Origin of the sequence: Arthrobacter pigmenti (genome assembly GCF_011927905.1) — a bacterium.
Taxonomy (GTDB): domain Bacteria; phylum Actinomycetota; class Actinomycetes; order Actinomycetales; family Micrococcaceae; genus Arthrobacter_D; species Arthrobacter_D pigmenti.
This window is the reverse complement of the sequence record NZ_JAATJL010000001.1, coordinates 1,953,217-2,010,887: the sequence shown is the minus strand read 5'-3', so window position 1 is coordinate 2,010,887 and position 57,671 is coordinate 1,953,217. Positions and strand designations below refer to the sequence as shown.

Sequence of the window (57,671 nt, the reverse complement as noted above, 5' to 3'; positions counted from 1 at the left end):
CTGCAACCGACAGGAGCGGCCAGTCTGCTGCCCGTACCCGACGGTCCAGTTCCATGGTGAACAGGAGGTTCGCCAGCTTGCTCTGGTTGTACGCCTTCCACGGGCGGTAACGCGAGTGCGCGTTGAGATCGTCGAAATCGATCCGTCCCCGCTTATGCGCAATGGAGGAAACGGTAACTACACGGGGAGCCTGCGACTGACGGAGAGCATCCACCAGCAGACCGGTCAAAGCGAAGTGTCCGAGGTGGTTGATGCCGAACTGCTGTTCGAACCCGTCCGAGGTGCGCCGGAGCGGCGTCGCCATGACGCCCGCATTGTTGATCAGCAGGTCCAGCGGGCCCGACCAGTCCGCAGCGAAGGAACGCACGGACTCGAGACTCGACAGGTCGAGCAGCCTCAGCTCAAGCATCCCGCCGTCCGAGGCTGCCTCCGCCCGGCGCAGGGCCGCGGTTCCGCGCTCCTCGCTGCGGCACGCCAGGACCACAGAAGCTCCGCGTCGTGCCAGCTCGATCGCTGTTTGCAGTCCTAATCCGCTGTTCGCACCGGTGACGACGGCGGTTCGTCCGTCGAGACGTTGCGGAGGCGAGGTACTGGAAGATGTCACTTGTTCTCCATCGAATGTCGGATCTTGGTGGTCAGCGCGAGGAGCTGGTGCATCTCCGCTTCGTCGAGCACGGGCCCAAGTAGCGCGTGGATACAGCGCACGTGCGCAGCACCGATGTCCCGCTGCAGCTCACGGCCCGTCTCCGTCAGGGCCAACAGAACGCCCCGTTGATCCTCCGGAGCCTGCTTGCGCTGAATCAACCCTTTGGCCTCGAGCCGCTCAACCATGCGGCTGAGACTCGGCTGGCTGATCAGGAGGTGGTTGTTCAATTCGTTCAGGCGGGTCCAGCCGGTGGGACAGCGGCTTAGGTTGAACAGCACGTCGTACTCGCCCAGCGCGAGTTTTTGGAAGGACGGATCCCGCCGCAGTCTGCGCATCACCGCTACCTGGGCCCGGAAGAGCGATTCCCAGGCGTCGGCGGTCAGTCGCAGCGGTGCTGGTCCGGGTTCAGGCATCAGCGGTCACCGAGGCCTTACGGTTCTCGAAGGTGGGCGCCGCTGGGATCGAGGCAGGCGTCCGCTCAGCGAACTCCTTCCGCAGGGTCGGCAGCACCTCGGCGCCGAACAGGTCCAACTGCTCCAGCACGGTCTTCAGCGGAAGTCCGGCATGATCCACCAGGAAGAGCTGTCGCTGGTAGTCGCCGAAGAATTCCCGGAACGTAAGGGTCTTGTCGATGAGCTCCTGCGGGCTGCCCACGGTCAACGGAGTTTGCGACGTGAAGTCCTCAAGCGATGGGCCGTGACCGTATACGGGTGCATTGTCGAAGTACGGCCGGAAATCGTTCACGGCGTCCTGGGAGTTCGGTCGGATGAAGAACTGGCCGCCGAGCCCAACGATGGCCTGCTCGGACGTGCCATGGCCGTAGTGGGCATAACGCTCACGGTACAACGAGATGAGCTGCTGGTAGTGCTCCTTCGGCCAGAAGATGTTGTTCGCGAAGAAGCCGTCGCCGTAGTAGGCGGCAATCTCCGCAACCTGCGGTGTCCGGATGGACCCGTGCCACACAAACGGTGCCACTCCGTCCAGAGGGCGGGGGGTGGAGGTGAAGTTGTGCAGGGGAGTGCGGTGCTTGCCCTCCCACGTCACCACGTCCTCGTCCCAGAGCCTGCGCAGCAGATTGTAGTTCTCGACCGTGAGGTCAACGCTGTCCTGGGGATTCTTGCCAAACCAGGGATAAACCGGAGCGGTGTTTCCGCGGCCAAGAATCAGGTCTACGCGCCCGTCCGCAAGATGCTGCAGCATGGCGTAGTCCTCGGCGATCTTCACCGGATCATTGGTGGTGATCAGCGTGGTTGACGTCGAAAGGATGATCCGGGAGGTCTGTGCGGCAATGTAGCCCAGCATGGTGGTGGGTGAACTCGGCACGAACGGTCGGTTGTGGTGCTCACCGGTCGCGAAGACATCCAATCCCACGTCCTCGGCATGCTTGGCGATGGTCATCATCGCCTTGATGCGCTCGTGTTCGGTGGGAGTTGTGCCGGTGGTGGGATCCGCAGTCACGTCGCCGACGCTGAAGATACCGATCTGCATGGGATTTCCTCCTGATAGAAGTACATGCATTTGCATCTACTGTACTCCGTAACCGCTCCCTTTCCGCATTTGTTCCCGGCGTCTACGGGTCCGTCCGAGGGACGGCAGGGACACCTTTGTCAGCACCACGCCCAGCACCACCAGGGCACCGCCCACGGGTTGATTCCAGCTAAACGTCTCGCCCAGCACAAGCACGCCGGCAAGTACCCCGACAAGCGGGGTGAGGTACGTGACCGAAGCGGCGCTCGTTGCACCCCATCCCGCGACTATCTGCGTGTTCCAGATGTACGCGAGCCCTGTGCTCAGCGCCCCGAGCGCCAGGACCGACAGCACCACCGGCGCACTCAGCGACACCGGCTGCAGCGCCGTGAAGGGAGTCAGGACCAGCACGACGACGGCGCCGAGACCCACCTGCCCGAATGCCACCGATGCGGCCGGTAGCCCGAGCGGACTGATGAACCGGCGGATCCAGACGAAACCGATTCCGTAACAGGCAGTCGCGCCCAGGCACATGAGTTGCTCGGCGAGCCCTTCGCCGTCGTCGTTCATTGAAGCCGGTAGCCCGACGACCACCAGCACCCCGAGGAAACCCAGCGCCAGCCCCGCACCTGCCCTGGGCGTCAGCCGCTCACCGGGCAGCGCAAGGATGGCCACCAGCGCGGTCAGCAGCGGGGTCGTTGCGTTATAGATGCTCGCCAGGCCTGACGAAATGGTGGTCTCGGCCGCCGCGAACAGCGTGAACGGGATGACGCAGAGGAACAGTCCAACGATGAGCAGGTGGCCCCAGACGCGCAAGCCCCGTGGCAAGGCGATGCGTCCGGCGCACACCACCAGGCCCAGCGTGAGCGCACCCACGAGTAACCGTCCCAGAACCACCTGGCCCGGGGACAGTCCCTCCAACGCGACCTTGATGAACAGGAAACTGCAACCCCACGCGAGGGCGAGAAACACGAAGCGCAGCACGAGGCCGGCGTTCGTTGGGGGAGTCATACCCCGACTCTAACCCTGCAGTGACAGCTCCTGCTCGCGGGAATCGGACATGGGATTTCGGGCTTCGCGTCGGCCTTCGACCAGCCGGTAGAGCACCGGCACGAGCACCAGCGTCAGCAGCGTGGAGGACACCAGCCCACCGACAACGACGACGGCGAGCGGCTGCGATATGAACCCGCCCTCACCGGTCAACCCCAGCGCCATCGGAGTGAGCGCGAAAACGGTTGCGAGCGCCGTCATCAGGATGGGACGGAGGCGTTGCCGGGCACCGCGGATGATGGCGTCGTTCACGCTCAGGCCCGGTGCACCGTTGTGCGGCCGCCGGTACTGGTTGATCAGGTCGATCAGCACAATGGCATTGGTCACGACAATTCCCACCAGCATCAGCATGCCGATCAGCGAAGGCAATCCGAGGGGGATGCCCGTGATCACCAACAGGGCGATGGCACCGGTGGCAGCAAATGGAACTGAGACAAGCAGGATCAGCGGCTGGACCAGGCTCTTGAACGTTGCCACCATGATCACGTAGACAATCGCGACGGCGGCCCACAGTGCGAGGAACAGTTGCCCGAATGATTCAGCCTGCTGCTCGGCGGCTCCGCCCAGCGTCGCGTTTGCTCCGGCAGGAAGGTCCGCGCCGTCCAGCCGTTCCGTGACGGCCGAGGTCAGTGCGCCGAGGTTGTCCCCGGAAGGCGTGACCGAAATCCGTGCCGTCCGCTCACCGTTGGAACTGGTGATGGTCAGCGGAACCTGCACCTCCTCGACAGTTGCCACCTCGGTAAGCGGGATGGGTCCGGCGGGGGACGGAAGCGACAGGTTGCGCAACTGGTCGAGGCTCGTGATCTCCGTACCCTCGCCGATCAGGATGGGATAGTCCGTGGCATCCAAGCGCACGGTTCCGCCCGGGATGGCGCTGATGCTGCCGCCAAGCAGTGCGCCGATCTGCCCTTCGCTCAGTCCGGCCTGTACCGCTGCAGCCCGGTCTACGCTGATCTGGATCTGCGGCTGGGCGGATGCCAGGTTGCTAGTGACATCGCGTGCGCCCGGAACGTTCTCCATGGCGGCGACGACGGCGTCGCTGGCCTCCGCAAGGATGTCCGGTTCGGGTGCCGTGATGTTGATATCCACCGTGCTTGAGGTGCCGAAGCCGCCTTGCTGGCTTGATAGCGAGATATCTCCGGCGTCCTGGAGGTCGGCAAGTGCTTCGCGGACCTCATTCTGCAGGAGCGTCTGGTCCGCGTCTTCCTCCGTTGTGACGGTGAACTGCGCCGTGGACGCTCCCGCAGAGAAACGTGCGCCAAGCGAACCGGACGCGTTACCCACCGTCACCTGGACATCGCGGATCTCCTCGAAGTCCGCGAGGACCTCCTCCACGCGTCCGGCTTCGGTGATGGTGTTATCCGCGCTGGAGCCAGGCTCCTGCCGCTGTGTAATGCTGAAGCTGTTCTGGCCGGTGTTGCCGAGCAGGTTGGTCTGCATGTTCGGCACCAGCGCCACCGTCCCGGCCAGGACCAGCACGCCCGCAACAACGGTCCACACCGGATGGCGCTGAGTTGCCCGGAGCACGGGCAGGTAACCGCGCTGCAGCCAGGACCGCTGCTCCTTCCCTTCGGCGAGCTGCCGCTGCTCCAACGGGTCGGTCCTGCCGCTCGCGCGCGGTAGGAACCAGTACGCCAGCACCGGAACAATGGTCAGCGACACGGCCAGCGAAGCCAGGAGCGCGATGGTAACGGTCAGCGCGAATGGCCGGAAAAGCTCGCCGGCGAGGTCACCGACAAACGCGATGGGCGCGAACACCGCAACAGTGGTGAGCGTCGATGCGGTGATCGCACCGGCAACCTCACGAATGGCCGTGAGGATCGCCGTACGCTTCTCCTCGCCGTAGCTCAGGTGCCGTTTGATGTTCTCGATCACCACGATCGAATCGTCCACCACCCGGCCGATCGCAATAGTGAGCGCACCGAGGGTCAGGATGTTCAGGGAGTACCCGGTTGCCGCCAGCCCGATGAAGGTCACCAGTAGTGACAGCGGAATCGACAGAGCAGTGACCAGGGTGGAGCGCGCTGAAAGCAGGAAAACCAGGATTACGACGACGGCGAACCCCAGTCCCAGCAGACCCTCAGTGGTGAGGTCCGCAATGGAGCGCTCAATGAACGGCGCCTGGTCGAAGATGACGGTGATGTTCGCGGCGTCGCCCAACTCGGCTTCCAGTTCAGGGATCAACGCGGTCACTGTGTTGGAGAGGGCCACGGTGTCTGCCGAGGGAACCTTGGTCACCGTCAGGGCAAGGGTTTCAACTCCGTTGGTCCGGGTGACGGAGGTGGCGGCGTCGTCGTCGATGGATACTCCCGCGACCTCGCCAATGGTCACCGGATCCGTCGCGCCGACGGCGGAGGACCCAACAGCCCCAAGGATCGGGAGGCTGCGGATGTCATCGAGGGACTCGACAGGGCTGCCGGCCTGGATAGTGAGCGACCGCTCGCCCTCCTCAAGGGTGCCGACGGGGAAGAGTTCGCCGTTGTTTTCCAGTGCGTCGACGATGTCGCCGATCACCAGCCCCTGGGTAGCCAGCTCCTGCTCACGCGGAAGGATTGAGATGTGCTGCTCGGCGCCGCCGGTGACTTCGGCGCTGCGGACACCCTCCACTTTCTGCAGACGTGGGACTGTGAGCCGTGCCAGTTCTCCGCCCAGTTCGCTCAACGGCTGATCGGAGGACACCGCCATGAACACGATCGGGAGGTCATTGACGCTTCCCGCCAATGATTGTGGTTCCACGCCTTCGGGCAGGACCGGGCGGACAGTTGAGATAGCGCGGTCCACCTGGCCGCGGGCACGGTCGAGGTCCGTGCCGTAGGCGAACATCAGGCTGACCGTTGAGACGCCGTTTCGTGAGGTTGCCGAAGAGGATTCGAGTCCTTCGACGCCGCTCAGCGCGCTCTCAAGCGGTTCGCTGACCTGCTTGTCGAGGTATTCCGGGCCGGCGCCCGGGAGGGAGGACACCACGGTAATCTGCGGAAACTCCAGGGACGGAATCAGTTCCTGCTTCAGCGACCCCATGGTGATCACCCCGAACACCGCAGCAAAGACGGTGATCAGGGCGATCAGGGCACGGTTGCCGAGCGAGAGCTGCGCCAAACGGAACATCGGTTCTGCCTTCTGCGGGCAACGAGCCAGTCACTACCGTTGGCTCCGCGATTAGTTGAGGCCGAGCACCCGGTCCGTCATCGACAGGATGTCCTCGGCGAGCGACTCATTCTCGTTCAGCTTTACACCGTAACCGGGGATCATTTCCTTCAGCTTCGGTTCCCAGGCGGCAAGCTGTCCCGGGAAGCAGCGGCGAATCAGCTCGATCATGATCGGAGCCGCCGTCGAAGCTCCAGGAGAAGCCCCGAGCAGGGCGCCCACAGTGCCGTCCGCGGAGGTGATGACCTCTGTTCCGAACTGCAGGACGCCGCCCTTGCCAGGCGCCTTCTTAATGACCTGTACACGCTGGCCCGCAGTGATCAGTTCCCAGCGGTTGCCATCGGCGGAGGGGAGGAACTCGTTGAGGTACTCATTCTTTGCCTCACGCTTCTTCAGGACCTCTGAGATGAGGTACTTGGTGAGCGGAATGTTGTCCTTGCCAACCGCCAGCATGGGCAGCAGGTTCGAGGGCCGGATGGACGTGGGGAGATCGAGCAGGGATCCACGCTTGAGGAACTTGGTGGAGAACCCGGCATAAGGGCCGAACAATAGGGACCGCTCACCGTTGACGTAGCGCGTATCGAGGTGCGGAACGGACATGGGAGGCGCGCCGACAGAAGCCTGTCCGTAAACCTTGGCGTTGTGTTGGTTCACCGTGACCGGGTTGGTGCACCGCAGGAACTGACCCGACACAGGGAAACCGGCGAAGCCGCGCCCTTCGGGGATACCGCTCTTCTGCAGGAGGTGCAGGGCGCCGCCGCCCGCGCCGATGAAGACGAAACGCGTGTTGACGGTGTGCTGCTGACCGGTTGCGCGGTTACGGACCGTGACATCCCAGCGGTTCTGCGAGGTCTTTGAAAGATCGGTGACGTCGTGGCCGTACCGGAGGTCGACGTCGTTCTCCGCCAGGTAGCTGGTCAACCCGCGGGTGAGGGCACCGAAGTCCACGTCGGTTCCGCCTGCAACGCGCGAGGCCGCGACCGGCTGGGACGGTTCCCGGTCCTTCATGATCAGGGGGGTCCACTCGGCAATGCTGCCGTGGTCCGTGGCGAACTCGATCGTCTTGAAAAGGGGCTGTGAGCGGAGGGCTTCATACCGGCGGCGGAGGTACTCCACGTTGGACTCGCCCCACACGAAACTCATGTGCGGAACCGCGTTGATGAAGCTGCCGGGATCGGCCAGATGGCCGTTCGAGACCATGTGAGACCAGAACTGGCGGGAAATCTGGAACTGTTCGTTGATAGAGACGGCCTTCGCCGGATCAACTGAACCGTCCTTGCCGGCGGGGGAGTAGTTGAGCTCGCACAGTGCGGCGTGCCCGGTACCGGCGTTGTTCCAGGGGTCGGAACTTTCCAGCCCTGCGCGGTCAAGCCGTTCGAAGAGCGTGATGCTCCAGTCCGGCTGCAATTGTTTGAGGAATGAGCCCAGCGTGGCGCTCATGATACCGCCGCCAATAAGAACGACGTCAGTGTGGTTCGCGGGCTTACCCGCCTGGCTGTCAGCAGTCAAGATGAGTCTCCAATAGCAAGGGCGCTAGCCCTAGAAGCGTAGCCTCTGCCGGAGGCGTTCCCTAAATTGGGGAGCTGCTGCTGGAGCGTGATTCTGGTCCCACTCAGACGTCGTCGTCCGGTGTTGGCAGTTCGACATCGGCGAGGTCGATGTTGTTGAACACTTCGTGCATCACGGGGCTCACCGGGTAGCTCAGGACCCGTGGCGAAACAACGGCCGCCGAAACCGGGAAGGCAAGCGGGAGGGCCGGTATGTCGTCGGCGATGCTCTGGCTGATGTCCTGATAGGCCGCGGTGCGTTCCTCACCGTTAGGCAGGGTGACCGCCCGGGCAATCTTGCTGAAAAGCTGGTTGTCGCGGTAGGCGAACTCTTCGCTGTAACTTCCAAAGAGCGCTCCGACGAAATTGTCCGGATCCTGGTAGCTGCCGCTCCAGCCGAGCAGATGGAACGCACGGTTATCCGTGTTCTGGACGGTCTCTACGTACCCTTCAGACCATTCGGTGGGCATCGGCTGGAGGTTGAAACCGGCCTCGGTGAGTTGGCGGCTCAGTTCCGCGTAGACCTTTTCAGGAGAGGAGAGGTACGGCCGGGAGACATTCCGCGGATAATGGAACGGCAATGGTTCACCGGTGTACCCGGATTCGCCGAGCAGCTCCCGGGCAAGTTCCGGGTCGTATTCGTAGGTGGCAACGTCCTCGACGGGAAGGCCGAGCTTGGGCGGGATGAACTGGTTCGCCGGGCTCGTTCCCTCGAGGAAGAGGTTCTCGATCAGCGCGTTCTTGTCCACTGCGTGCGCCACCGCCTGGCGGAAAAGAATGTCGTCCACTCCAGGGAAGTCCTGGTTCATGCCGAGATACAGCACCGAGTAGGGATCTCGTTGCAGGATCTGCTGACCTTCACGGGCAAGTTCCGCCGCGTTGTCCACGGTGACGAGGTCATAGCCGTCAATCTCGCCGCTGATGAGCGCGCGCAACCGGGCGTCGGTGTGCGGGATGGTACGGAACGTAACGATCTGGATCTCCCCTGGATTGCCCCAATAATCCTCGAACGCACTGAGCGTTACCTCGTCCCCCGACCAGCTCTCAAACCGGAAGGGACCGGTCCCCACCGGGCTGAGGGCAAACTCGGAGAGCCGCCTGCCGTCCCGTTCGACTGTGAGTTCGTTGGCGCCCTTCTCCTCCAGCGCCTTCGGTGAGGCCATGCCGAACGCCGGGAGCGCCAGGGCCGGGATGAAGGTGGTGTGCCGGCCAGTGAGGCTGATCAGGACTTCATACTCACCAAGCGGCTGGCAGGATTCGTAGACCGAATCTTCGGGCTCGTCCGAGAACGCCTTGAACACCGACTGGAAGGAGATGGTGGCGTCGAGCTCCCGCGTCCCGGCCGGCATGGTGTGCCAACGTTCGAAGTTGGCGCACACGGCTTCGGCGTTGAAGGGTTCGCCGTCATGGAAGACGACGTCGTTGCGGAGCTCGAAAGCGTAGGCGCGACCGTCATCGCGTTCTTCCCAGGAGGTCGCAAGCAGCGGAGCGGGTTCGGACGTCAGCGGATCAATGCCCACCAGGCCCTCAAGGATCTGGCGGGTGATGCGGTACGACTCCGTGTCGGCAACAAGCGCCGGATCGAGGCCGGTGGGATTCGCGGCGGTGCCGAACGTGAACGTTGCCTGAGTGGGATCCCCGTCAACCTCGGGCGCCTCACTGGAGGCGGGCGCCGTCGTCGTCGTTGGTGTTGGTGTTGGCGTGGCAGAGGTGCAGGCCGTTAACCCAAGTACTCCTGCTGCCGCGATCAGGCGCACAAAAGACGCCCGGAGCGCACGACGGCGGGGGGTTGGGCTCGTTGGCATGGTCTCCTCGGGCGCGCGTGAGCTGGGCAGGATTTTGACGGAGTATTCAGTGTAGGACAGAAGGCTGGACGCAGGCTGGTTATGTTTCGCCCTCTGCGCGCCGTGCGAAGTCGTCGCGGACATGGGAAAGGCGGGTACCTGCACTTTCGTACAGGTACCCGCCGTTTTCCCTGATTCAGATTAGAGGAGTCGAATCAGGAGCTTTGTTACTGATTACCCGTTGCTGATTACTCGCTCGGAGGCATCAGGATTGAATCGATCAGGTAAACCGTTGCGTTGGCGGTCTGGACGCCACCGCAGATCACTGCGGCGCTGTCAGCGCCGACGGTGATGGAGTCACCTTCGCCCTCGACGGTCAGTTCAGCACCGTTGAGGGTCGTGTGGGTGCCTGCAACCTCGTCAGGAGCCAGCTGGCCCTCAACGACGTGGTAGGTCAGGATGCCCGAGAGAAGGTCGGCGTCGGTGCTCAGGCTTTCGACAGTTGCTTCGTCGAGGGCCTCGAACGCCTCGTCAACCGGAGCGAAAACGGTCAGCGCTTCTGCCGTGTTCAGGGTGTCAACGAGGTCGACCTCAGGGTTCAATTCGGCCGATACAGCCGCGGTGAGCTGAGTCAGCAGCGGGTTGTTCGACGCTGCCGTAGCTACGGGATCCTGGGCCATGCCGGCGACCGAGCCAGCTCCATCAGGAACATCAGCGGCGTAGCCTTCGCAGCCGGGTCCAACCAGGTTGGCTGCGGGGTCCATGCCCTCGTCAGTCATTTCCTCGGTAGGCTCGTCAGTCATCGCCTCGGTGGTTTCCGTGGTGGTGGACTCAGTGGTCTCGGTATCTGTTGCTGCCTCATCGCCGCCGCCACATGCTGCCAGCCCAAACATGGCTACAGCTGCGACACCGAGTACGGATAGGTTCCTGCGCTTGAACAGTTCCATTTCCATTTCTCCTTTTGCTAGGACCCCCACGCAAACGCGATGGTCAGTTGCTTTGGTTGAACATCGTGTCGATGTCTCAGGGGTAATTCGCGTGTGTTCGGAAAGTGGATGGGTACTGTCCTGAGAAAAGTCCTCGTGTGCCCCGTGATCTGAATCACGTCAGTATTTGGGTGCCTGATAACGCAAGAGAGGCCCGCATGATTACGGGCCTCTCTGTATGTGCGCAAGGGGGGACTCGAACCCCCACGTCCGAAGACACTGGAACCTAAATCCAGCGCGTCTACCAATTTCGCCACTCGCGCAGGTGGTGCGTCAGTGCCTCAAATGGGCCCGACGCATCATCCATTGTACGCAGCTTCGGCTCAGCTTTCAGTCCAGGTTCTTCAGGCGAACGCAGTCCGGTTCGTCAGTCCAGCGCGAGGTCCCGACGAAGTTTCGCAACGTGCCCTGTCGCCTTGACGTTGTACTGGGCGAGAGTAACCTTCCCATCCGCATCCACAACGACTGTGGAGCGGATGAGCCCCTCATAGGTCTTGCCGTAGTTCTTCTTCTCGCCCCACGCGCCCCATGCCTCAGCAACCGCATGGTCCGGATCAGATAGCAGCGGAAAGGTCAGCGCTTCCTTCTCGCTGAACGAGCGGAGCTTGTTCTCGGAGTCGGGAGAGATGCCAACTACCTTGTAGCCGGCGGAGGTGAGCGAGGCCAGGCTATCGCGGAAATCGCAGGCTTGCGTGGTGCAGCCCGGCGTCGCGGCAGCCGGGTAAAAGTAGACGACGACATTCTCTCCCGCGAAATCGCCGAGCGATACGTTGGTGCCTTCGTCCGAGTTAAGCGTAAAGTCGGGGGCACGATCCCCGATTTTGAGTCGTTCTGACATGTGAGCCTTCCTTTGGGTCTCATTTGTGCATCGACAGCGCAACTGTCAGGAGCAACAGCTGCAAGCCGTAGCTATCATATGGGGATGGGTTCAAGTGCCCTACGCGATGCTGCACGAGGTGGCAGGGGGCGGAAGGAAGTTGTTAGCTTATGCCGGATCTCGAGCAATGGCCTACAGGTCGACTGCTGACGACGGCCGCTCGGTTGGTGGAGCACGCATGGAACGAACGCCTGGTGAACATCGGCATCACCCATGCTGGGGTGATTGCGCTCGGTGTCCTTGAGAGCCAGGGCGGGATGACCCAGGCGAACCTCGCGCAGATTGTGCGGGTGCAGGCCCAGACCATGGGTAAAACGCTCTCCCGGCTTGAGACGCGCGGCCACGTATCGAGGACGCGCAATGACCTGGACCGTCGCAGCCACCTGGTGTCCATCACCGCCGAAGGCAGCCGCGTCCTGGGCGAGGCCCAGGACGTTGAGCGGACGCTCATAACCGGTGGCGGACTCGTCTCGGATGAATTGCGGAGCCACCTGCAGGCGGTGATTCGGGATCTCGGCGCGCCGCGCTGGAACTGGACCGCCGAGGTGCCGGGGACCACTGCGCCGCAAGCTGGTCTGCCGACGTCGTCCCTCGTCGAGGAGGGCACTCTTCCGTGACCTGACGGAGAGCAATCTATACATCAGCCCGTTCGTACATTCCCAGTACGGACGGGCCATGTGTTTTCGAAGGTCAGAACCCGAAGGTGAGCAGAAGGACTTGCAGGACGTTAAACGAAGAAGGCCTGACCCGGCGTTAGCAGCGGATCAGACCTTCTTGTTCTTCAGTGCACCCCCCGGGACTCGAACCCGGAACCCATTGATTAAGAGTCAATTGCTCTGCCAGTTGAGCTAGAGGTGCCTGCGAAATCCGGCCCTACCGGCGTTCCGCAACAGCACTAAACTCTACCAGCACTCCACGGGAAACTCGAAATCCGCAACCGTGATGTGAGCTACTGCATTTCCACCCGCACAATACGCGAACCGCCGCCCTCATTGGTGGCAATCAGCAGTTCTCCGTCAGGCCCGATGGTTGTGTCCCTCAACCTCCCGAACTGGTCCTCAAAGTGGCTGACCGGCTCACCAGCAACCCCGGAGAAGAGCGGCACCTGCCACAGCCGCTCGCCTCGAAGTCCGCCGATGTAGGCGACGTCGTCAACGATCGCGATGCCACTCGGAGAGGACGTGGCAGGCGATGGCCACACCACCTGCGCGTCGACATATTCCTCACGCCCAGGAGCGCCGGTCACCTCGGGCCAGCCGTAGTTGCTTCCGCTGGTAATAAGGTTCAGTTCGTCGTCTTGGTCGGGGCCGAACTCGCTCGCCCACAGCCTGTCCTCGGAATCCCAGGCGAGCCCCTGTACATTGCGGTGTCCCAGCGTATAGACGGCGTTGCCGAAGGGGTTGTCCGGCGCTGGTTCCCCGTCAGCGGTGATACGCAGGATCTTGCCGCCAAGGCTTGCAGGATCCTGCGCACTCGCGGCATCCGTTGCGTCTCCCGTTCCTGCGTAGAGGAATCCGTCAGGCCCGAACTTGATCCTGCCGCCGTTGTGGACGTTGGCTCTCGGAATCCCTGTCAGGATGATTTCCGGTTCACCCAGCCCGTCACTGGTGTACGGAACACTCACGATCCGGTTGTCGGACGGACTCGTGTAATACAGGTACAGCCGCGGGTCAATCTCGAAGTCCGGGCTGATCGCCACCCCCAGCAGCCCACCCTCTCCTCCTGCCTCGATCGCATCCCCAATGACGCCGAGAACTGTGACCTGGCCATCCGCTATCCGTTTGACCTCTGCGGTCTCCCGTTCGGTGACGATCAGGGAATCATCGGGTAGAACGGCCATGGACCAGGGAACGCCGAGTCCCGTCACAACGTCGCCCGCCACCGTAAGGGTCGGAACCGTCGGGCTGGGCGAGGGTGTTGCCGGTTCGCTGGCCGCAGTTGACGGCGGGGAGTCCGGGGCGGTGGTTTGCGACGCAGGGGCAGAGCCCCTGAACTCCGGAGCAGGTTCAATGCCTGCATCACAGCCGGACATCGCGAATACCAGCGCCGCTGCTGCCAGGCCCGTACCCAGGTGTCCGGTTCGGGACGGAGAACGACGACGACGCCGCACGGGTTCAGCTCCTCCGGTCCGGGTTCACTGGCGGGCGGGGAGACCCGGTCGCCGTTGTCTCGCGGCGGGACGACGGTGGAACAACCCGTTCCCCATCGCTCAGCTCCCAGGCCATGAAGCGCTCTTCCGCGAGGGAAGCGGGTTGACGGAGTGGCGCGTGATCCTGCGTCTGAATCTCCCCATCCCGCGCCGCTACTGCAGGAGGCACGGCTTCCGGAGACCGGTTGGTTCCATCGGTCTGCTTAGGATCGCCGGCTTGTGCGGTCTTGTTAGCTTGTTCGGTTCCGCTGCGCTGCGCGGCATTCTCTGATCGCGATGGGTCCGTCGATCCGGCCTTCTTGCCGCGGTACCAGAGCACTGCGACCACAGCTCCGACGATCACGAGGCCCCAGATCAGCGAGTCCATTCCAGCCCCTTATCAGCACCGCGCTCCATACCGCGTTCCTCCGCGCCGCGCCGCGTGGTTCTTGGGCTGCGGAACGTGCATTCCTGCACTCGACGTTACGACCTCCTCCGGGGGCTGTCCAGAGCCGTCCATGCGCGTAACGCTCGCCGGGGACGGTGAAACGAACGTCAGGCCGACGCGTACCGGGAGATACGCTGAACGCATGGCCACACCCTCGATTCGTACCGTGACAGTGCCCGATGATGAGCTGCTCGAGGCGTTGCAACCGGCGCCGGACGGCATCAGGTTAGTGCGTTGGGATTTCAGGAGTTCGCCCGCAGGTGCCGAGCTGGCCGAGATCGACGCAGTGGTGCTGCCGTACATGTCGAAGGAAGACCTCAGCGGGCAGTTGCGCACAGTTCCTAACCTGGCGCTCGTCCAGACCCAGACCACCGGTTACGAACGCGTGCCGGAGATGGCGGGGGAGGGGGTCGCCGTCGCAAGCGCTGCAGGCGCCCACGCCGCCGCGACAGCGGAGATGGCTGTGGGACTGGCGATCACCTCGCTTCGGGGCATCGACGTTGCCGTGAAGAACCAGCTCGTTGGAATGTGGAAGCCCGGACGGTTCCCTGGGCTGGCAGACCGCAAGGTGCTGCTGCTCGGCGTAGGGGGTATCGGCGAGGAAATCGCCAAGCGGCTGGACGCCTTCGAAGTGGAGTTGACCCGCGTTGGAAGTTCCGCCCGCACCGATGGTCGCGGCCAGGTCCACGGCAGCGAGGAATTGATTGACCTCGCGGAAAGCCACGATGTCCTCATCGTCATCACGCCGCTCAGCGATTCAACACGCGGGCTCGTCGGCAAGGAGCTTCTTGCAGCCCTCCCGGATGGGGCGCTGGTCATCAACGTTGCACGGGGCGCGGTGGTCGACTCCGAGGCCCTGACTGCCGAGGTGGTCAGTGGACGGCTGTACGCCGCGCTCGACGTCTTCGATCCGGAACCGATTCCCGAGGGGCATCCGCTGTGGAGCGCAGAGAACGCCATCATCACCCCGCATAACGGCGGAAACACTGGAGCTTTCTGGCCCCGGGTTGTCCGGCTGCTGCGCAGGCAACTTGAGGCTCTTGCGGCCGGTGATGAGCCGGCCAACCTCGTGGTCCGGGGTGCCTGGGAGCATCAACCGATCAGCTGACCGGGGCTCAGGCCATAGCGATGAAGGCCTGCATGAAAAGCTCGAAGTCGATGTGGTCCTCCGCCTGGTCGAGCAGGAAGTCCCGTTCCGGTGTGGGCGAAAACCGCACTTCCGGTCGCACACCGAAGCGGAACGTTCTGCCGGTATTCGTCCCCACCTCGTAATCGCCGCCGGTCAGCTGAACCGCGTGCGAGAGGTTGGTCATGTTCAGTTCCACGGGCACGCCGCCTGAGGTCAGCGTGTGGCCATTGACGGGTGCCACCATGATCTCTGCCGGTTGCCACCGGTACCCGATGACGAAGTATTTTGGCTTCGCAACCCGGGCGCCGCTGGCGTCCCTGCCTTCGTGGCGGTCATTTACGGCGAAGATCAGGTTGTAGTCGCCGTAGTTCAGGATTTGTGAATCGAAGATTTCCCGCAGGGCGTGCTTGAGCTCATCGCTCCCTGACTCGTCGGTGGTCGCGTCCGGCAGTTGGGGGGTCATGTGTTTGGCCTGGGTAGGAAAGTTGCCCGCGGAAGAGGGCAGGTCAGGCTGCGAAAAAAACTGGAGACCGCAGCGGAGTCCGCGCCGACCACCCTACCGGAAAGTGGGAACGAGGTTTTGGTGGAAGGCGGCGAACCAAGCGTCGAAGGAGGTCGTGAATTGAGAGGTGAAGCACATTGCCTGAACCTGTAACAGGCCGGTCATACGGACGGGCGCCGCAGCAGGTGGGGCCTAGACTTTGAAGCATGAGCGTGGAAAGCGAAGCCAAAGTCACACCTGATATCAAACCGAGAAGCCGTGCGGTCACCGACGGAATTGAGCGTGCTCCCGCTCGAGGCATGCTTCGTGCCGTCGGGATGGGCGACGACGATTTCGTCAAGCCGCAGATCGGTGTTGCCAGTTCCTGGAACGAAATCACCCCCTGCAACCTCTCACTGAACCGCCTCGCGCAGGGCGCCAAGGAAGGTGTGCACGCCGGCGGAGGTTTCCCTATGCAATTCGGAACCATCTCGGTTTCCGACGGCATTTCAATGGGACATGAGGGCATGCACTTCTCGCTGGTCTCACGCGAGGTCATCGCGGACTCGGTGGAGACCGTCATGGAAGCTGAACGCATTGACGGCTCCGTTCTGTTGGCGGGCTGCGACAAATCCCTACCCGGCATGCTCATGGCCGCCGCGCGGCTGAACCTCGCCAGTGTCTTCCTGTACGCGGGCTCGATCATGCCGGGCTGGGTGAAGCTGGAAGACGGCACCGAAAAGGAGGTGACGCTGATCGACGCCTTCGAGGCAGTCGGCGCGTGCGCCGCCGGGAAGATGTCCACAGAGGACCTCACCCGCATCGAGAAGGCAATCTGCCCCGGCGAGGGTGCCTGCGGCGGCATGTACACCGCCAACACCATGGCGTGCATCGGTGAAGCGCTCGGCATGTCGCTTCCCGGATCAGCAGCACCGCCGTCGGCTGACCGTCGCCGGGATGAATTCGCGCGCAAATCCGGCGAAGCCGTGGTCAACTTGCTGCGCCTCGGGATCACCGCCCGAGACATCATGACCAAGAAAGCCTTCGAGAACGCCATCGCCGTGACCATGGCCTTCGGAGGATCCACCAACGCCGTACTTCACCTCCTCGCGATCGCGCGGGAGGCGGAGGTGGATCTCACGCTTGATGACTTCAACCGCATCGGCGACCGCATTCCGCACCTGGGTGACCTCAAGCCGTTCGGACGCTATGTCATGACCGACGTCGACAAGGTGGGCGGCGTTCCGGTCATCATGCGTGCACTGCTTGACGCCGGACTCCTCCACGGCGACGTCCTCACGGTCACCGGCAAGACGCTCGCAGAGAATCTCGCCTCGATCAACCCGCCGGACCTCGACGGAAAGATCCTGCGCGCACTGAATAACCCCATCCACAAGACCGGCGGTATCACCATCCTGCACGGCACCCTGGCCCCCGAGGGTGCCGTGGTGAAGAGCGCAGGCTTCGATGCCGACGTCTTCGAGGGCACTGCCCGCGTCTTTGAGCGCGAGCAGGGAGCGCTGAAGGCGCTTGCCGCAGGCGAGGTAAAGGCCGGCGACGTCGTCGTTATCCGGTATGAGGGACCCAAGGGCGGCCCCGGCATGCGGGAGATGCTCGCCATCACCGGCGCTATCAAGGGTGCCGGGCTGGGCAAGGATGTGCTGCTGCTCACGGACGGGCGGTTCTCGGGCGGCACCACCGGCCTGTGCATCGGTCACGTTGCTCCCGAAGCCGTTGACGGCGGGCCGATCGCCTTCGTGCAGGACGGCGACCGCATCCGCGCCGACATTGGGAACAAGTCCTTCGACCTGCTGGTGGATCCCGAGGAGCTGGAGCGCCGCAAGGTTGGCTGGCAGCCGCTGCCGGCCACCTACACCAAGGGCGTGCTGGCGAAGTACGCCAAGCTGGTTCACTCGGCTTCCGAGGGCGCGTACTGCGGCTGATAACCGGTACGACGACGACGGCTGGTTGGGCGGGCAAGCAGCCGTCGTCGTCGGGCTCGCGAGTTCACCGCAGGATCCGCCGCGGCCATATCAGTTAGTGTCCACTAACTGGAAGGGGTGTCCATATAGTGAGACAGAACCTACCGTGGTTGACACCCTTCGCGGGGGAGTGAAAACTACAGGTATGCAGCTCGTATCCGTAGTCCTAGTTACCAAGCGCGTGGCCTAAAGCCCCGACTGGTTACACTACGTCACGCGCAAACCCCTCGCAGAGCCCACCAGGCTGAGGGGTTTTTTTGTTCCCATCGAACGGAAAAGCGCAGAACATTAACGCAGCCTTCAAGGCCGCGCTGGATACAAAAGGAAGTTCAACGATGTCCAAGGGATCGCCCATCAGCCCAGCGCTGATGGCAGCCAAACAGCCCGCTCCGGCGGCACCGGCCCCGCAGCAGGGCAGGGAAACAGGCACTGCGGCCGCGCAAGCCAATCCTGTCCTGGGCCCCAACCGCGTGGTGCAGCCCCAACAGATGACCGGCTCTGAGGCGATCGTCCGCTCCCTTGAGGAACTAGGCGTCGATGACATCTTCGGCCTCCCCGGTGGTGCGATCCTCCCCACCTATGATCCGCTGATGGCCTCCACCACTCTCCGCCACATTCTGGTGCGCCACGAGCAGGGTGCCGGGCACGCGGCACAGGGCTACGCGATGGTGACCGGCCGGCCGGGCGTCTGTATCGTGACCTCCGGACCGGGCGCCACCAACCTCGTGACGGCCATTGCCGACGCGCACATGGATTCCGTGCCGATGGTCGCCATCACCGGACAGGTCTCGAGCGCCGTGATCGGTTCGGACGCCTTCCAGGAGGCGGACATCGTGGGCATCACGATGCCGATCACCAAGCATTCCTACCTCGTCACCAAGGCCGCTGACATTTCGCGGGTACTCGCCGAAGCCTTCCATATCGCCTCCACCGGACGCCCCGGGCCGGTTCTGGTGGACATCGCCAAGGATGCCCAGCAGGGGGCCATGACCTTCTCCTGGCCACCGAAAATCGATCTCCCGGGTTACCGAACAGTGGTACGGGGTCACTCCAAGCAGGTGCGTGAAGCCGCGCGCCTGATCCTGGCGGCTGAGCGGCCGGTCTTCTATGTAGGCGGCGGTGTCGTCAAGGCACACGCTTCGGCGGAACTGCTGGAACTGGCGGAACTGGTCGGGGCACCGGTTGTGACCACGCTAATGGCACGCGGCGTATTCCCGGACTCACACCCACAGCACGTCGGCATGCCCGGCATGCACGGAAGCGTCTCCGCCGTGACGGCGCTTCAGCAGTCCGACCTCCTGATCACGCTCGGCGCCCGCTTCGATGACCGGGTGACCGGGGTCCTCTCCAGCTTCGCTCCGGGTGCCAAGGTCATCCACGCGGATATCGATCCCGCCGAAATCTCGAAGAACCGCACCGCCGACGTACCAATCGTCGGCTCGGTGAAGGAGATCATTCCCGAGTTCACCGCAGCACTGCGCGAGCAATTCGGCAGCGCCGGTGCTCCGGACTACAGCGCCTGGTGGTCCGTCCTGGACCGCTTGCGCGAGAACTACCCGATTGGCTTCACGCAGCCTGACGACGGCCTTTCGGCACCCCAGAACGTCATTCAGCGCATCGGTGAGCTGACCGGTCCGGAGGGCGTTTACGCGGCCGGCGTTGGTCAGCACCAGATGTGGGCGGCGCAGTTCATCAAGTACGAGCGTCCGCACGCCTGGCTGAACTCCGGCGGACTCGGCACCATGGGCTATGCGGTACCCGCCGCGATGGGCGCGAAGGTCGGCAACCCGGACCGCGTGGTCTGGGCGATCGACGGCGACGGCTGCTTCCAGATGACCAACCAGGAACTCGCGACCTGCGTCATCAACAACATCCCTATCAAGGTCGCCGTGATCAACAACTCCTCGCTCGGCATGGTGCGCCAGTGGCAGACCCTCTTCTACGAGGGCCGGTACTCGAACACGGACCTGAACACCGGACACAACACCGTCCGGGTTCCGGACTTCGTCAAGCTCGCGGACGCGTACGGCTGCGCCGGCCTGCGCTGTGAGCGGGACGAGGACATCGATTCCACCATTCAGCAGGCCCTCGAGATCAACGACCGCCCCGTCGTCGTCGACTTCGTGGTGAGCCGCGATTCGATGGTGTGGCCGATGGTGCCCTCGGGGGTCAGCAACGACCTCATCCAGATCGCCCGAAACATGACCCCGGAATGGGAGCAGGAGGACTAACCATGGCCCGTCATACCCTTTCCGTACTCGTCGAGGACGTTCCGGGCGTCCTGACCCGCGTTGCCAGCCTCTTTGCACGGCGCGCCTTTAACATCAACTCGCTGGCAGTCGGCCCCACCGAAGTTCCCGGGATGTCCCGGATCACCGTGGTGGTCGAGGCCGAGGGTGACTTGCTGGAGCAGGTCACCAAGCAACTGAACAAGCTCATCAACGTCATCAAGATTGTTGAGCTGGTTCCCGAATCTTCCGTGCAGCGCGACCACATCCTGGTCAAGGTGCGTGCGGATGCCGCAACACGGCTGCAGGTAACCCAGGCAGCAGATCTGTTCCGGGCAACAGTAGTGGACGTGTCCACCGACTCACTCATCATCGAAGCCACCGGCACCGCCGAAAAGCTCTCCGCGCTCCTGTCAGTGCTCGAGCCGTTCGGCATCCGCGAGATAGTCCAGTCCGGAACGCTGGCGATCAGCCGCGGCGCCAAGTCCATGAGCGACAGGGCGCTTAGAAGCGCATAACCAGTAGTGCATAACCGGTAGCGCATAGCCAGTAGCGCCCGTACATTTCAAATCAGTACCCGAACGCTTCGCTGGGTTTTGTACGAAGCAGAAATCACATCACAGGAGAGATACAAGTGACCGAGTTGTTTTACGACGACGATGCAGACCTTTCGATCATCCAGGGCCGCACCGTGGCTGTTATCGGGTACGGCAGCCAGGGCCACGCCCACGCATTGAGCCTGCGCGATTCCGGCGTTGACGTGCGCGTCGGCCTCAAGGAAGGCTCCAAGTCCCGCGCCAAGGCAGAGGCTGAGGGCCTGCGGGTTCTCGGCGTCGCCGAAGCCGTTGCCGAAGCGGACCTCATCATGGTCCTGACCCCCGACCAGGTGCAGCGCCACGTGTACGCGGAGGACATAGCGCCGAACCTGCAGGGCGGCGACGCACTGTTCTTCGGCCACGGCTTCAACATCCGCTACGGCTACATCCAGCCGCCTGCTGACGTCGATGTCGCACTGGTTGCGCCCAAGGGCCCGGGCCACATTGTGCGCCGCGAGTTCGAGGCCGGTCGCGGCGTTCCGGACCTCATTGCGGTTGAGCAGAACCCATCCGGCAAGGCCCGGGAACTTGCGCTGTCCTATGCGAAGGCCATCGGCGGCACCCGTGCCGGCGTTATCGAGACCACCTTCACCGAGGAGACCGAGACGGATCTCTTCGGCGAGCAGGCTGTGCTGTGCGGCGGCGCTTCGCAGCTCATTCAGTACGGTTTCGAAACCCTCACCGAGGCCGGCTACAAGCCGGAGGTCGCCTACTTCGAGGTACTGCACGAGCTCAAGCTCATCGTGGACCTCATGGTGGAGGGCGGCATCGCCAAGCAGCGCTGGAGCGTCTCCGACACCGCAGAGTACGGCGACTACGTCTCCGGTCCCCGGGTCATCGACCCGAGCGTCAAGGAGAACATGAAGGAGGTCCTCGCGGATATCCAGAGCGGTGCATTCGCCAAGCGGTTTATCGACGATCAGGACGCCGGTGGTCCGGAGTTCGCGAAGCTGCGCAAGCAGGGCGAAGACCACCCGATCGAGGCGACGGGGCGCGAGCTGCGCAAGCTCTTCTCGTGGATCAAGACCAATGATGACTACACCGAGGGCTCAGTAGCCCGCTAGTCATCGATCGGGTCAGCCGGGTGGATGGAAGTTCGTCCACCCGGCTTTCCTGTTGTGTCATCGGTCTCAACGGCGCCGATAGGCGGGTAACAAAGTGAGTGTTCCCTGCCGCCAAATTAGACTTGACGCAAGCTCAAGGCCCTTATCTCCTGTCCCTGCCACAGCACCGAGAAGGATCACCCGTGGAAAAACCAGTAGTTCTCCTTGCCGAAGAACTCTCGCCTGCAACAGTGGACGCACTCGGTCCCGATTTCGAGATCCGCCAGACTGACGGCGCTGACCGCTCCAAGCTGCTGGACGCGATCGGTGACGTCGATGCGATCCTCGTGCGGTCGGCCACCCAGGTGGACGCTGAAGCCATTGCGGCCGCGAAGAAGCTGAAGGTTATCGCGCGCGCCGGGGTTGGCCTGGACAACGTCGACATCAAGGCGGCAACCCGCGCCGGCGTCATGGTGGTCAACGCGCCGACGTCGAACATCATCTCCGCTGCCGAACTCACCGTTGGGCACATCCTCAGCCTGGCCCGGCACATTCCGCAGGCAAGCGGTGCGCTGAAGGGCGGGGAGTGGAAACGCTCCAAGTACTCCGGCATCGAGCTGTATGAGAAGAAGATCGGCATCATCGGCCTCGGCCGCATCGGCGCTTTGGTCGCCGAACGCCTGCAGGGATTCGGCACCGAGATCCTCGCCTATGATCCCTATGTCACTTCCGCGCGCGCTGCCCAGTTGGGCGTTCAACTGGTGTCCCTCGATGACCTGCTGGCGGAGTGCGACTTCATCACCATCCACATGCCCAAGACACCGGAAACCGTGGGTATGCTGGGGGCCGCCGCCTTCCAGAAGATGAAGGCCAGCGCCTACGTAGTCAACGTCGCCCGCGGCGGGCTGGTGGATGAGGATGCCCTGTATACGGCGTTGAAGGAGGGCCAGATTGCCGGAGCAGGCGTGGATGTGTTCGTGACCGAGCCGAGCACAGATCTGCCCTTCTTCGAGCTGGACAACGTGGTGGTCACTCCCCACCTCGGCGCATCCACCGACGAAGCCCAGGAGAAGGCCGGCATCTCGGTCGCCAAGTCGGTGCGTCTGGCGCTCGCTGGTGAGCTGGTGCCGGACGCCGTGAACGTCGCCGGCGGCGTCATTGCACCCGACGTGCGCCCCGGCATCCCGCTAATCGAAAAGCTGGGCCGGATCTTCACCGCCCTCACACATGACTCCCTCACCCAGATCGAAGTCGAGGTAGCCGGAGAAATCGCGTCGCTGGACGTGAAGGCGCTGGAGCTGGCCGCACTGAAGGGTGTCTTCACCGACGTCGTCAGCGAGCAGGTTTCCTACGTGAATGCTCCGGTGCTCGCGGAACAGCGCGGCATCAACACCCGGCTGGTGACCACTGAGCAGTCGGAGGAGTACCGCAACGTGCTGACCATCCGCGGCGCGCTCTCGGACGGTTCGCAGATCTCCGTTGCCGGAACACTGACCGGTCCCAAGCAGATCCAGAAGCTGGTGGGGGTCAACGGGTACGATCTCGAGATTCCCATCAGCGAGCACCTGCTCGTCATCCTTTACCAGGACCGTCCGGGCGTGATCGGAACCCTCGGCCAGGTGCTGGGGGAGCGTGGCATCAACATCGCCGGGATGCAGGTGGCCCGGAACAAGGAGGGCGGCCAGGCCCTTTCGCTGCTCGCCGTGGACAGCTCGGTGCCGCAGGACGTGCTGGAAAACCTCAAGGACGCCATCGGCGCAACGGTTGCACGTGAGGTTGACCTGCAGGACTAGTCGTTTCACCTGTAACTGCTGCCCGCCGAGTCTCCGGACCCGGCGGGCAGCAGTGTTTCCGGGAACCGAATCCAACACGTTGGGCCATCACGCCAAAAAGTTACGGCAGCGGCCAGATGACCGTCGCCTCGATGCTCTCCAGCGGCAGGGCGCCGTACTCCCGTGAGTCAATCGAGGTATCGCGGTTATCTCCCAGGACAAAGACGTGACCCGCCGGGACCGTGACCGGGCCGAAGTACGTTCCGTCGATCCGGGAATGGTCCACAAACGGCTCCCGCACCTCGACGCCGTCCACGTAGAGCAGTGCGTCCTTGATCGCAACGCTCTGCCCGCCCGTGGCCACCACGCGCTTGAGCATGGTCCCGGATTCGGTGGGGTTCGCGAAGGACACCAGTGAACCTTGCGTCACCTCACCGTGCCGGTAGAGCAGCACGACGCTGCCCTCAGCGACGGTCGGTTCCATGCTCGACGATGACACCAGCAGTGGCTCCACCACCCACAGCCTCACCGCAAGCAGCACCAACGCCGCAATGACAAGAACCGGTACGGTCCGCGAACGCCGTGTTGCGCTTGGACGGGTCTGCAGGTGACTACCCATGAAATGTGCTCCCGAGTGTGGCTGGATGCTTCCGATCATCCGCCTGCCTGCTTGGGGAAACCCTGACCCCTCCAAGGAATTCATAACGCCTGTACGGGATTCTTGCGGCACCGGCAGGACTGCGCCGGCACGATCTTGGGAGGAATCATGCACTCGGCAACGTCAGGAAGCACCAGCAAGGAACCACCCCACAGCACCAGCCCAGCTGAACCCCGGCCACCCGGAAAGTTCCGGTTCCGGCGGAGCGTTGCGGCGCTGTCATCGCTACTGATGCTCACCGGCGTCGGGCTGCCGATGGTCGCGGGGCCGGCACAGGCGGCTCCCGTGGGACAGGGCTTCACCGTCACCGCATCGGACCTGGCCTTCATTCTCCGGCAGATCAAAATCGCCGAAGCCCACGTCCGCAATACCACCTCCGAAACGGGGCCCTGCGGTGCGCTGCTGGGCACCGGGCCGGACCAGGTGCCCGGGCCGCTGGTTTCCTACGGTCTGCGGACCGTGGACGGCTCCTGCAACAACCTCCAGGACGGCCGTGAGGACTTTGCAACCTCCAACCGGCTGTTCCCGCGTCTCACCACACCCGAATACCTCGACGCCGACGACGGCGCGATCATCCGCCAAAACGGCCCCACCACCTACGACGGCGTAGGAAACGTGGTCGACGCCGAACCGCGCGTCATCAGCAACCTGATCGTCGACCAGACGGCCAGTAACCCCGCCGCGATCTCGGCTGCACAGTTCCCCGTCCGCTCCCAGGGCAACGATGGCGTTGTCCCCTGCGACGTGAACGGCCTGCCCGCCGGCTGCGTACCCGCCGGTGAAACGCTGTTCATCCCGAACATCACCACCGACGTCGGGCTCTCCCCGCCGTACAACTCGCTGTTCACGATCTTCGGTCAGTTCTTCGACCACGGCCTGGATCTGGTCAACAAGTCAGGAAACTCCGTCTTCATCCCCCTGCAGCCGGATGATCCGCTGATTGCCGAGAGGAACATTCCAGAACGGCAGCGCTTCATGGTGCTGACCCGGGCAACCAACCAGCCCGGTGAGGACGGCGTCCCCGGAACAGCGGATGACGTCCGCGAGGCCACCAACCGCACCGGACCCCTCGTGGATCAGTCCCAGACGTACAGCTCCGACCCGTCACACCACGTTTTCCTGCGTGAGTACGCCAACAACGCTGACGGTCGGCCCGTTTCGACCGGCGCGCTGCTCGAATCACCCGACGGCGGCATGGGCACCTGGAAGATGCTGAAAGACCAGGCAGCCTCAAAGCTCGGCCTGCAACTTGCGGACATGGACGTGCACCGTGTCCCGATGATCGCCGTCGATCCTTACGGCAACTTCATTCCGGGCCCGGCTCGCGGCCTGCCGCAGTTCGTGACTTCGACCGGGATGGTCGAAGGCAACAAGGTGGCACCCGTAGCAGTTCCGGAGAACGCATTGCGCGTCAATGAGTCGTTCCTCGACGACATCGCGCACCAGTCCGTACCGTCCACCGCAAAGACGGCGGATACTGATGACATCATCAACCCGCCGGGGCCTCCCACCCCCACCACCTACGACAACGAGATGCTTGATGCGCACTTCGTTGCCGGTGACGGTCGGCTCAACGAGAACGTCGCCCTGACGATGATCCATCAAGTGTTCCACTCCGAGCACAACCGGCTCCTCGAAGACATCAAGAACACGCTCGCCTCCGATACCTCAGCCCGCGGAGTAGCCGCGCTCGCCGAATGGAAGAGCGCAACCGGTGCCGGCGGCTGGAACGGTGAACGCCTCTTCCAGGCAGCCCGCTTCGTCACCGAAATGGAGTACCAGCACCTTGCGTTCGAGGAGTTCGCACGGAAGGTCCAGCCGCTGCTCGAGCCCTTCTCCACCTATCACGACGACGTCGATCCCGCGATCACCGCCGAGTTCGCCCACGCGGTATACCGCTTCGGCCACTCGATGCTCACAGACACGGTGTCCCGTACCAACACCGACGGTTCGACCAACGACGTACCGCTGCTCGACGCGTTCCTCAACCCGCCCGAATATTACGACGGCGGCACGGCAGGCAGGCTCTCCTCGAAGGACGCGGCCGGTGCGATCGCCATGGGCATGTCCGACCAGGTCGGCAACGAACTCGACGAGTTCGTCACAGAGACGCTGCGGAACAACTTGCTGGGCCTCCCGCTGGACCTCGCCGCGATCAACATCGCGCGTGCCAGGGAAACGGGTATCCCGTCGCTGAACAACCTGCGCCGGGAAATCTACAACGAGACCAACGACAGCCAGCTCAAGCCGTACACCAACTGGATCGATTTTGGCCTGAACCTGAAGCACCCGGAGTCGCTGATCAACTTCGTGGCGGCTTACGGCCAGCACCCGACGATCACCGCCGAGACCACGCTGAAGGGCAGGCGGGACGCAGCCACCCTGATTGTGGACCCACCGATCGACGCGGCGGAGGGCACTGTGCCCGCCGACTCCGGAGACTTCATGGGATCGACCGGCACCTGGGCGGGCAAGGAAACCGGCCTGAACCATATCGACCTCTGGATGGGTGGCCTCGCCGAACGCACCAACCTGTTCGGCGGCCTGCTTGGCTCAACCTTCAACTACGTGTTCGAGCAGCAGATGCTGGACCTGCAGAACGGCGACCGGTTCTACTACCTGGCACGCACGCCGGGCATGAACCTGCTGGGTCAGCTCGAAGGCAACTCCTTCGCCGAGATGATCATGCGGAACACGAGCGCAACGGCCCTGAAGGCGGACGTCTTCGGCACCTCGGACTGCAAGTTCGAGCTCGGACGCCTGCAGTTCAACGGGACCACGGTCCTCGACGATGCACTCTCGGAATGCGACGAAGAGGCTTTGCTTATCCGGATGCCGGATGGGACCATCCGTTACCGGACCACCAACTCGGTGGACCCGGCGGGCATCAACGGCCAGAGCGTCTTCAACGGCACAGCCGGCGCGGACCGCGTCTGGGGCGGCGTGGACAATGACACGTTCCTCGGCAACGAGGGCGACGACATCATCGAGGGCAACGACGGCGGTGACACGGCCCTCGGAGGCGAGGGCAACGACGTCGTTACCGATTCCGCTGGAGACGACGTGCTGAAGGGCGGTCCGGGTAACGACGCGCTCGACGCAGGGCCTGGTCTCGACCTGATCCTCGGGGCGGATGGCAGTGACTTCATCAACGGCGGCGCCAACACCAACGATTCCTTCGGCGGTGAGGGAAACGACTTCCTGATCGCAGGCGGAGGCAATGACTTCACGCGTGGAGACGCCGGGGACGACTGGCTCCAGGGCGGTGACGGCGCGGATCTCGTGATGGGTGACAGCGGCGCCCCGTTCTTCGATGACCCGAATACACCGGGTAACGACATCCTGATGGGTCAGAACGGCGATGACGACTACGATGCCGAGGGCGGTGACGACATCATGCTCGCCGACCCCGGAATCGAGCGGAACGCGGGCGCAGCCGGATTCGACTGGGCAACGCACCAGGTGGACGGTCTCCCTGCGGACACCGACCTCACCCGGAACCTGCTGGGAGTCCCGCTCCCCGTGGACGTTCTTCGCGACCGCTACGCTGAGGTCGAAGCGCTCTCCGGCGCAGGCAAGAACGACGTGCTGCGTGGCGACGATGTCATCCCCCGCCTGACCGAGGGTGAAGGAACCTCCGGCGAGAACTGGCTGGACGCGGAGGGCGTGGGGCTGATCAAGGGCCTCGCGGACCTGCTGCCTGACGCCGCCACGGACAACGGGAACATCTGGGGAGAAGGCAACATCATCCTCGGCGGCGGCGGCAGCGATCTCCTGGAGGGACGCTCCGGCAACGACATCCTCGATGGCGACCGGGAACTGCGCGTGAGGATGAGCGTCCGCACCAATCCCGCAGATCCGGCTACGGAAATCGGGAGCACGGACAGCATGGAGAAGCCGTACCTCGCAGGCAGCGCACGCACCCTGCAGTCGGCGGTCTTCGCAGGCGACGTCGATCCCGGAAACATCGTCCTCGTCCGCGAAATCGTGGACGGCGGAACCGGCAGCGACGTTGACGTCGCGGTCTTCACCGATCTTGAGGCGAACTACCGGGTCACCACCGTTCCCGCCGGCGCGGAAATGGGATCACCAGGAAGCGTCACCACGGTGACGCACCTCGGCGATGATCCGGACGCGTTGCCGGCACTCGGCGAGGGAGACGGCATAGACACGCTCCGTAATGTCGAGCAGTTGCTGTTCTCCGATTCGCTGGCGCCGACCGTTCCCGAGATCGGACCCGCAATCGCGGGCGACCGTTCGGCGACAGTGGAGTGGGAAGCACCGGCTTCGGTGGTCACCAGGTACGACGTACGGGTGGTCGACGCGAACGGACTGCAGGTCGGAGCCCTGCGGGAGGTCAGCGGAGAAGAGCCGGGCGTCAACATCACCGGGCTCATCAACGGCCAGTCCTACCGCTTCCAGGTTCGTGCTGTGAACGAGCTCGGAGCCTCCGGGTTCTCGGCACTCTCCAACCCGGTAGTTCCCAACGTGGCTCCTGCGGCACCCACGAACGTACGGGGTGTCCCTGGCGCCGGCGTCGTAGATCTTTCCTGGACCGCCCCGGCGGGCAACACCGGTACACCGGTGACGTCCTACCGGGTGCAGGTGCTGGAGAGCGGAGTGGTCACACGGACTGTGCCGCTCACCGGCGCTGGAACAACCACCACGATCACCGGACTGCGCAACGGCGCGACGTACACGTTCCGGGTGCAGGCCGTGAATGCTGCCGGTAACGGTGCGCTCTCGGATCCGTCCCCGGCTGTGACGCTGGCGGCTGGTCGCCCGGCTGCGCCCACGATCGCCGCTCCCACCGGCGGACGCGGCAACGCGACAGTCAGCTGGACGCCGGGCGCCGACGGCGGGGCTCCCGTCACCGGATTCTCGGTACGGGTGGTGGACCCTGCGGGAGCGCAGGTCGGTGAGCTTCGTACGGCACCGGCGAACGCACGGTCGCTGTCACTGACCAGGCTTCCAGCGGGCATTGCCCTCCGGTTCCAGGTTGCGGCGACCAACGACGCGGGCATGGGCGCCTTCTCCGGTCTTTCGGCACCGCTGGCAGCCACACTGCCTCCGTTCCGGGATGTACCGCAGAATCAGCCGTTCTTCACGGAGATCGTGTGGCTGCTCGATAACGGCATCACCACCGGTTACCTGGAGGATGGGACCTTCCGTCCCTACCAGGCAATCAAGCGTGACGAGATGGCAGCCTTCATGTACCGCCTGGCTGGAGAACCCGCCTTCGCGCCTCCGAGGGTGTCGCCCTTCAATGACATCCCCGCCGGCGGCAGGTTCTACAAGGAGGTCGCGTGGCTGGAGGCAAATGGAATCACGACAGGCTACCCGGACGGCACGTTCAAGCCGCACCTGGCCGTCAACCGGGACATGATGGCCGCGTTCATGTACCGGTATGCAGGGGAGCCGGCCTACACACCACCGGCCGTCTCACCCTTCGTGGATATGCGGCCCGGCAGTGCCTTCTACAAGGAGGTCTCCTGGCTCGCGTCCACGAAGATCACCACGGGCTACCCGGACCGCACGTTCCGACCCTTCGAAGCAGTCAACCGCGACATGATGGCCGCGTTCATGTACCGCTTTGATGGCCTGAACAAGTAACCGTCTTCGGGTTCCCGAACCCACAACAGCCAGGAGCCCCGGGATTCGTCCCGGGGCTCCTGGCTGTCCGGGCACTGGTGCTGGTGCTGGGTTGCTGGTTGCTGGTGCGGGTGCCGGGGGCAGTGGCGTCCGCTGCTGGTTGCGGGTGCGGGTGCTGGTGCCGGGGGCAGTGGCGTCCGCTGCTCCAGCCCATGGGCGTGCAGGTGCTGGAAGCGTCCCCGATCAGTGTGGCCTGCTGACGCATTCCGGCTCCACTGATGCGTTGCGGCCCTGCGACACCTTCACGAGTGCGTCGCAGGGCCGAAACGCGCTGTGTGGGCCGATACGCGCGTGTTGCGAGACGCGGGTTTAGAGACGGCGGGCACAGCGAGACGGCCGACCCGGGGATCCGGGCCAGCCGTCGTCGTCGTTGTGTGCTCAGCTCAGTCGTCGCTGTCCCTCAGGACGCGCTTTGCGAAGCGGTGGAGGAATGCTGCCATCGTGTCGCGGTAGACGGGCTGCAGGGGGCGGAAGGTGTTGTCTTCCCAACCCTCGGTTACCCCCGTGTCGGCGAGCCAACTGATCTCCTTGTAGAACGGCATGCCCGGTTTCACATCCTTGAAGTCGGAGAACTTCTCCACCACCGGGCTGCCCGCGAACCTGTACAGGAACGCTGCCATCTGGTCGCGGTTGATCGGCTGATAGGGCCGGAAAGTGCCGTCAGGCCAGCCGGTGGTGATCTTCTGGGTTGCGAGCCAGCTGATCTCCTTGAAGAACACGTGGCCCGGCGAGACGTCCTTGAACTTCTGCGTGGGCTGGTGGTCCGGTTTGCCGGCGAGCCGGTAGAGGAACGCGGCCATCATGTCGCGGTTCACCTGGTAGAGCGGCTTGTATGAACCGTCCGGGTAACCGGTGGTGATGCCGACGGCGGCAATCCAGGTGATCTCCTTGGCGAAGACAGTGTCTTCGTTCACGTCACTGAAGGTCGGCGCGGGAGGAAGCTCGGGCGGGTACACGCCGTCGTCCCAGCCCGGTTTGGCCGCGTTGATCGGGTCGTTCACGTCAAGCTCGAAGTCTTCCGGAGCCATACCGACGCTGAACTGGACCATCATGTCGTGATCCTCGTGTGGGAGGTTGTGGCAGTGGATCATGTAGCGGCCGCGATGCGGACCGAACTTCATGAGCAGCCGCACCTTCTCGCCCTCCCCGCAGTACACAACGTCCTTGGGCCCCTGCTCGTAGGAGAAGTCCGCGCGGTCTTCGCCGCCGATGATCTTGAAGTCCAGCAGGTGGATGTGGACCGGGTGGAACCAGCCGCCGGAACGGTTGTCGAACTCCCAGATCTCCACGGCATCGAGCTCCGGATCAGCAATGACCTTGCGGTAGTTGCTCGCGATCACCTCGGCCCAGTTCATGTCATCGATGGACCACAGATTGGTGATGTCATCCCGCTTGAGCCGGAAGGACCGGAACTTGGTCGCATCGCTCTCCTTCAGTGTCATGACCTCGTTGGAGGGGTTCAGTTCCACGGGAATGGTGTTCCAGGTGGGGTCCGAGGTGTCCACAGGCTCGTCGGTGACGTCGAAGGCCATCATCTTGTGCGTGAAATCGTAGTCAACGTTGTTCTTGTTCGAGAGGTTGCGCAGTTCCACGCGCTGGCCCGGCTGATAGTGCCGGAAGTCGATGAGGACCTCGTACCGCTCGGCACTGCCGTGCCTCCACTCGTACACGGACTGGGCGTACGGCATGAGGCCCCCGTCGGTGGCCACCACGGTGACCGGGTCGCCGGTGCTGAGGTACGGACGGAAGGACCGCGAGATGCTCGCGTTCAGGATGCGGAACCGGTAAATGCGCCGCTGGACCTGCATGACGGGCCACGGCCTGCCGTTCGCCATGATGACGTCGCCCCAGAGGCCCGAGTGGCTGTCGTCGTCGTAACCCAGCGAGCCGTCCGCAGCGAACATGGCGTCGGAAAGAGTGAGCGCGACGTCGAACTGGCCCTGCGGAAGAAGCTGCCGCTCCAGGGGGTCGTGGACGTGATACTGGCCGGCAAGGCCCGAGTACACGTTCGGTGCCGTGTAGTGGACTGCGTGGTCGTGGTACCAGAGGGTACGGGCGTGCTGGTTGTTCGGGTACTTGTAGTCCTTGTAGAACCCGGGCATCGCGATGTCCGATGCATACCCGTCGAACTGGGGGAGCGACGCCGAGCCGTGCAGGTGCGTGGACGTGTACAGGTTGTGGCCCATGGTGGGGTGGGTTGCCGGCAGCTGATTGCGGACCCGTACAACCGACTTGGTCCAGCGATCCATCTTCAGGGTGGGTCCCGGGAAGGTGCCGTTGTACCCCAGGATCGGGGTGAGGAGGTTGCGGTTCGGCAGCATCGACGCGTTGCCCACGGACTGGGTGATCGAGTAGTAGTTGATCTTCATCTCGTCCTCCGGGTCATAGCCGGTGGCGTACGGTGCGAGCACCGGTGTCCGGAGGAATTGTGCGCGGAAAGGAACAGGCATCTGCGATGGATCGAGTGCGCTCGCTACTTTGGCCTCGACAGACCGCGTAGGAACGGTGAGTGCTCCGGCCCCCAACACACCAAGGCCACCAAAAAGGATTACCTGGCGTCGCGAAATAGACATTGTTTTCTCCTTATGAAGGGTTTATCCAAGCGTCCCTGTAAGCACTTGGAGAAACCTTGAATGAATGGAAACCTCAGGCTGCTGACATCGCACGGACAATAAAGGAATTGATGACGTTGCCGGCCTCCCGCAGGGCCTGCCGGACGTTGGGGGTGGCAAGTGGCTGCGTGGCGAACGTCGCCTGCCGGCTGAGCTGGCTGTGCAGCATCAGCAACGCCGAAAGGACGTCCGAGAGTTCGCCTTCGCCGTCGGCCGTTGTCTGCAGGAGCCGGGCGTACGCTGCCTTGAGGCCGGGGCCCGGAGCGCAACCCAACTCGCGGTCCATGGCACGGCGGCAACGTTCGTAGCTCTGGAGTCCCTCGGCATGCCGGCCGGCCTGCTCAAGGCCGAGGATGAGGCACAACCAGGCCCGTTCATTCAGGGGATCTGACTTGAGGGCCCGCTGTGCCAGTTCGATCGACTCCTCGGCCTTCCCAATGCCTGCCGCGGTCTCCGCAGCGAGGATTGTCGCGTCAAGCACGCGGGTGGCGTGGAGTTCGCGTTCGTCCTCTGCCCAGGCCGGCAGCAGTTCGTCGCCGAGTAGGGGAGCAGTGGCCAGCGACAGTGCAGTGCGGAGCTTATTCAGTGCATCGCTCCCTGAAGAGTGCTGCGCCTGGCGGATGAGCTGCTCGAAGCGGTTGAGGTCCAGGTCCACGAGCGTACGGTCCATGACGTAGCCGCCAGTGGTGGTGCGCAGTGGGCCGGCCTTGCCGCTGCCTGGCTGGAGGTTGCGGCGGAGGACGCTCACGTAACTTTCGAGCGTCGGCAATGCCTCTGCCGGCGGACGTCCGCCCCAGAGGAGTTCGATCAGCCTGTCCTTCGAAACGGGGGTGCCGAGGTTGAGGAGCAGGATCTCCAGGATCTGGCGCGGCTTCGGTCCGCCGAGTGCCCGCGCGTCGAGCACGGTGTCTCCCCGCCGGATCTGGAGCGCTCCGATGAGGTTGATGGTGAGGTGGTTCTGGGGGATTGCGGGTGCGGGCTGTGAGCCGGAGTGTGCTGGTGAGAATGCGTCTGACTGCAACATGATCGAGACCTCGTGTTCAAGTGCGGATGATGACGTTTTCCAACCTAGGGAGCTTGTTTTCGCGTAACACGAGTAGGGTCTACCCGATTATTTCCGCTGCCTCCCCCTAAAACCGGGCCACAATACTTAGGTTGTGCCTGAGTAGTACTGGTGTAAGTAGTGAGTAGTCGTGAGTACTACTCAGTTACCCGCTCAGCCGGCCGACGTGTGGTGATCGGTACCCATCGAGAGCCGCAGGTCGTCAGCGCCGCTGAGCTCCAGGGCAATCGCCTGATTGGGGATTTCGAAGACCAGGACAGCCTCGATTGTCTCGCCCTGCTCTGCCGTCACTTCCGCGGGCGAGGACCAGATGACACGCGGTTCGCCTGCGCCGAGCCCCTCGACCGCGTAGTCAGAAGCCCGGAAGTCAATTCCCTCTGCCTCCAGCGCCGTGAGCTCAAGGAGGATGCGGACGCGGTGGGCACCCTCGGCCACCGGCTCCGCCAGGGCAGCCGGGTCCCCGACGGGCGCCCAACCGTCCGTCTCAAGCGGAATGATGCCGTTGATGCGTGCCAGGCCGCCGTCGATCTCGTCCGTCGCGCCGAGCATCGTGCTCGGCTCTTCTTCCGCGTTATTGGACAGCACCCATGCCAGGCCGCTTCCCAGCCCTAGGAGCAGGACGGCCGGGACGGCCATCCTGCGCCAGCCGACCCGCCGTCGTCGTTCACTTCCTTGCTCTCCTGCCGGCACGACGACGGCGGCATCCTCCGGGGTTTGAAAGTCACCTGGGCGGACGGAATCGTCCTGGGGACGTGGGTTGGACGCGGGGGTATGGAGATGAATAGCCATGAAGGAAGTGTTTTCTTTTCACCATGGGAAAACCATGACCTGACATTCCCAAAGCTTTTTACAAGCCCGGCAGGAAATGCTGGCCGGGACAGTCGCTCAACTAGGCGCGTCTGCCGGTCATCACTTCAATTAGAGGGCAGGTCTTCACAATGTTTGAGTACGAACGGCCTCGGCACCGCCGAGGTGAAACTCGCTCATCCGCCGGAAGGCGGATGGCATCTATTGTTGCGGCGGGCGCGGTTTGCCTGCCGATCCTGGTGGCGCCGCCGGCAGCGACCGCAGTTGAGATTGCGGCAGTCCCCGGTGGGTCAAGCCTCGCCGCCGTGGGTCCTATCGACTCCTCTAACGGCTACCCGCTCTGGTACGAAGACAACGGGCTCGCCTCGGCCGGCCTCGATCCGCTTCGCCTTGAACTCTGCCTCGAAGCGATCATGTGCGGCGCCGAGATTCCGAATCCGAACGCACCCATCTCCCTCCCGGAGAACTATCCGGATGAGGGTTTCTGGTGGGCCGCCGAAGCCGAGATTGACCGGCCGATCGGCGACCGCGCGCTGCTTGTGTACGCCCAGGAAGCCGCGTTCGGCGGTGCCGGCGGGGTGGCAGTTGGCCAGCAGGTGGCGTTTTCCCGCCAGCGCATCCGGATCGACTCACTGAACCCCAACACCTCCTACAAAATCACCACTCCGTATGGGGTGGAGAACATTGTCACGGATGTGGAGGGCGAGATTAACGAGACCCAGGACATCGGCTGCATGAGCCCGCCCTGCGGTTTCGAGCTGGCCATGACGGGCCATATCGGTCCGTTCCTGCGTTGGGATCCGAATCAGGGCCAAACGGCACCGGAGGGCTACATCGGCAACCCGGCCATTCCGCACGCAGTGGTCGGCAGCCCGAACAACACCAACTTCTTCCGGATTGAGGGCCCCAACGCAGGCGGCCCCGGCGTCAATTCGGTGGAAACTGAGCTGTTCTCGGTCACCGGACGGATTGCCCAGCTCCGCGCGACGGTGGACCAGCCGGGCGACCTGTTTGGTGCGGCTACCGATGTATACGTGCAGCCTTCTTTCCCGAAGGAAGCGGACATTGTCTACACCCTGGACGGGACCGAACCGACGCTCACTAACGGCACCCGCGTGGCGACGGACGGTAAGCCGGGATTCGCTGCGACCGTTACTATCCCCGCAGCGGCTCCGGATGCAGTGGACGACCTCGGCAACCCCACCACTATCCGGCACACCACGCTGAAGTACTTCGCGGTGGATGCCAACGGTGGGGTGAGCGAAACGTACACCCAGCAGTACACGGTGGACACCTCGCTGCCGACCGTCACGGCGACTCCGGACGGTCTGTCCGAGGCACCAGTCAACGGGCGGATTGTCCTCCAGGGCGCCCAGACGGTCACGTTGACCGCCACGGATCCGTTGGGCGGCGCTGATCCGGACATCTTCTACACCACTGACGGCACCCGCCCGACGGTGGACGTAGATGGAAACCCGGTTGGATCCACCAAGGAATACTCGGATCCGGTCGAGCTGCGGACGTCCACTGTCCTGAACACCCTGGCCGTCAGCGACCAGGGTTTGGTGGGACCGAACTCCAAGTACAACTACGTCGTGTACAACATCAAGGAGGTAGGTCCGAAGGGCAACCACGGTTTCCCCGAGTACCTGACCGACTGGAACGGCCAGAAACTGGCACTCTGCCTGGATGATCCCGCTTGTGGGCTGGAAGCACCGTTCGACACGGAGTTGGCGCAGTTCCCGACCAGCTTCCCCGGAGAGTCCTTCTGGTGGTCAGCCGGTGCCGAGATTCCGGTCACCGGGGGTGGCCGCGCACGGCTGGTCCTGGCGATGGAAGCCGCATTCGCCAACGAAGTTCCTAAAGAGGGCGATCAGGTGATGTTCGGACGCACCCGCTACAGCATGCGGGGCCTCGAACCGGGCGCCACCTACAGAATCACCCAGCCCTACGGCGTCGACGTCATGACTGCCGATCCGGAGGACGAGGATGGCGAGCTCGCGTACACAGCCGACATCGGTTGCCTGGACGCTGCCTGCTCGCCGGACCTGCTGAAGGAGTCCCAGATCGGACCGTTCCTGAAGTCCACCCTCGCTCCGGACGGTTACCTGGGCGACGGCGCAACTGAGGCACCGGTTACGGGCAGCCCGTTCGACACCAACTTCTTCAAGTTGGAGCAGTTGACGGACGCAAACGGTGTCGAGTTCGATGTGCCCCGGCTGATCGGCCAGACGAACAACTTCGTCGTCGTCGGACGCCTGTTCGACACCCCGGCTCCGGAGCGCCGCCCTGCCACCCCGGTGGCACCTGCGCTCAACATAGCTGCGGCGCGTATCGGTGAGGCACAGCTCCAGCTGACCCCACCGGCCGACGGCGGAACGCCGATCACCGGGTTCGAAATCCGGGTCACCGACCAGAACGGAACGCAGGTCGGTGAGCTGATCGAGGCGCCGGCTGACGCAACGACGGTGAAGATCACCGGCCTTCCTGCGGACCAGGACCACCGGTTCCAGGTAGCGGCCCGAAACGCGAAGGGCGTCAGTGCCTTCTCGCCCGTCTCGGCGCTGCTGCCGGCACTTGCTCCGCCGTTCCCCGACATCCCCCACAAGACCGTGTTCTTCACAGAGATCGCGTGGCTTGCGGGCGAAGAGATCACCTTGGGATACGACGACGGCAAGTTCCAGCCGCTCTGGCAGGTCAAGCGGGACGTGATGGCGGCGTTCCTCTACCGCCTCGCCGGCGAACCCGCGTGGAATGCGCCGACGGTATCGCCGTTCAAGGACGTCAAGCCAGGAGACCACTTCTACAAGGAGATCACCTGGTTGGCGAACGAGGGCATCACGACCGGTTGGGATGATGGCACATTCCGACCACTCGTCTCGGTCAACCGTGACATGATGGCGGCGTTCCTCTACCGGATGGCGGACGTTCAGGAATACACGCCTCCGGCAGTGAATCCGTTCCCGGACGTCTCGACTGCCAAGCCGTTCTACAAGGAAATCCAGTGGCTCGCCGAAACCAAGATCACCACCGGATTCGAGGACAAGACCTTCAAGCCGCTTCACGCAGTGAACCGCGACATGATGGCCGCCTTCCTCTACCGTTTCGACGGGCAGGGCTTCCTCGACTAAAGAAACCTTCCTGGTGAAACACCCGTCAGCCCCGGCATCCGAGCCCCTGGATGCCGGGGCTGACGGCCGTCCTGTGTTCGTATAGCGCCTCTGCACCGCAATGATGCGACTTTGCCTCACCGGCAGGGTAACTTTCTAGGGTGAGTTCTGCGCAGAAACCCCCGTTCTACATCACCACCGCCATCACGTACCCCAACGGCGTGCCCCACATCGGCCACGCCTATGAGTACGTGGCTACGGATGCAATCGCCCGCTTCAAGCGGCTCGATGGTTATGACGTCATGTTCCTTACCGGAACGGACGAACACGGGATGAAGATCGCCCAGACGGCAGAGAAGGAAGGCATAACTCCGAAGGAGCTGGTGGACCGGAACGCCGCGGCCTACAAGGCTGCGCACGGAGACCTCGCAATCAGCTACGACCGCTTCATCCGCACCACTGATGAAGATCACTACGCTGCGTCGCAGGACATCTGGAAGCGGATGGAGGCTAACGGGGACATCTATCTCGACAAGTACGCCGGCTGGTACTCGGTGCGGGATGAAGCGTACTACACGGACGATGAAACCGAAGTCCGCGAGGACGGCATCCGCTACTCGAAGGAGACGGACACCGAGGTCACCTGGACCGAGGAGGAGAGCTACTTCTTCCGCCTCTCCAATTACCAGGACCGGCTGCTCGCGCTCTACGCGGACCAGCCGGAATTCGGCGCGCCACAGTCCCGCTTCAACGAGGTCATCAGCTTCGTCAAGCGTGGTCTGGAGGACCTCTCGATCAGCCGCACCACCTTCGATTGGGGCGTTCCGGTCCCCGGCGACCCCAAGCACGTGATGTATGTGTGGGTGGACGCGCTGACCAACTACCTCACCGGCGTCGGCTACCCGGATACGGAGTCGGAGCAGTTCCGGAAGTACTGGCCGGCGGACGTCCATGTAATTGGCAAGGACATCTCCCGTTTCCACGCCATCTACTGGCCCGCGTTCCTGATGTCCGCCGGCATCGAGCTGCCCAAGCGCATCATGATCCACGGCTTCCTGCACAACAAGGGCGTCAAGATGTCCAAGTCGCTGGGCAACGTGATCGCACCCAAGGACTGGATGGAGCAGTACGGACGGGACCAGATCCGCTTCTTCCTGCTGCGCGAAGTTCCCTTCGGGGCGGACGGCTCCTACAGCCACGAGGCCATTGTCACGCGGATGAACTCGGACCTTGCCAACAACCTGGGAAACCTGGCGCAGCGCTCGCTGTCCATGGTGGCGAAAAACTGCGACGGACTGGTGCCCGCGCCGTCGTCGTTATCCGAGGCCGACCAGCGAATTCTCGAGGCCGCGAACCAGCTCCTGCCTGCCTGCCGGGCAGCGTATGAGAAGCAGGAGCTTTCCCGCGCACTCGAAGCGATCTGGACGGTGCTGGGTGACACCAACGCCTACTTCGCCGAACAGCAGCCGTGGGTCCTGCGGAAGACGGATCTGGACCGTATGAACACGGTGCTCTACGTGACGCTTGAGATCCTGCGGATCGTGTCCATCCTCGTTCAGCCGGTGATGCCCGACGGCGCAGCGAAGCTCCTGACGGCGCTCGGTCAGGGAACCACGGACGACGACGGCGGCCGCAGCTTCGGCGCGCTCGGCACCCCGCTTGTGCCGGGCGTCGCCCTCCCGGCGCCGGAACCGGTGTTCCCCAAGTACGAGGAACCTGAGCAGAGCTGAATCGACCGGTCAGGGACACGCCGCTAAAGCGCGGTCGAAGCGGCGTGTCCTGATACGTAAGCGGGAAGCTACCGGCGGAAGCGTTCGGCCGCCGTCGCCGTCATGATCGCTGCGACCTCCTGCTGCTGCTCGCGTGCGCGCCGGGCCATGCGGCCGAGGCTTTCACGGTCATAGCCGGGGAAGGACCAGCCGGCGTCGAGCAGCACCAGGAGCGTTTCCCACAGGGCTTCCTTGCCGCGGACCAGGCTCTGCAGCGCTTCCAGTTCAAGTTGCGCACCCGGTCCGTCGCCCGTCCTGCGAACATTGAGCGGGTTCAGGCGGGCAGCAGCTGCGCTGAGGTAGGCAAACGTCATTTTCGCCGGGTTCGGGCGGTGGCCCTGCGCTCGGAGGGACCGCAGCAGCGTGGTCCGCTCGCCGTCAATCTCGTCGCGTAGCCGGGCAAGGGTGCGTCCGTGCGCGGTGCCCTGCCACGTCTTGCTCGCTGCCTCGAAAAGGCGAACTCCGCCGGTTGCACCGAGGAGGTGATCTTCCAAATAGCTGAGCAACTGCTGCTTCTCCGCGCGGTCCAATCCGGCCAACGATCCTCCTGATAGCAACACGACCCGGATGGGGCGTGTTGCTATCCTTGCAGGTCAGCCGTCTGTGGCCAATCCCTGCACGGGGGAGAGCCGTGCGGCCCGTCGGGCCGGCATCACCGAGGCAACGAGCCCGGCAACGACGGCGACTGCCAGCACTCCGAGCAGTTGCAGCCAGGGGAACGACGGCGTGACGGCGGCTATCAGTCCCAGTGCCGACTGCGCGCCCAACCAGCCGTAGAGCATCCCGAGCCCGACTCCGAGCAGGGCGGCCACACCGGCGATGAGGACCGCCTCGACGGCCAGCATTCCGCGCAGCTGGCCCCTGGTGAGCCCGAGCGCACGCAGCAGTGCCGATTCCCGGGTCCGTTCCAGCACTGACAGTGAAAGCGTGTTGGCCACCCCGATCAGGGCGATCAGTACGGCAACGGCCAGCAGCGCAGTAACGACGAGGAGCAACACATCGATGATCTGGTTGAACGTCGCCCGCTCCAGCGCGGCGCCGGAGACGAGGTACTCGGGCAGGCTGAGGGTGTCCACAATCTCCGTGCGCAGTGAGGTGATGTCGCCGGATCCAAGCGAGTCGTCAACCTTGAGCCAGAGGATGCTTCCGGAGGTTTCGGCCTTGTCCATGATCCCCAGGTTCTCCGCCGTGGCTTCGCTGATCAACGGAACGATGGTCCGGCTCTCAGCCACTGCGACGGGCAGCGTCTGCTCGGTGAAGGAACCCTGAACCGTGAGTTGCGTCAGGTCCGTGCCATCGGGCATGACAACGGCGTCCTCGTGTGGGTAGGCGGTTTCGGAGCGCAGTACTGCAGCCGCGTCCTCCTCTGAGAGGGTGTAGACCACCTGCGATCCCGCTTCTTCGCCCGTAACCGCGACGGGGGTGGGTTGGGCTACTGCCTCGATCCCGTCGATAGCCAGCAGCGAGGTCACGGCCTCAGCAGGGTCCCCGCCTTCGAGCTGGACGGCCATGTCAACCGGGTAATTCTGGGCCAGCGCATCATCGAAGGCGGTGCGGGAGGTTTGCGCGCCCGCCATCATCATGCTGACCAGCGTGACCCCGACGATGAGTGCGGTGGCGGTCGCCGTGGTCCGGGCGGGGTTGCGAACCGCGTTGACGGCGGCGAGCGTTCCCGGCACGCCGAGAGGTTTCGCCAGCCGCCCCACCCAGGTGACGAGTGCCGGGACAAACAGCCCGGCGCACAGGAGCAGCCCGAGGAAGGAGAGCGCGCCGCCCGGTAGTGCGATCAACAGGTTCGCCTGGATGGCGCCGACGGCAAGGAGGAGACTGCCGCCAACCACCAGCGCAACCCCGATCCCCAGCCGGACCCGCCCGCGGCGGGTACCGATTCCAGCGTAGTCAACGGGGCGAAGCGCGGCGAGCGGTGCGACGGCGGTGGCCGCCCGCGCGGGAACCAGAGCCGCGGCGACGGTCATCAGGACACCCACGACCATTCCCGCGATAACGGCCGACGGCGGCACCGCCAGGGTTGCAAACTCGCTGCCCGGCACGGTGCGGGCAAGCTGGACGAGCGTCCACATGACGCCCGTGGCGAGCAGCACTCCCAGCGCCGAGGAGACGAGTCCGACGATCGCGGCCTCGAGCAGCACAGAACGTCGGATCTGGCCGCGGCCGGCACCGATGCAGCGCAGCAGCGCCAGCTCGCGCGTTCGCTGGGCGACCAACACCGAGAAGGTGTTGGAGATGACCAGGGCCGTCACGATCACCGCGACCACGGCGAAGGCCAGCAGCACGATGGTCAGCTGGTCCTGCCCGCCGGACAGTGCGGCAACATCCTGGGTTGTCTGGTCGGCGGCGGTCAGCGCCGTGGCGGGGACGCCGTCGTCGTTCAGGGTTTGTACGATCGCCTCGCTGACCCCGGCGGTATCCGCCGAGTCCGTGAGGAGGAGCTGCAGCCGCGCAGCGGAGGCGTCCGGCGCAAGGGCGGCCACCTGGGAATCGACCGCGTGCAGCTGGATCATTCCGGAGGCGAACGGGTGGTCGGAAGGTTCGGTGATGCCGACGACGGCGAGTTCCGTTCCGCCCGAGGCGATGCTCTCCTCGGGCGTTCCCGCGCCGAGGGAAGCCGCCGTGGCGGTATCACCGACGGACAGGCCAAGCTGCCCGGCCGATTCCGAGTCGATGAGGATTTCACCATCGGTCTCCGGCAGTGCACCCTCCGTCAGAGCGAGGGTCTCCAACGCGTCGGGGGCGAGCGTGGCGAGGGTGGCGATGTTCGTTGTATCGGACACCGAAAGCACAACGGCGCCTTGCGTATCAGCGTGAACGGTGTCGACGCCGGAAATCGAGGCAACGCGATCTGCAGCGTCTGCGGGGAGCGGGCCGCCGTTCTCGGAGGAGACCACCAGGTCCGCGTTGGCGTATTCGGTGCCGATGCTGTTCTGGAGGGTGGCCGTCGTCGTCCCGCCGACCATCAGGGTGGCGGCGAGGAAACCGACGCCGAGCATCACGGCAAGCCCGACGGCGATATACCGGCGGGCGTGCCTCGCGACCTGGGAGAGGGCAACAATCAACACGGTCAGGCTCCCAGCTGCGAGAGGGCGGCGAGGATGGCTTCGGGGGTGCTGCGGTCGAGTTCGCCGACCAGCCGGCCATCCTGCATGAGGATTACGCCGTCTGCGTAGGAGGCCGCCACCGGGTCATGGGTGACCATGATGATGCTCTGTCCCATCTCGGAGCTGCTGCGGCGCAGCAGGGAGAGCACCTCGGCGCCGGAGCGTGAGTCCAGGTTGCCGGTGGGCTCGTCGCCGAAGATGACGTCCGGTCGGGTGAGCAGGGCGCGGGCAACGGCGACGCGCTGCTGCTGACCGCCGGAGAGTTCGTGCGGCCGGTGGGTGAGCCGGTCTGTGAGCCCGAGGATGGTGCAGATCTGGGTCAGCCATTCCCGGTCGACCGATCCGCCCGCCAGCGCAACGGGCAGCGTGATGTTCTGCTCCGCTGTGAGGGTGGGGATGAGGTTGAAGGATTGGAAAACGAAGCCCACGCGGTCGCGCCGGAGCCGCGTCAGGTCGGCGTCGGGCAGTCCCGTGATGTCGGTGCCGCCGATCGAGATGCTTCCGGAGTCGGCGGTATCCAGTCCGGCGAGGCAGTGCATGAGCGTGGACTTTCCCGAGCCGGACGGGCCCATGATGGCAGTGAAACGTCCGGCCGGGAAGCTGACCGTGACGTCGCTGAGGGCCTGGACGGTGGTGTTGCCCCGGCCGTAGGACTTGTTCAGGGAGACGGCAGCGACCGCTGCTGAAGAAACTGGTGTGGGACTTGATGGCGCGGCGGCCGTTGAAGAATGCGATGTCATGGCTTCAACGCTACGCAAGTGCCCAGGGGCAGCGGATCGCCCGGCGGGAGGTTCTTGAGGGCCGGGATCTCCTACCGCGGGATGAGATTTGGTATGGGTCAGGGGCGAACGACGCCGGCCTCGTAGGCCATGACCACCGCCTGCACCCGGTCCCTCGCGCCGAGTTTGGCGAGGATGTGCCCCACGTGGGTCTTCACGGTCGCCTCCGAGAGGAACAGGTCGCCGGCAATCTCGGTGTTCGAGCGACCCTGCGCAATCAGCGTGAACACCTCGCGCTCGCGTGCCGTCAGGGTTCCGACGGCGGTGGTCGCCGCCTCATTGGTGGCGGACGGCTGCCGCAGCAGGGGAGCCACATGGTCCAGCAGCCTGCGGGTGGTCGAGGGTGCAATGACCGCGTCTCCCCGGTGCACGGTCCGGATGGCCTCCAGCAGTTCTTCGGGCGGCGCATCCTTGAGCAGGAAACCGCTGGCGCCGGCCTGGATGGCGGCAAGGGCGTACTCGTCGAGGTCGAAGGTGGTGAGCACGATGATGCGTGGACCGGCACCCTGCGCCTGTTCAAGAATGCGCCGGGTTGCCTCGATGCCGTCCATTCCGGGCATCCGGACATCCATGAGTACGACGTCGGCCGGTGTGGCAGCAAGCATGGCCACCGCTTCTGTGCCGGTTCCGGCCTGGCACCGGACTTCCAGATCCGGCTGGGAGTTGATGAGCATCGAAAAACCGCTGCGGACCAGTTGCTGGTCGTCAACGAGGCCCACTCGGATGGGCGCGGGGGAATTCGGGCTACTCATTCAGGCCTCCGTGTAGGGAATAACAGCGTGGACCCGGAAGCCGCCGCCGTTCAGGGGCGCGGCCGCCAGGCTTCCATCGTAGAGTTTCAGGCGCTCGGCCATGCCCTTAATTCCCTGCCCTGCACCCGCGGTGGTGCTGTCCGAGGCGGCGCCGCGGCCGTCGTCGTCGACGGTGATTTCCAGGCCTCTCGCAGTCCAGGCGAGCTGGGCCGATGCGGAGGCCTTCGGTCCGGCATGTTTGAGCACGTTGGTAAGCGATTCCTGCACCACCCGGTACCCAGTGAGTTCAGCGCCGGCGGGAAGCGGCCTGCGCGGTGTTCCTTCGGAAGCGACCGAGATGTCCAGCCCGGCCCGGCGAACGGTTGCAACCAGCTCAGGGACGTCCGCGAGGGTGGGCAGGGGACGGATGGGGGCGTCGTCGTCGTTCCGTAGGACGCCCAGCAGCCGGCGCATCTCACGGAGCGACGCCCGCCCGGTCTCCGCAATGGTGCCGAGCGTGAAGGTCGCGACGGCGGGATCCGCGGCTCCGGCGTAACGTGCGCCGTCGGCCTGGGCAATCATGACGGACAGGGAATGCGCCACGATGTCGTGCATCTCGCGGGCGATGTGGTTGCGTTCATCCGCCGCGGCGAGGTCCCGTTCCTGCTGCCGCTCGACCTCCAGGCGCCGTGCGCGGTCCTGGAGTGCCTGAATGGTGAGCCGGCGGTTCCGTGCCAGGTCGCCAAAAGTCCAGCACAGCAGCACCACCGCGAGAGCAAAGAACATGTAGAGCGCGTACAGCGGCAGGTCTGCGAAGCCGGTGAGGGTCTGGTTGAACCCGAATTGCGTGATCCCGGCGACCATGCCGAAGGCTGCCAGTCCCAATCCACCGAGGCCGGCCCAACGCGGAGCGTATGCAGCCAGGGCGTACACCATGACGAGGACGCTGAGCTGTGCCGGCACCGGAGGGTGATTGATGATCAGCTGACCCAGCGAAACGGCAGCAACCACCGACGCCGCAGCCACCGTCCGGCTTCGCCTCCAGGCAAGCGGTATCACCAGGGCCGTGGAGATCGCGAACTCAACAGGACTGAACAGCAGGACGTAGGGCAGCGCGAGCACCACGAAAGCGATAACGGCGAGCGAGAGATCGACGGTGCCCTGTCTTTCCCGCAGCCAGGAGGCTATCCGGTGATGCGTGTCCATGGCTTCCAACTCTAGGGCGCACGCGTGGCTTCAGCATCGGTCCATGGGTGGAGTTGTGCCTTCCCAACCCTGTCTCAACAAGTGGGACCGGGTTGTCCATCATGCGGAAAGATTGCCTACGCTATTCCCATGACTTCATCGAGTATCAACGTGGCAGTTATCCCCGGCGACGGCATTGGTCCGGAGGTGATCGCCGAAGCAGTGAAGGTGCTGCGGAGCGCCACCGCTTCGGCCGACGCCGAGCTGGACCTGACCGAGTACAAGCTTGGCGCGGAGCACTGGCTGGCAACGGGGGAGACCCTTACCGCCCAAACGCTGGAGAAGCTGCGCGCCCATGACGCCATTCTTTTCGGGGCAGTCGGAGCGGCTCCTGGGGACACCCGTATTCCCTCGGGACTGATCGAGCGCGAAATGCTGCTCAAGTTGCGCTTCAGTCTTGACCATTATGTGAATCTGCGCCCTTCCAGGCTTTACCAGGGAGTGGCAAGTCCGCTGGGCAATCCCGGCGAGATCGACTTCATCGTTGTCCGTGAGGGCACCGAAGGACCGTACGTCGGCAACGGAGGATCGCTGCGGACGGGTACCCCGCACGAGATCGCAACCGAGGTCTCCATCAACACCGCCCACGGCGTGGAACGGGTGGTCCGCGATGCCTTCCGGCGCGCGAGTGAGCGTCCCCGCAAGAAGCTCACGCTGGTACATAAGCACAATGTCCTGGTCTATGCCGGCCACCTCTGGAAGCGCACCGTCGAGGCCGTTGCAGCCGAATTCCCGGAGGTGACCCACGACTACCTGCACGTGGATGCCGCAATGATCTTCCTCGCCACCGATCCTGCCCGCTTCGACGTGATCGTCACCGACAACCTGTTCGGGGACATCATCACGGACCTCGCTGCGGCAGTGACCGGCGGCATCGGGCTCGCGGCATCCGGCAACATCAACATGGACCGCACGGCGCCGTCGATGTTCGAGCCGGTCCATGGCTCCGCCCCCGACATAGCGGGGCAGCAGAAGGCAGACCCGACCGCCGCGATCCTCTCCGCGGCGCTCCTCCTGCATCACATGGGCTTTGCCGAGCAGGCGGCGAAGATCGAGCAGGCGGTGGAGAACGACGTCGCTGCCCGGTCAGCGACGCCGCGAACCACCGCGGAGATTGGCGATGCTATTGCCGCCGCTGTGTCCTAAGCTGGTTAGGAAGCATTAACTGACTAGCGACATTTTTGTCCGACAGCGTGGAGGAACCATGACAGCTACCCAGCTGGAATTCGCCCAGCACCCGTCCGCCAGCCCTCGAACGGAGGCGGAGCGCGAAGCGATTCTCGCAAACCCGGGGTTCGGTAACCACTTCACCGACCACACCGTCGTGGTGGACTTCACGGTTGATGATTCGGGTGAGGGCGGCTGGGGTAATGCGCGGCTCGAGGCGTACGGCCCCATCGCCATGGATCCCGCAGCTGCAGTGTTGCACTACGGCCAGGAAATCTTCGAGGGCATGAAGGCATACCGCCATGCGGATGACTCGATCTGGACCTTCCGTCCGGAGGCCAACGCGGCGCGTCTTAACCGCTCCGCCGCGCGGTTGGCACTCCCGCAGCTGCCGGAGGAGATCTTCCTTGAATCACTCCGCCAGCTGGTCGCCGCAGACAAGGAATGGGTTCCCACCCGGGACGGTGAGAGCCTCTACCTGCGCCCCTTCATGATCGCCACGGAAGCCTTCCTCGGCGTTCGGCCCGCCCGCGAGGTTTCCTACCGCGTCATCGCCTCGCCGGCTGCAAACTACTTCGGCGGGGAACTGGCTCCGGTCTCCATCTGGGTCTCACGGAACTACGCGCGTGCCGGCCGGGGCGGAACGGGTGCGGCGAAGTGCGGCGGCAACTACGCGGCGTCGCTCGCTGCCCAGCTCGAGGCAGAAGCACACGGCTGCAAGCAGGTCCTCTTCCTGGACCAGTTCAACAACAACGCCGTCGAGGAACTCGGCGGCATGAACGTCTTCTTCGTGTTCAAGGACGGATCGCTGGTTACCCCGTCATTGAGCGGAACCATCCTCGAGGGCATCACCCGTTCCTCGATCATCCAGCTGGCACAGGACCGCGGACTGAACGTCCAGGAACGCACCATCACCCTCGATGAGTGGCGGGACGGCGTTGGCAGCGGCGAGATCACCGAGGTTTTCGCGTGCGGCACCGCCGCAGTCATCACCCCCATTGGTGAGCTGAAGGACGGCGACGACGTCATCAGCGCCCCCGATCCCTCCGCGGGTGAGGTCACGATGTCCATCCGCGAGCAGCTCCTGGGAATCCAGACCGGCGCGGTGGAAGACCCGCATGGTTGGCTGACGCGCCTCGTCTAGCACAACGGATACGCACACAAGCCCGGCCTCTCCCGAAAGGGAAGGCCGGGTTTGCGCGTGAGGGGCTAGGTGTACTGATCAGACAGGTTGGTGCTGAGGTAGCCGCCGGCACGCAACAGTTCGGTGATGTCGGGTTCGGGGAGCGGCTTGCTGAAGAAGTATCCCTGCCCGCTGACGTTGCCCAGTGTGCGCAGGAATTCCGCCTGGTCCCGGGTTTCGATGCCTTCGAACACTGCGCCAAGCCCGGCTGCGCGGATCAGCTGAAAGACAGCCGCCACGAAGTCCGGTTGCCAGGAGCCTGTGGCCGGTTCGCGGAGGATGGAGCGGTCCACCTTCACCATGTCCACCGGCAGGCGCCGAAGGTAGCTGATGGAGGAGTAGCCCGTCCCGAAGTCGTCGATCTCGATGCACACGCCCAATTGTTTGAGGCTGAGGAGTGAGTACGTCTCAACTTCGCCTCCGCTCACCAGGGCGGACTCAGTGATCTCGATGACCAGGGACTCGGGCGGAACTGCCATCCGCTTCAGCAGGCCGCGCACGAAATCCACCATGTCCAGCTGGCGCAGCTCGATGGCCGAGATGTTCACCCGTATCTGGAAGTGCTCCGGCAGGGCGAGGGCCGCACGCCAGATGGCGTACTGCTGCAATGCCGTGGCCATGACCCAACGGTCAAGGTCGGAAATGGCTCCGATTTCCTCGGCGAGGGGTATGAACGAGTCCGGGGCGATCATTCCCCGGGTTGGGTGCTCCCAGCGCACCAGGACCTCGACGCCGTTGATGGCGCCGTCCTGTAGGTTCACGACCGGCTGGTAGTGCACGCACAACTGGTCGGAACCAATCGCGTCGCGGAGTTCGGCCGCCATCAGGGTGCGCAGCTGCCTGTCGTAGAGCATCACGGGCTCGAAGGTCCTGATGGTGCTGCGGCCCTCGTTCTTCGCCGCGTACATCGCAGTATCCGCCTCGTGCAGCAGCGATTCGGCGGTGTGGTCCGCGCTGGCCAGGCGTAGGCCGATGCTGGCGCGGGAGTACACGCTGAATTCTTCGACGTCGATGCTCTTGGCGAGGACGTCGAGGGTGCGGTTCGCGACTCCCAGCGCAATCTCCATGGTGGCTTCGGAGACCAGGATGGCGAACTCGTCACCGCCCAGCCGGGCAACGGTGTCCGTGGCTCGCACCACTCCGCGCAGCCGTTCGGCGACTTCACGCAGAACGTCGTCGCCGGCGTCGTGTCCGAAGCGGTCATTGACGTTCTTGAACGAGTCGAGGTCCAGCAGCAGCAGGGCCGGGGGAGCAGCGCCCTCCTTATGCTCGCTGAGAGCGAGGTCAATCTTCTCCACCAGGTCCACGCGGTTGGAGAGCCCGGTCAGCGAATCCGTCATCGCCATGCGCTTCATGTCCAGGTGCGCCTGGTGCAGCATGGCTGTGCGGTTCTCCACGCGCTTCTCGAACTGGCGGTACACCAGTTCAAGCTCTTCGGCGAGCAGGTTCACACCGGTGATGACGGCGTCGACGTCGTCCCGCGCCGGTGAGGTTTCCATCCGGCTGCTGAGGTCCCCGCGGGAGAGCCGGACTATGCCGTCCACCAGCATCGCCAGCCGCGGGTCGCCTTCCTCAGGAGTCATCCGTGTGCTCCAGCAGCCACGCGACGGCGGCGCCCTCGTCGGAGAAGTATCGGGTGGGGCAGGGGGGTGGCCCCCCGCCGAGGAGGAAGTTGGCCAGGACACGGTCCACCGACGTGGCTCCCAGGACGGCGATCGCCGAGGAGGACCGTGAGCTGCTGAACACCGCCCTGGCCTCTCTGCTGAAATTGAGGACGCCGCTGATCACCAGGAGAACCGGCCGGAGCGTAGTGCCCGCTTCATCGCGCGCACGCTGGGCGAATTCCTCCGCCAGCTCCCCCGAAATATGCTGGCCCTCCGGCAGGACCAGCCGGGTGATGGGATCCGTGTCGCTACCGGTGGGCTCCTCCGGCGTTTCCGGACTTTCAATGTGTTCCAGCGAGACTGCATTCATGGTGGCCGTCCGCCTTCCTTCCTGGTGCGCCGGGGGTATGACGCGGTTTGGTCCTACGGAACTAACGTACAGAAATACGACGACGGCGGTCGTTGCTTCCGCGCATGTCGCGGTTCAGTCTCCGGTCACCGTGGTAGAGAATTGCTTCCCAATCAGCTTCCTCCGGGGCTTTCTGGACCACCGGTGATATCTCCGGGCGGGGCTTCCTGGGCTCCACGTACAGCCAGTTCAGGACGCCCAGCACGGTGTCAACAAGCGAGTTCTTCAGGCCGATGTACGCGCGGATGGCGTAGAAAGCGAGCAGTGCGTTCAGGGCCGCAAAACCGGCGTTGACCCAATTTTCACTCACTACATCGCGCCAGACGGTGAACAGCGAGAAGGCGACGATGAGGAATGGAACCACCACGTAGAGCGCGGGAGCAGCCGTGCGGTCCTTCACCTTCGGCGTGCGCACGAACGGGATTTTTTCCCCGGTGAACGCCTGCTGGATGGATTTGAGAACTCCGGCGAGGTTCACGGGCAGGAGCACGATGTTGAAGCCGTAGATGCGGAAGATGTCGCTGAAGCGGTGACCGCAGTCGCGCAGGTCGCTGCCCATGGCGAGGAAGTAGGGGAGTGCGGCGACGAACACCAGTGGGCTGAGCAGGCGGCTGTCGTAGGGGTAAGCGAGCAGGAAGAGCAGACCGAAGCTCGCCCATGCGATGGAGGCCATGTAGTTGACGCGCAGCAGTACTTCGCGGAAGAGGATCCGTTCGCGCCGGTGCCTTCGTTCACGTAACTGGTTCCACAGTTTCGGCAGGATCAGCAGCCCGCCGTTGGCCCACCGTCGCCGTTGAACCACGAGCGAGCCGAAGTCAGGCGGCGTGGCGCTGTAGCTGAGCCGCTCCGGGTAGTTGACGAGCGTCCATCCGTGCGCACCCAGGTCCACGCTCGACTCGGTGTCCTCGATGACGGTCCGGTCCTGGATATAGGTCTTGATGTCGAAGCCGCCAACGTTTTCCACCTCGACGATGTCCTCGATTGCCCGCTTCCGGATGACGGCGTTGGCGCCAACCCAGAAGGTGGCGCCGTAGTAGCTCATTCCCTGATGAAGGATGTGCTGTATGTCGGTTGTTGCCCCTGCCACCCGTTCGATCCGCGTTGGCGCGCCGCGGAAGGACGAGTACGGGGTCTGGGTGACGGCGACGCGCTCGTTGCCGGGTGTCTCGAGAAGGTGGACAAGACGAAGGCAGTAGTCGCGCAGGAGCAGGGAGTCGGCGTCGAGCGTCAACAGGTAGGTTGAGTCCGGGATGTCGAGGTCGTCGACGTGCGGCTCGGTTGCAGGCCGGAGAACGACGCCGTTAGCAGCCTTTTCCTTGCGCCACCGGCCACCCATGAGGGAGATGTACGCGTTCAGGTTCATCGCCTTGTTGGCTTCGTGCGAGAGTGACGCGTACAGCTTGCGCTCGAAGGTATCCACCCGCACCGTGAAGATCCGCTGAAGCCGCACGTAGAGCTCGGTCATCCGGTCCGAATCCGGTGATGACCCCTGCGCAAGTGCGGCGTTGAGGGCAAGAATGCTCAGGCGCAATTCGCGGGCGAGGCCCATCAGCACCAGGTCAACGAAGAATTCATCGACGTGGTCAGCCACCGCCTCGTTCTCGGCCATGGTTTCCAGCCAGCCCGCTGCGGCTTCGTACTCAGCAATCAGGCGCGGGAGTTCGTCGTCGTGCGTTGACTCTGTCTGGAGGCGTTCACGGAAGCCGGCCAGCGCGGCTTCGAACCGCATAGCGGGTTCGAGCAGTTGACGCTCGATATCACCGGCCAGCGCGCGGGTGGCCTCCAGCCGGGCCCGGATCAGCGGATCCGTGGGGTGCGGGGGATCGTCAAGCAGGAGCGTCACCCGAAGGTCGGGGAATTCCTGAAGCGCCGCAGACCACAGCGTCGCCCTGACAACGGCGGGCTCTTCCGCGTAGGAGGGCACCAATACGGTGATGCCGTGGGTGTAATCCGCGAAGTGGCGGTCCAGCTCGCCGCGCGGCACCCTGCGGTGGTCCCGGAAGCGGTAGAGCGCACCCTGCCGCGCGAGGAGGTACATGAGGGCTGAGAAGGTCAGGAAGGTGACGACCACCAGGTAGAACACCGCTTCAAGCTGGAACCTGAAGTCACCCGAAGGGTTCTCGGAGAGCTCCCGCAGGACGGTGGAAATGACGTAGGCGGTCCACCCGAGCACGGTGACCGCAATGCCCAACCGGCCGAGCGCGATCTTTCGGCGCGAGGGTTGGGGATGCACTATGGAGAGCGGCTCCGAGCGCTTCTCCGATCCCCACTGACGACGCCGCGTTCCTCCGGTGGACTCCGCCGAAACGGCATCCACGGAAGCAGTTACGGAAACATTCTGTTGCATCCGCCCCCCACCTGCTCGAAGGACCTCCCCATCGGATGGCCCTGATGTGTGTGATTGCCGAATCAGGTCAGGTGACGGTCCTGCTCGAACGGCGTGTCTCACGTGAATGCACCAAGGTGACGGCCCGGCGCTGCAGCGTGTGACGGACGAAACAGTACCACCATTTTGTGCCGGGTCATCAGGGGCGTTACGATACGGCACACCGTTCGGAATCCGAACGGTCTCGTACCTGGGGGACCCATGTCCAAACGTTTTCCCGGCCGCCGGCTTTCGCCGGTCCGGCTTTCCATAGTCGCTGCCATCACCGGTGCACTGGTTGTGTCCACCGTTGTGGGGTGGAACCGTTTCGAGGATGTCCGTGCTGCCGCCGGCGGCGGGTCCTGGTTCGCCGGTTACGTCGATGCGACCGCCACGCCGCTGTACCCGTTCGAGCAGCCTGTCTCCGAGCAGGGCAGAAGTGTTGTGCTGTCATTCATCGTGGCTGATCCGCAGGAGGGCTGCACGCCATCCTGGGGTGCCGCCTATTCTCTCGACGAAGCACAGACTGAACTGGACCTTGATCGCCGGATCGCTCGCCTTACCCAGGATGGAGGTGAGGTTGCAGTGTCATTCGGGGGACTGCTCAATGACGAGCTCGCCCGGACCTGCACCGATGTCCGGCAGCTGGCCGCCGCCTACCGGACTGTCGTCGAGCGCTATGACCTGACCACGATCGACCTGGACATCGAGGGTGAGGACCTTGCCGACGCCGAGGCCGCCGCGCGCCGGGCCGAGGCCGTAGCGCTGCTCCAGGAGGAGCGCCGTGCCGACGGCGAACCCCTGAACGTGTGGTTGACGCTTCCGGTTGCGCCGTCGGGCTTGACCGTCGGGGGCACCGATGCAGTGACCGCGATGCTCGACGACGGCGTGGACCTTGCGGGCGTCAACATCATGACCATGGACTATGGCGGAAGCCGGGAAGCCGGCGTGTCCCAGCTCGATGCCTCCATCGCTGCGGCCCGTGCCACCCACTCCCAGCTTGGCGTGCTCTACGACCGTGCAGGCACCAGCCTCGGTCCGCAGACCCTCTGGAAGAAGATCGGCCTGACACCGATGATCGGTCAGAACGACGTTCCGGCGGAGGTCTTCGACCTGGAGGCCGCTGCTGCCTTCAACGCTTTTGCCGTTGAGACCGGAGTCGGTCGCATGTCCATGTGGTCCCTGAACCGGGATGCCACGTGCAGCGACAACTACGGTGATGTCTCACTGGTCTCGGACAGCTGCAGCGGAATTGAGCAGGATGGCGTGCTGTTCGCCGAACTGCTGGGTGCGGGGTTCGAGGGGCGCGCTGCAACGCTGAACTCGGTGCCGACAACTCCGGAAGCGACGCCGGAGCTGATCGTTGATGACCCGGAAACCAGCCCGTATCCCATCTGGTCGGAGGAAGCCACCTACGTTGCCGAGGACCGGGTGGTGTGGCGCGGGAAGGTGTACGCGGCGAAGTACTGGACCAGCGGTGACGTTCCGGACAACCCGGTTCTGCAGGCCGCGGAGACTCCCTGGACGCTGATCGGCCCGGTGCTGCCGGGGGAGAAACCCCTTCCGGTGGTGACTGCCCCGCCTGAGACCTACCCGGGCTGGGACGCAGAGAAGGTCTACGAGAAGGGCGACCGGATCCTCTTCGACGGCCATGTCTTCGAGGCGAAGTGGTGGAACCGCAGCGACAGCCCGGAGGCCGCATTGCAGGCTTCCGACTCCTCACCGTGGCGGAAGTTCTCCAGCGAAGAGGTGAAGGAACTGCTCGACGAACTTCAGTGAGCCTCTCCGGTTAGAGGTCTGCGGAGCGGTGAAGGTCCTCGATAAGATTCCCTACGTGTGCCTCGCGGTCCGGCGATCCTGACTGTCGAAACAGTTCCTGGCTCTTCTCCAGCTGGAACAGCCCTTCGAGCGAATCGCCGGAGCGGGCCAGAGCCTGCCCCAGCAGCATGTACGCCTCGGCTGCCGTCTGGCTGGCGAGCAGTTCCGACGTTTGGCAGATTGGGCGAAGGCGTTCGACGGCGGCATCGTACTGCCCCGTAAGGAACAGCCAGTGGGCGCGTGTCAGGGACAGTTCAAGCTTGTCACGCTCACTTCCACCCACAATCGACGCCGCCATCTCGGCCCGCTCGATGCACTCAAGCGTCTCGGGCTCGACGACGCCGCCGGCGAGACGCAGTGCCGCTGACGCGCGGTTGAATCGCGCCCATAGGTCGAGGTCGTTGGAGGGAGATAGATTGTCGGCAGCCTTCCGGTGATAGAGCGTCCCGTTCTGGGAGTCCCGTCGAAGGTACGCGACGTTTCCAATCACCCAGAACGCTTTCCCAGCGGTCTGTGCGGTGGTTTCGGGGGTGATGAGTTCCGCTAGTCGCAGGCATTCGCTCCAGGCGTCGTCGATTTGATCGCTTTCAGCGAGAGCAGCGATGAGCGCGTGCTGGGCTCCAATGTGAAGTTCGGCGGAATCCGCGGCGCTGCTCGCCATCTCGACTGCGTGCCGAGCTTCCTGGGCCGCCTCGGCGAGATGGCCCTGTCCCTGCAGCGTTCCGGCGAGGAAGGTAGAAACGCGGGCGGCGAGATCAGGATAACGCAGAGTCAGCGAATCTTCCCGCAGTGATTCAGCCAGTAACTGAGCATCCTGGAAAGCACCATCTCTCTTCAGGCACTCCGCCTGGAGGAAAGCCATATTCCAGCGTGCGCTGTCATCGCCGCCCGCCTCGGCGGCGTCCTGTGCCTCCCGCGCAATCCTGCGGGCCGACTGGTAGTCGCGCTGGGACCAGGCATCGCGGGCGCGAAGTTCGAGGAAAACGTGCTCGCCGGGTTCCTGGACTTGATTCATGGCCCTCACTTCGATGGTGCTTTTGTGGTTGCCCCCGGACTTATTCTGTCAGCTTCGGGCATCCAAACGACATAAGAATGAGGGCAAAATCCCTCCGATTCCATAACGGCCGTAAAAAACTGCGGAAAAGATGAGACTTTGCGTACCGGGTTACTTGAGAGCGATCCATATACTGAGGGGGCTGTGCAACGTTGAAGGCAATCGGTCTTCCGCGTCCATCGAGATGACTAAGGGAACAAGCATGAAGAGAGTCTCCGCAACACTGTTGCTGACTGCGCTGCTTCTGGTTGGGGGCGGCACGGCTGCTCAGGCCGCGAAGGTGGGCAATTGGCCGGACGGCAGCACGACCACGAAGGTCGGCAATTGGCCGGACGGCAGCACGACCACGAAGGTCGGCAACTGGCCAGACACCTACTCCACCAATGTAGGTAACTGGCCGGACTAATCGGTACGGCTTTGTAAACCATCAGCTGACCGTGGAGGACAGAAACCCTGTTCTCCACGGTCAGCTTCTTTAACGGCGTTTCCCCTGCGGATTCAGGCCCGCATGCCTGCGACGATTTCGCGCACGTGCGCCGCGCGGTCGTGGGCTCCGGCGTGCTCGAAGCACTGTTCGCTGGTTTCGAAGTGTGCGAGGGCTTCCAGTTCCTCGTCCCGCGCGACCAGCGCCTGGCCGAGAAGGAGGTTCGCTTCTCCCTCGGTCTGCTTGGAGAGAACTGAGCCTTCCGCGCAGATCGGTCGGAGCCGCTCGATGGCTGCGTTCAACTGCCCGGTCAGCAGGAGCCAGTGTGCCCGCGCAAGCGATAGCTGCAGCTGATCCCGTTCTGTTCCGCCAACAATGCTGCTTGCGACCTCCGCACGCTCGATGCATTCGAGTGTTTCTGCATCCACCACCCCGGCGGTGAGGCGCAGGGCCGCCGAAGCCCGGTTGAAGTGGGCCCACAGTTCAAGATCATTGTTCGGCGACAGTTGTTCGGCTGCCATGCGGTGGAAACGGGTGCCGTCGTCCACCTGATGCCTCATGAACGCGACGTTGCCGATCACCCAGTACGCCTTACCCGCCGTCTGGGCGTGAATGGCCGAGGTAATGAGGGTGGAGAGGCCCAGGCAGGTGGTCCAGGCGTCGTCAAGCCGGTCGCTTTCCGCCTGCGCGGCGATCAGTGCTCGGTGCGCATCGATCTGCAGCTCCGGGGCACCATTCACCCGGGCGGCGCGTTGGACCGCGGCTTCCGCAGCCTGTACAGCTGCATCCAAATGCCCTAGACCCTGGAGACAAATTGCCGTGAGGGTGTGGACGCGTGCCCCCAAGGCATCGGACTCGGAAGTGATACCGAGTTTTCCAAGTTCGCGAGCGGTCGAAAGTGCGGCTTCGAGGTTGCCTTCCTCCCTGAAGCACTCGGCTTGCAGGAAAGTCATATTCCACCACGCGTGATGGTCCTCCGCCTCGTCCGCAAGTGTGACAGCGATGCCGGCGATGTTGCGTGCCGCACTGTAATCCCGCTGGCTCCAGGCTTCGCGGGCGCGCAGCTCATGCATCACCAGATCACCCGACCGCCGTGCTGCTGCCACTATGGTCCCTCCATCATTCCTGACACGCCTTCAATCCGGCGATGATCACGCGACATGCGCAACTTCCCCGAGTTTATGCGGAAAGCGACCCACTAAACAGTGTGAAAAGCCGAGATACTAAGGGGTGTTGCTTTTTCCTATTGAATCGTATACTGAGTCAACCGCAGCGAATGTGATCCTGCGCACTCCTAGAGAAATGGGGAATCTGCTATGAAGAAGCTCTCGGCAGTACTGCTAGTCACCGCTGCACTTGTCGTCGGAGGCGGCTCGGCCGCCGTCGCAAAGGAAGGTAAGGCTCCGGCCACGTATGCCCCGACGGGCGGCGGAACCACCTACAGCATCATGATCGATAACTGGCCGAACTAACCAGTCTTCAGTCACCACCAGGGCCGTCCGGAAACGCAGGTGCGCTTCCGGGCGGCCCTTCGTGTTTCCGCATGCGGTTGCCGGCCGTGTACTAGCCTAGGGAAATGCGTATAGCCCGGTTTGTTCTCAATGATGACCCTGCGTTCGGTGTGGTGGAGGGACCCGACGGGGAAGAGGAACTCGCTGTCATCAGCGGCGATCCTTTCTACGGCGGCATCCAGGCCACTGGCGTACGGCACAAGCTGGAGGATGTCCGGCTGCTTGCCCCCGTTATTCCCCGCAGCAAGGTCATCGGCATCGGGCGGAACTACGCAGAGCACGCCAGGGAGCTGGGTAATGAGGTCCCGCCGGCACCGTTGATGTTCCTTAAACCGAATACGTCGGTGATCGGGCCGGGTGACCCGATTGTTCTCCCATCGTTCTCGGAGGAGATTTCCTATGAGTCGGAACTGGCTGTGGTCATCGGCCGAATCTGCAAGGACGTTCCGCTGGAGCGGGTTGACGATGTCGTGTTCGGTTACACCTGCGCCAATGACCTCACTGCCCGCGACATCCAGAAGGCGGACAACCAGTGGGCGCGCGCCAAGGGCTTTGACACCTCCTGCCCGATCGGCCCGTGGATCGAGACGGAACTCGACACGGAGAATCTCGCGGTGCGCGGCTGGCTCGACGGTGAACTGCGGCAGGACGGCTCCACGGACCAGATGATCTGGGGCGTCCGTGAACTCGTGGCTTATGTCTCCCAGGCCTTCACCCTTCTGCCGGGTGACCTCATCCTGACCGGTACGCCGGCTGGCGTGGGGCTGATCAGCGACGGCCAGCGATACGAGGTTGAGATCGAAGGGATCGGCCGCCTGTCCAACCCCGCGCGGCGCTGAGCTGCAACGTGGTGCGCTCACGGCTCCTCCCACCACGGCGTGGTTGGCGCCGTCGTCGTGAATGGCTCCTCGCTGCGGCAGTATGCGGAGGATTGCTGGTTGCAGCCCGTTCCGTGCGCATCCTCGATGGACCGCAGGTCCTCGTGTCCGCGCTGGCGGCTGCGGGGTTCGGGGCTATAGCGGCCTTCGGACTGCGTTATTTCCGCCCACACACCTCACTTCGAACGACGACGGTGGTGGGCGCGGCCGTGGCGGCGGTTGCGTTCGGCGGATGGGCGCTGACGGCTGGACAGTAGACTGGGATCCATCATGACTACTGCTGATCTCCCTCTTGCCGATCTCCCCACCGTCACTGCCGAAACCCCGGTTCGGGTGCGCTTCTGCCCGTCGCCGACCGGCGTGCCGCACGTTGGTCTCATCCGCACTGCGCTCTTCAACTGGGCCTAT

At 64.0% G+C, this 57,671-nt stretch carries 44 protein-coding genes and 2 tRNA genes (2 of these 46 only partly in view); 18 read left to right on the top strand and 28 right to left on the bottom strand.

Annotated features, from left to right (window positions below; genetic code table 11):
* From BJ994_RS09240 to bcp, 10 genes are all read right to left on the bottom strand, one after another.
* On the bottom strand, positions 1 to 604 hold the 5' portion of the coding sequence (locus BJ994_RS09240) for an oxidoreductase (RefSeq protein ID WP_167993545.1). The gene continues 317 nt to the left of window position 1, outside the view; 604 of the gene's 921 nt are visible here — the first part of the coding sequence; the start codon lies at positions 602 to 604; its stop codon lies beyond the left edge, outside the window.
* Positions 601 to 1,059, bottom strand: a complete 459-nt coding sequence (locus BJ994_RS09235; protein ID WP_167993544.1) for a MarR family winged helix-turn-helix transcriptional regulator — start codon at positions 1,057 to 1,059, stop codon at positions 601 to 603. Before BJ994_RS09235 ends, BJ994_RS09240 begins: the two co-directional genes overlap by 4 nt.
* Positions 1,052 to 2,134: an LLM class flavin-dependent oxidoreductase gene (locus BJ994_RS09230; protein ID WP_167993543.1), complete on the bottom strand. Its 1,083-nt coding sequence runs from the start codon at positions 2,132 to 2,134 to the stop codon at positions 1,052 to 1,054. Before BJ994_RS09230 ends, BJ994_RS09235 begins: the two co-directional genes overlap by 8 nt.
* Positions 2,135 to 2,170: 36 nt before the next feature.
* Positions 2,171 to 3,124: a DMT family transporter gene (locus tag BJ994_RS09225; protein ID WP_167993542.1), complete on the bottom strand. Its 954-nt coding sequence runs from the start codon at positions 3,122 to 3,124 to the stop codon at positions 2,171 to 2,173.
* 9 nt (positions 3,125 to 3,133) lie between these two features.
* The gene (locus BJ994_RS09220) at positions 3,134 to 6,268 is read right to left on the bottom strand and encodes an efflux RND transporter permease subunit (protein ID WP_167993541.1); all 3,135 of its coding nucleotides are present in this window, start codon (positions 6,266 to 6,268) and stop codon (positions 3,134 to 3,136) included.
* Positions 6,269 to 6,319: 51 nt separating this feature from the next.
* Positions 6,320 to 7,816 carry a malate:quinone oxidoreductase gene (locus BJ994_RS09215; RefSeq protein WP_167993540.1) on the bottom strand — a complete coding sequence of 499 codons (1,497 nt, stop codon included), beginning with the start codon at positions 7,814 to 7,816 and terminating at the stop codon, positions 6,320 to 6,322.
* Positions 7,817 to 7,919: 103 nt separating this feature from the next.
* A complete protein-coding gene (locus BJ994_RS09210; protein WP_167993538.1) occupies positions 7,920 to 9,659 on the bottom strand; it encodes an ABC transporter substrate-binding protein in 1,740 nt (579 codons plus the stop codon).
* Positions 9,660 to 9,886: 227 nt separating this feature from the next.
* Positions 9,887 to 10,585: a fasciclin domain-containing protein gene (locus BJ994_RS09205; protein WP_167993536.1), complete on the bottom strand. Its 699-nt coding sequence runs from the start codon at positions 10,583 to 10,585 to the stop codon at positions 9,887 to 9,889.
* A 220-nt stretch (positions 10,586 to 10,805) separates the two neighbouring features.
* Positions 10,806 to 10,887, bottom strand: a tRNA-Leu gene (locus tag BJ994_RS09200).
* A 104-nt stretch (positions 10,888 to 10,991) separates the two neighbouring features.
* Positions 10,992 to 11,462: a thioredoxin-dependent thiol peroxidase gene (bcp, locus tag BJ994_RS09195; protein WP_167993534.1), complete on the bottom strand. Its 471-nt coding sequence runs from the start codon at positions 11,460 to 11,462 to the stop codon at positions 10,992 to 10,994.
* 149 nt (positions 11,463 to 11,611) lie between these two features.
* Here bcp and BJ994_RS09190 point away from each other — a divergent pair, with 149 nt between their 5' ends.
* Positions 11,612 to 12,118: a MarR family winged helix-turn-helix transcriptional regulator gene (locus BJ994_RS09190; protein ID WP_167993532.1), complete on the top strand. Its 507-nt coding sequence runs from the start codon at positions 11,612 to 11,614 to the stop codon at positions 12,116 to 12,118.
* A 168-nt stretch (positions 12,119 to 12,286) separates the two neighbouring features.
* On the opposite strand, the gene BJ994_RS09185 is transcribed toward BJ994_RS09190, so the two are convergent.
* From BJ994_RS09185 to BJ994_RS09175, 3 genes are all read right to left on the bottom strand, one after another.
* A tRNA-Lys gene (locus tag BJ994_RS09185) sits at positions 12,287 to 12,359 on the bottom strand.
* A gap of 91 nt (positions 12,360 to 12,450) precedes the next feature.
* Complete coding sequence (locus tag BJ994_RS09180; protein ID WP_342450334.1) at positions 12,451 to 13,611, bottom strand: PQQ-dependent sugar dehydrogenase; 1,161 nt, start codon at positions 13,609 to 13,611, stop codon at positions 12,451 to 12,453.
* A gap of 4 nt (positions 13,612 to 13,615) precedes the next feature.
* Positions 13,616 to 14,017: a hypothetical protein gene (locus BJ994_RS09175; RefSeq protein WP_167993530.1), complete on the bottom strand. Its 402-nt coding sequence runs from the start codon at positions 14,015 to 14,017 to the stop codon at positions 13,616 to 13,618.
* A gap of 202 nt (positions 14,018 to 14,219) precedes the next feature.
* Here BJ994_RS09175 and BJ994_RS09170 point away from each other — a divergent pair, with 202 nt between their 5' ends.
* A complete protein-coding gene (locus BJ994_RS09170; RefSeq protein WP_167993528.1) occupies positions 14,220 to 15,185 on the top strand; it encodes a 2-hydroxyacid dehydrogenase in 966 nt (321 codons plus the stop codon).
* Between the two features lie 7 nt (positions 15,186 to 15,192).
* On the opposite strand, the gene BJ994_RS09165 is transcribed toward BJ994_RS09170, so the two are convergent.
* Positions 15,193 to 15,669 carry a hypothetical protein gene (locus BJ994_RS09165; RefSeq protein ID WP_167993526.1) on the bottom strand — a complete coding sequence of 159 codons (477 nt, stop codon included), beginning with the start codon at positions 15,667 to 15,669 and terminating at the stop codon, positions 15,193 to 15,195.
* Between the two features lie 245 nt (positions 15,670 to 15,914).
* Here BJ994_RS09165 and ilvD point away from each other — a divergent pair, with 245 nt between their 5' ends.
* From ilvD to serA, 5 genes are all read left to right on the top strand, one after another.
* On the top strand, positions 15,915 to 17,630 hold the full coding sequence (gene ilvD / locus BJ994_RS09160) for a dihydroxy-acid dehydratase (protein WP_167993524.1): 1,716 nt from the start codon (positions 15,915 to 15,917) through the stop codon (positions 17,628 to 17,630).
* A gap of 374 nt (positions 17,631 to 18,004) precedes the next feature.
* On the top strand, positions 18,005 to 19,900 hold the full coding sequence (locus BJ994_RS09155) for an acetolactate synthase large subunit (RefSeq protein ID WP_167993522.1): 1,896 nt from the start codon (positions 18,005 to 18,007) through the stop codon (positions 19,898 to 19,900).
* A gap of 2 nt (positions 19,901 to 19,902) precedes the next feature.
* On the top strand, positions 19,903 to 20,415 hold the full coding sequence (ilvN, locus tag BJ994_RS09150) for an acetolactate synthase small subunit (RefSeq protein WP_167993520.1): 513 nt from the start codon (positions 19,903 to 19,905) through the stop codon (positions 20,413 to 20,415).
* 116 nt (positions 20,416 to 20,531) lie between these two features.
* Complete coding sequence (ilvC, locus tag BJ994_RS09145) at positions 20,532 to 21,557, top strand: ketol-acid reductoisomerase (protein ID WP_167993518.1); 1,026 nt, start codon at positions 20,532 to 20,534, stop codon at positions 21,555 to 21,557.
* 182 nt (positions 21,558 to 21,739) lie between these two features.
* The gene (serA, locus tag BJ994_RS09140) at positions 21,740 to 23,329 is read left to right on the top strand and encodes a phosphoglycerate dehydrogenase (RefSeq protein ID WP_167993516.1); all 1,590 of its coding nucleotides are present in this window, start codon (positions 21,740 to 21,742) and stop codon (positions 23,327 to 23,329) included.
* 100 nt (positions 23,330 to 23,429) lie between these two features.
* Here serA and lepB read toward each other — a convergent pair whose 3' ends face one another.
* On the bottom strand, positions 23,430 to 23,927 hold the full coding sequence (gene lepB, locus BJ994_RS09135) for a signal peptidase I (RefSeq protein ID WP_167993514.1): 498 nt from the start codon (positions 23,925 to 23,927) through the stop codon (positions 23,430 to 23,432).
* A 147-nt stretch (positions 23,928 to 24,074) separates the two neighbouring features.
* Here lepB and BJ994_RS09130 point away from each other — a divergent pair, with 147 nt between their 5' ends.
* A complete protein-coding gene (locus BJ994_RS09130; RefSeq protein WP_167993511.1) occupies positions 24,075 to 29,579 on the top strand; it encodes a peroxidase family protein in 5,505 nt (1,834 codons plus the stop codon).
* 422 nt (positions 29,580 to 30,001) lie between these two features.
* Here BJ994_RS09130 and BJ994_RS09125 read toward each other — a convergent pair whose 3' ends face one another.
* From BJ994_RS09125 to BJ994_RS09115, 3 genes are all read right to left on the bottom strand, one after another.
* The gene (locus BJ994_RS09125) at positions 30,002 to 32,191 is read right to left on the bottom strand and encodes an S-layer homology domain-containing protein (RefSeq protein WP_167993509.1); all 2,190 of its coding nucleotides are present in this window, start codon (positions 32,189 to 32,191) and stop codon (positions 30,002 to 30,004) included.
* A gap of 73 nt (positions 32,192 to 32,264) precedes the next feature.
* Entirely contained in the window at positions 32,265 to 33,254 is a 990-nt protein-coding gene (locus tag BJ994_RS09120; protein WP_167993507.1) for an AfsR/SARP family transcriptional regulator, read from the bottom strand.
* A 192-nt stretch (positions 33,255 to 33,446) separates the two neighbouring features.
* Positions 33,447 to 34,082: a hypothetical protein gene (locus BJ994_RS09115; protein ID WP_167993505.1), complete on the bottom strand. Its 636-nt coding sequence runs from the start codon at positions 34,080 to 34,082 to the stop codon at positions 33,447 to 33,449.
* A 212-nt stretch (positions 34,083 to 34,294) separates the two neighbouring features.
* On the opposite strand from BJ994_RS09115, the gene BJ994_RS09110 reads away from it, so the two are divergent.
* Positions 34,295 to 37,231 (top strand): S-layer homology domain-containing protein, encoded by a 2,937-nt coding sequence (locus tag BJ994_RS09110; protein ID WP_167993503.1) that lies wholly within the window; start codon positions 34,295 to 34,297, stop codon positions 37,229 to 37,231.
* A 140-nt stretch (positions 37,232 to 37,371) separates the two neighbouring features.
* Positions 37,372 to 38,940 (top strand): methionine--tRNA ligase, encoded by a 1,569-nt coding sequence (metG, locus tag BJ994_RS09105; RefSeq protein WP_167993501.1) that lies wholly within the window; start codon positions 37,372 to 37,374, stop codon positions 38,938 to 38,940.
* A gap of 68 nt (positions 38,941 to 39,008) precedes the next feature.
* Here the strand turns inward: metG and BJ994_RS09100 are convergent, their stop codons facing one another.
* The 5 genes from BJ994_RS09100 to BJ994_RS09080 all read right to left on the bottom strand — a co-directional run bounded on the left by BJ994_RS09100 (position 39,009) and on the right by BJ994_RS09080 (position 44,811).
* Positions 39,009 to 39,518 (bottom strand): hypothetical protein, encoded by a 510-nt coding sequence (locus BJ994_RS09100; RefSeq protein WP_167993499.1) that lies wholly within the window; start codon positions 39,516 to 39,518, stop codon positions 39,009 to 39,011.
* Positions 39,519 to 39,572: 54 nt separating this feature from the next.
* A complete protein-coding gene (locus tag BJ994_RS09095) occupies positions 39,573 to 42,056 on the bottom strand; it encodes an FtsX-like permease family protein (RefSeq protein WP_167993496.1) in 2,484 nt (827 codons plus the stop codon).
* Positions 42,057 to 42,058: 2 nt separating this feature from the next.
* Entirely contained in the window at positions 42,059 to 42,835 is a 777-nt protein-coding gene (locus BJ994_RS09090) for an ABC transporter ATP-binding protein (protein ID WP_167993494.1), read from the bottom strand.
* A gap of 98 nt (positions 42,836 to 42,933) precedes the next feature.
* Positions 42,934 to 43,626, bottom strand: a complete 693-nt coding sequence (locus BJ994_RS09085) for a response regulator (RefSeq protein WP_209066733.1) — start codon at positions 43,624 to 43,626, stop codon at positions 42,934 to 42,936.
* Positions 43,627 to 44,811, bottom strand: coding sequence for a sensor histidine kinase (locus tag BJ994_RS09080; protein WP_167993491.1), 1,185 nt, complete (start codon positions 44,809 to 44,811; stop codon positions 43,627 to 43,629). It abuts the gene before it with no gap.
* Between the two features lie 129 nt (positions 44,812 to 44,940).
* Here BJ994_RS09080 and BJ994_RS09075 point away from each other — a divergent pair, with 129 nt between their 5' ends.
* Together BJ994_RS09075 and BJ994_RS09070 are read left to right on the top strand one after the other, a co-directional pair.
* Complete coding sequence (locus BJ994_RS09075; RefSeq protein ID WP_167993488.1) at positions 44,941 to 45,996, top strand: 3-isopropylmalate dehydrogenase; 1,056 nt, start codon at positions 44,941 to 44,943, stop codon at positions 45,994 to 45,996.
* Positions 45,997 to 46,054: 58 nt separating this feature from the next.
* Complete coding sequence (locus tag BJ994_RS09070) at positions 46,055 to 47,161, top strand: branched-chain amino acid aminotransferase (protein WP_167993486.1); 1,107 nt, start codon at positions 46,055 to 46,057, stop codon at positions 47,159 to 47,161.
* Positions 47,162 to 47,226: 65 nt separating this feature from the next.
* On the opposite strand, the gene BJ994_RS09065 is transcribed toward BJ994_RS09070, so the two are convergent.
* The 3 genes from BJ994_RS09065 to BJ994_RS09055 form a co-directional block, all read right to left on the bottom strand.
* Positions 47,227 to 48,783, bottom strand: a complete 1,557-nt coding sequence (locus tag BJ994_RS09065; protein WP_167993484.1) for a putative bifunctional diguanylate cyclase/phosphodiesterase — start codon at positions 48,781 to 48,783, stop codon at positions 47,227 to 47,229.
* Entirely contained in the window at positions 48,773 to 49,174 is a 402-nt protein-coding gene (locus BJ994_RS09060) for a DUF7793 family protein (RefSeq protein WP_167993483.1), read from the bottom strand. The genes BJ994_RS09065 and BJ994_RS09060 overlap by 11 nt, the downstream gene beginning before the upstream one ends.
* Positions 49,175 to 49,235: 61 nt before the next feature.
* Positions 49,236 to 51,560 carry a glycosyltransferase family 2 protein gene (locus BJ994_RS09055; protein WP_167993482.1) on the bottom strand — a complete coding sequence of 775 codons (2,325 nt, stop codon included), beginning with the start codon at positions 51,558 to 51,560 and terminating at the stop codon, positions 49,236 to 49,238.
* A gap of 240 nt (positions 51,561 to 51,800) precedes the next feature.
* Here BJ994_RS09055 and BJ994_RS09050 point away from each other — a divergent pair, with 240 nt between their 5' ends.
* Positions 51,801 to 53,357, top strand: a complete 1,557-nt coding sequence (locus BJ994_RS09050; protein WP_167993481.1) for a chitinase — start codon at positions 51,801 to 51,803, stop codon at positions 53,355 to 53,357.
* 10 nt (positions 53,358 to 53,367) lie between these two features.
* On the opposite strand, the gene BJ994_RS09045 is transcribed toward BJ994_RS09050, so the two are convergent.
* Positions 53,368 to 54,411, bottom strand: coding sequence for a hypothetical protein (locus tag BJ994_RS09045; protein ID WP_167993480.1), 1,044 nt, complete (start codon positions 54,409 to 54,411; stop codon positions 53,368 to 53,370).
* Between the two features lie 241 nt (positions 54,412 to 54,652).
* Between BJ994_RS09045 and BJ994_RS09040 the strand changes: the two genes are divergently transcribed.
* Entirely contained in the window at positions 54,653 to 54,856 is a 204-nt protein-coding gene (locus tag BJ994_RS09040) for a hypothetical protein (protein WP_167993479.1), read from the top strand.
* A gap of 92 nt (positions 54,857 to 54,948) precedes the next feature.
* Here the strand turns inward: BJ994_RS09040 and BJ994_RS09035 are convergent, their stop codons facing one another.
* Complete coding sequence (locus BJ994_RS09035; protein ID WP_167993478.1) at positions 54,949 to 55,980, bottom strand: hypothetical protein; 1,032 nt, start codon at positions 55,978 to 55,980, stop codon at positions 54,949 to 54,951.
* A 210-nt stretch (positions 55,981 to 56,190) separates the two neighbouring features.
* On the opposite strand from BJ994_RS09035, the gene BJ994_RS09030 reads away from it, so the two are divergent.
* The 4 genes from BJ994_RS09030 to gltX form a co-directional block, all read left to right on the top strand.
* Positions 56,191 to 56,346, top strand: coding sequence for a hypothetical protein (locus tag BJ994_RS09030; RefSeq protein ID WP_167993476.1), 156 nt, complete (start codon positions 56,191 to 56,193; stop codon positions 56,344 to 56,346).
* Between the two features lie 104 nt (positions 56,347 to 56,450).
* The gene (locus BJ994_RS09025) at positions 56,451 to 57,224 is read left to right on the top strand and encodes a fumarylacetoacetate hydrolase family protein (RefSeq protein WP_167993474.1); all 774 of its coding nucleotides are present in this window, start codon (positions 56,451 to 56,453) and stop codon (positions 57,222 to 57,224) included.
* 8 nt (positions 57,225 to 57,232) lie between these two features.
* Positions 57,233 to 57,520 (top strand): hypothetical protein, encoded by a 288-nt coding sequence (locus tag BJ994_RS09020; RefSeq protein ID WP_167993472.1) that lies wholly within the window; start codon positions 57,233 to 57,235, stop codon positions 57,518 to 57,520.
* Positions 57,521 to 57,533: 13 nt separating this feature from the next.
* Positions 57,534 to 57,671, top strand: the 5' portion of a protein-coding gene (gene gltX, locus BJ994_RS09015) for a glutamate--tRNA ligase (protein WP_167993471.1). Its footprint extends 1,377 nt past the window's final position; the window shows 138 of its 1,515 coding nt (coding positions 1–138); it begins with the start codon at positions 57,534 to 57,536; its stop codon lies off the right edge, out of view.

Bases quoted from the DNA above. Each gene is read 5' to 3' on its own strand.
- BJ994_RS09235 (WP_167993544.1), bottom strand. From the start codon at position 1,059: ATGCCTGAACCCGGACCAGCACCGCTGCGACTGACCGCCGACGCCTGG.
- BJ994_RS09230 (WP_167993543.1), bottom strand. From the start codon at position 2,134: ATGCAGATCGGTATCTTCAGCGTCGGCGACGTGACTGCGGATCCCACC.
- BJ994_RS09225 (WP_167993542.1), bottom strand. From the start codon at position 3,124: ATGACTCCCCCAACGAACGCCGGCCTCGTGCTGCGCTTCGTGTTTCTC.
- BJ994_RS09220 (WP_167993541.1), bottom strand. From the start codon at position 6,268: ATGTTCCGTTTGGCGCAGCTCTCGCTCGGCAACCGTGCCCTGATCGCC.
- BJ994_RS09210 (WP_167993538.1), bottom strand. From the start codon at position 9,659: ATGCCAACGAGCCCAACCCCCCGCCGTCGTGCGCTCCGGGCGTCTTTT.
- BJ994_RS09205 (WP_167993536.1), bottom strand. From the start codon at position 10,585: ATGGAACTGTTCAAGCGCAGGAACCTATCCGTACTCGGTGTCGCAGCT.
- bcp (WP_167993534.1), bottom strand. From the start codon at position 11,462: ATGTCAGAACGACTCAAAATCGGGGATCGTGCCCCCGACTTTACGCTT.
- BJ994_RS09190 (WP_167993532.1), top strand. From the start codon at position 11,612: ATGCCGGATCTCGAGCAATGGCCTACAGGTCGACTGCTGACGACGGCC.
- BJ994_RS09175 (WP_167993530.1), bottom strand. From the start codon at position 14,017: ATGGACTCGCTGATCTGGGGCCTCGTGATCGTCGGAGCTGTGGTCGCA.
- BJ994_RS09170 (WP_167993528.1), top strand. From the start codon at position 14,220: ATGGCCACACCCTCGATTCGTACCGTGACAGTGCCCGATGATGAGCTG.
- BJ994_RS09165 (WP_167993526.1), bottom strand. From the start codon at position 15,669: ATGACCCCCCAACTGCCGGACGCGACCACCGACGAGTCAGGGAGCGAT.
- ilvD (WP_167993524.1), top strand. From the start codon at position 15,915: ATGAGCGTGGAAAGCGAAGCCAAAGTCACACCTGATATCAAACCGAGA.
- BJ994_RS09155 (WP_167993522.1), top strand. From the start codon at position 18,005: ATGTCCAAGGGATCGCCCATCAGCCCAGCGCTGATGGCAGCCAAACAG.
- ilvN (WP_167993520.1), top strand. From the start codon at position 19,903: ATGGCCCGTCATACCCTTTCCGTACTCGTCGAGGACGTTCCGGGCGTC.
- lepB (WP_167993514.1), bottom strand. From the start codon at position 23,927: ATGGGTAGTCACCTGCAGACCCGTCCAAGCGCAACACGGCGTTCGCGG.
- BJ994_RS09130 (WP_167993511.1), top strand. From the start codon at position 24,075: ATGCACTCGGCAACGTCAGGAAGCACCAGCAAGGAACCACCCCACAGC.
- BJ994_RS09125 (WP_167993509.1), bottom strand. From the start codon at position 32,191: ATGTCTATTTCGCGACGCCAGGTAATCCTTTTTGGTGGCCTTGGTGTG.
- BJ994_RS09120 (WP_167993507.1), bottom strand. From the start codon at position 33,254: ATGTTGCAGTCAGACGCATTCTCACCAGCACACTCCGGCTCACAGCCC.
- BJ994_RS09115 (WP_167993505.1), bottom strand. From the start codon at position 34,082: ATGGCTATTCATCTCCATACCCCCGCGTCCAACCCACGTCCCCAGGAC.
- BJ994_RS09110 (WP_167993503.1), top strand. From the start codon at position 34,295: ATGGCATCTATTGTTGCGGCGGGCGCGGTTTGCCTGCCGATCCTGGTG.
- BJ994_RS09090 (WP_167993494.1), bottom strand. From the start codon at position 42,835: ATGACATCGCATTCTTCAACGGCCGCCGCGCCATCAAGTCCCACACCA.
- BJ994_RS09085 (WP_209066733.1), bottom strand. From the start codon at position 43,626: ATGAGTAGCCCGAATTCCCCCGCGCCCATCCGAGTGGGCCTCGTTGAC.
- BJ994_RS09080 (WP_167993491.1), bottom strand. From the start codon at position 44,811: ATGGACACGCATCACCGGATAGCCTCCTGGCTGCGGGAAAGACAGGGC.
- BJ994_RS09075 (WP_167993488.1), top strand. From the start codon at position 44,941: ATGACTTCATCGAGTATCAACGTGGCAGTTATCCCCGGCGACGGCATT.
- BJ994_RS09070 (WP_167993486.1), top strand. From the start codon at position 46,055: ATGACAGCTACCCAGCTGGAATTCGCCCAGCACCCGTCCGCCAGCCCT.
- BJ994_RS09065 (WP_167993484.1), bottom strand. From the start codon at position 48,783: ATGACTCCTGAGGAAGGCGACCCGCGGCTGGCGATGCTGGTGGACGGC.
- BJ994_RS09060 (WP_167993483.1), bottom strand. From the start codon at position 49,174: ATGAATGCAGTCTCGCTGGAACACATTGAAAGTCCGGAAACGCCGGAG.
- BJ994_RS09055 (WP_167993482.1), bottom strand. From the start codon at position 51,560: ATGCAACAGAATGTTTCCGTAACTGCTTCCGTGGATGCCGTTTCGGCG.
- BJ994_RS09050 (WP_167993481.1), top strand. From the start codon at position 51,801: ATGTCCAAACGTTTTCCCGGCCGCCGGCTTTCGCCGGTCCGGCTTTCC.
- BJ994_RS09045 (WP_167993480.1), bottom strand. From the start codon at position 54,411: ATGAATCAAGTCCAGGAACCCGGCGAGCACGTTTTCCTCGAACTTCGC.
- BJ994_RS09040 (WP_167993479.1), top strand. From the start codon at position 54,653: ATGAAGAGAGTCTCCGCAACACTGTTGCTGACTGCGCTGCTTCTGGTT.
- BJ994_RS09030 (WP_167993476.1), top strand. From the start codon at position 56,191: ATGAAGAAGCTCTCGGCAGTACTGCTAGTCACCGCTGCACTTGTCGTC.
- BJ994_RS09025 (WP_167993474.1), top strand. From the start codon at position 56,451: ATGCGTATAGCCCGGTTTGTTCTCAATGATGACCCTGCGTTCGGTGTG.